The organism is Bradyrhizobium sp. LM2.9 (assembly GCF_054056555.1).
The window spans coordinates 5,916,673-5,973,961 of sequence record NZ_JBSRYJ010000002.1 but is presented as its reverse complement, the minus strand read 5'-3'; the positions used below and the strand labels follow the sequence as shown (position 1 = coordinate 5,973,961).

44 protein-coding genes, 1 tRNA gene and 7 pseudogenes (2 of these 52 running past the window's edge) are annotated in these 57,289 nt (G+C 64.9%); 22 read left to right on the top strand and 30 right to left on the bottom strand.

From position 1 onward, the window contains the following. The 4 genes from ugpA to ACVWW3_RS30770 form a co-directional block, all read right to left on the bottom strand. A protein-coding gene (gene ugpA, locus ACVWW3_RS30785; RefSeq protein WP_247443150.1) for a sn-glycerol-3-phosphate ABC transporter permease UgpA crosses the window boundary here: on the bottom strand, nt 1–96 show its beginning. It extends 786 nt beyond the left edge of the window; 96 of the gene's 882 nt are visible here — the first part of the coding sequence; it begins with the start codon at nt 94–96; its stop codon lies beyond the left edge, outside the window. A gap of 47 nt (nt 97–143) precedes the next feature. Further along, nucleotides 144–1,460 carry a sn-glycerol-3-phosphate ABC transporter substrate-binding protein UgpB gene (ugpB, locus tag ACVWW3_RS30780; RefSeq protein WP_456647682.1) on the bottom strand — a complete coding sequence of 439 codons (1,317 nt, stop codon included), beginning with the start codon at nt 1,458–1,460 and terminating at the stop codon, nt 144–146. Between the two features lie 403 nt (nt 1,461–1,863). Continuing rightward, nucleotides 1,864–3,081, bottom strand: a complete 1,218-nt coding sequence (locus ACVWW3_RS30775) for a CaiB/BaiF CoA transferase family protein (protein WP_456647683.1) — start codon at nt 3,079–3,081, stop codon at nt 1,864–1,866. 174 nt (nt 3,082–3,255) lie between these two features. Next, complete coding sequence (locus ACVWW3_RS30770; protein ID WP_456647684.1) at nt 3,256–3,681, bottom strand: organic hydroperoxide resistance protein; 426 nt, start codon at nt 3,679–3,681, stop codon at nt 3,256–3,258. 149 nt (nt 3,682–3,830) lie between these two features. On the opposite strand from ACVWW3_RS30770, the gene ACVWW3_RS30765 reads away from it, so the two are divergent. Next, a complete protein-coding gene (locus tag ACVWW3_RS30765; protein WP_456647685.1) occupies nt 3,831–4,292 on the top strand; it encodes a MarR family winged helix-turn-helix transcriptional regulator in 462 nt (153 codons plus the stop codon). A gap of 16 nt (nt 4,293–4,308) precedes the next feature. Here the strand turns inward: ACVWW3_RS30765 and ACVWW3_RS30760 are convergent, their stop codons facing one another. The 3 genes from ACVWW3_RS30760 to ACVWW3_RS30750 form a co-directional block, all read right to left on the bottom strand. After that, nucleotides 4,309–4,551: a GIY-YIG nuclease family protein gene (locus tag ACVWW3_RS30760; protein ID WP_247443153.1), complete on the bottom strand. Its 243-nt coding sequence runs from the start codon at nt 4,549–4,551 to the stop codon at nt 4,309–4,311. A 135-nt stretch (nt 4,552–4,686) separates the two neighbouring features. Beyond that, nucleotides 4,687–4,762: transfer RNA gene (locus ACVWW3_RS30755), tRNA-Ala, on the bottom strand. Between the two features lie 66 nt (nt 4,763–4,828). Beyond that, on the bottom strand, nt 4,829–5,239 hold the full coding sequence (locus tag ACVWW3_RS30750; protein ID WP_247352776.1) for a TIGR02300 family protein: 411 nt from the start codon (nt 5,237–5,239) through the stop codon (nt 4,829–4,831). Between the two features lie 112 nt (nt 5,240–5,351). On the opposite strand from ACVWW3_RS30750, the gene aroA reads away from it, so the two are divergent. The 12 genes and pseudogenes from aroA to ACVWW3_RS30690 all read left to right on the top strand — a co-directional run bounded on the left by aroA (nt 5,352) and on the right by ACVWW3_RS30690 (nt 17,410). Then, complete coding sequence (aroA, locus tag ACVWW3_RS30745; protein ID WP_456647686.1) at nt 5,352–6,737, top strand: 3-phosphoshikimate 1-carboxyvinyltransferase; 1,386 nt, start codon at nt 5,352–5,354, stop codon at nt 6,735–6,737. Then, entirely contained in the window at nt 6,734–7,372 is a 639-nt protein-coding gene (cmk, locus tag ACVWW3_RS30740) for a (d)CMP kinase (RefSeq protein WP_247352780.1), read from the top strand. Before aroA ends, cmk begins: the two co-directional genes overlap by 4 nt. A 263-nt stretch (nt 7,373–7,635) precedes the next feature. Further along, a pseudogene (rpsA, locus tag ACVWW3_RS30735) lies at nt 7,636–9,343 on the top strand (30S ribosomal protein S1). A 192-nt stretch (nt 9,344–9,535) separates the two neighbouring features. After that, nucleotides 9,536–10,516, top strand: coding sequence for a signal peptide peptidase SppA (gene sppA / locus ACVWW3_RS30730; protein ID WP_247444535.1), 981 nt, complete (start codon nt 9,536–9,538; stop codon nt 10,514–10,516). Nucleotides 10,517–10,688: 172 nt separating this feature from the next. Continuing rightward, nucleotides 10,689–10,994, top strand: coding sequence for an integration host factor subunit beta (locus tag ACVWW3_RS30725; protein ID WP_007598410.1), 306 nt, complete (start codon nt 10,689–10,691; stop codon nt 10,992–10,994). Nucleotides 10,995–11,065: 71 nt separating this feature from the next. Continuing rightward, a complete protein-coding gene (locus tag ACVWW3_RS30720; RefSeq protein WP_247352785.1) occupies nt 11,066–11,458 on the top strand; it encodes a lipopolysaccharide assembly protein LapA domain-containing protein in 393 nt (130 codons plus the stop codon). Nucleotides 11,459–11,539: 81 nt separating this feature from the next. Continuing rightward, nucleotides 11,540–12,211 carry a phosphoribosylanthranilate isomerase gene (locus tag ACVWW3_RS30715; RefSeq protein ID WP_247352787.1) on the top strand — a complete coding sequence of 224 codons (672 nt, stop codon included), beginning with the start codon at nt 11,540–11,542 and terminating at the stop codon, nt 12,209–12,211. After that, nucleotides 12,208–13,426, top strand: a pseudogene (gene trpB, locus ACVWW3_RS30710) (tryptophan synthase subunit beta). The gene ACVWW3_RS30715 and the pseudogene trpB overlap by 4 nt, the downstream one beginning before the upstream one ends. After that, nucleotides 13,423–14,259 carry a tryptophan synthase subunit alpha gene (trpA, locus tag ACVWW3_RS30705; protein ID WP_247444538.1) on the top strand — a complete coding sequence of 279 codons (837 nt, stop codon included), beginning with the start codon at nt 13,423–13,425 and terminating at the stop codon, nt 14,257–14,259. Before trpB ends, trpA begins: the two are co-directional and overlap by 4 nt. 111 nt (nt 14,260–14,370) lie before the next feature. Continuing rightward, nucleotides 14,371–15,312 (top strand): acetyl-CoA carboxylase, carboxyltransferase subunit beta, encoded by a 942-nt coding sequence (accD, locus tag ACVWW3_RS30700; protein WP_247331492.1) that lies wholly within the window; start codon nt 14,371–14,373, stop codon nt 15,310–15,312. After that, nucleotides 15,309–16,652, top strand: coding sequence for a bifunctional folylpolyglutamate synthase/dihydrofolate synthase (locus ACVWW3_RS30695; RefSeq protein ID WP_456647687.1), 1,344 nt, complete (start codon nt 15,309–15,311; stop codon nt 16,650–16,652). Before accD ends, ACVWW3_RS30695 begins: the two co-directional genes overlap by 4 nt. A 17-nt stretch (nt 16,653–16,669) precedes the next feature. Continuing rightward, nucleotides 16,670–17,410 (top strand): metallophosphoesterase family protein, encoded by a 741-nt coding sequence (locus ACVWW3_RS30690; RefSeq protein WP_456649716.1) that lies wholly within the window; start codon nt 16,670–16,672, stop codon nt 17,408–17,410. A gap of 135 nt (nt 17,411–17,545) precedes the next feature. Here the strand turns inward: ACVWW3_RS30690 and ACVWW3_RS30685 are convergent, their stop codons facing one another. The 12 genes and pseudogenes from ACVWW3_RS30685 to ubiE all read right to left on the bottom strand — a co-directional run bounded on the left by ACVWW3_RS30685 (nt 17,546) and on the right by ubiE (nt 35,765). Continuing rightward, nucleotides 17,546–18,553 carry an ATP-dependent DNA ligase gene (locus ACVWW3_RS30685; protein ID WP_456649717.1) on the bottom strand — a complete coding sequence of 336 codons (1,008 nt, stop codon included), beginning with the start codon at nt 18,551–18,553 and terminating at the stop codon, nt 17,546–17,548. Nucleotides 18,554–18,700: 147 nt separating this feature from the next. After that, nucleotides 18,701–19,021, bottom strand: coding sequence for a thioredoxin (trxA, locus tag ACVWW3_RS30680; RefSeq protein WP_247352799.1), 321 nt, complete (start codon nt 19,019–19,021; stop codon nt 18,701–18,703). 63 nt (nt 19,022–19,084) lie between these two features. Then, nucleotides 19,085–22,591 carry a double-strand break repair helicase AddA gene (addA, locus tag ACVWW3_RS30675; protein ID WP_456672246.1) on the bottom strand — a complete coding sequence of 1,169 codons (3,507 nt, stop codon included), beginning with the start codon at nt 22,589–22,591 and terminating at the stop codon, nt 19,085–19,087. Continuing rightward, nucleotides 22,585–25,731, bottom strand: a complete 3,147-nt coding sequence (gene addB, locus ACVWW3_RS30670; protein WP_456647688.1) for a double-strand break repair protein AddB — start codon at nt 25,729–25,731, stop codon at nt 22,585–22,587. Before addB ends, addA begins: the two co-directional genes overlap by 7 nt. 241 nt (nt 25,732–25,972) lie before the next feature. Further along, the gene (locus tag ACVWW3_RS30665; protein ID WP_456647689.1) at nt 25,973–26,695 is read right to left on the bottom strand and encodes a nucleotidyltransferase family protein; all 723 of its coding nucleotides are present in this window, start codon (nt 26,693–26,695) and stop codon (nt 25,973–25,975) included. A gap of 124 nt (nt 26,696–26,819) precedes the next feature. After that, nucleotides 26,820–27,137, bottom strand: coding sequence for a PilZ domain-containing protein (locus tag ACVWW3_RS30660; protein ID WP_247352808.1), 318 nt, complete (start codon nt 27,135–27,137; stop codon nt 26,820–26,822). A gap of 106 nt (nt 27,138–27,243) precedes the next feature. Further along, nucleotides 27,244–28,776, bottom strand: coding sequence for a tRNA (adenosine(37)-N6)-threonylcarbamoyltransferase complex ATPase subunit type 1 TsaE (gene tsaE / locus ACVWW3_RS30655; protein ID WP_456647690.1), 1,533 nt, complete (start codon nt 28,774–28,776; stop codon nt 27,244–27,246). After that, nucleotides 28,773–31,277 carry a sensor histidine kinase gene (locus tag ACVWW3_RS30650; protein WP_354105951.1) on the bottom strand — a complete coding sequence of 835 codons (2,505 nt, stop codon included), beginning with the start codon at nt 31,275–31,277 and terminating at the stop codon, nt 28,773–28,775. Before ACVWW3_RS30650 ends, tsaE begins: the two co-directional genes overlap by 4 nt. A gap of 191 nt (nt 31,278–31,468) precedes the next feature. Then, a complete protein-coding gene (gene dut, locus ACVWW3_RS30645) occupies nt 31,469–31,927 on the bottom strand; it encodes a dUTP diphosphatase (RefSeq protein ID WP_456647691.1) in 459 nt (152 codons plus the stop codon). Further along, nucleotides 31,924–33,375 (bottom strand): bifunctional phosphopantothenoylcysteine decarboxylase/phosphopantothenate--cysteine ligase CoaBC, encoded by a 1,452-nt coding sequence (coaBC, locus tag ACVWW3_RS30640; protein WP_456647692.1) that lies wholly within the window; start codon nt 33,373–33,375, stop codon nt 31,924–31,926. Before coaBC ends, dut begins: the two co-directional genes overlap by 4 nt. A 56-nt stretch (nt 33,376–33,431) precedes the next feature. Continuing rightward, nucleotides 33,432–35,007, bottom strand: a pseudogene (gene ubiB / locus ACVWW3_RS30635) (2-polyprenylphenol 6-hydroxylase). Continuing rightward, nucleotides 35,004–35,765, bottom strand: coding sequence for a bifunctional demethylmenaquinone methyltransferase/2-methoxy-6-polyprenyl-1,4-benzoquinol methylase UbiE (ubiE, locus tag ACVWW3_RS30630; protein ID WP_456647694.1), 762 nt, complete (start codon nt 35,763–35,765; stop codon nt 35,004–35,006). Before ubiE ends, ubiB begins: the two are co-directional and overlap by 4 nt. An 81-nt stretch (nt 35,766–35,846) precedes the next feature. Here ubiE and mutM point away from each other — a divergent pair, with 81 nt between their 5' ends. Further along, on the top strand, nt 35,847–36,728 hold the full coding sequence (mutM, locus tag ACVWW3_RS30625; RefSeq protein WP_456647695.1) for a bifunctional DNA-formamidopyrimidine glycosylase/DNA-(apurinic or apyrimidinic site) lyase: 882 nt from the start codon (nt 35,847–35,849) through the stop codon (nt 36,726–36,728). Nucleotides 36,729–36,939: 211 nt separating this feature from the next. On the opposite strand, the gene ACVWW3_RS30620 is transcribed toward mutM, so the two are convergent. After that, complete coding sequence (locus tag ACVWW3_RS30620; RefSeq protein ID WP_456647696.1) at nt 36,940–37,683, bottom strand: nucleotide-binding protein; 744 nt, start codon at nt 37,681–37,683, stop codon at nt 36,940–36,942. Nucleotides 37,684–37,920: 237 nt separating this feature from the next. On the opposite strand from ACVWW3_RS30620, the pseudogene ggt reads away from it, so the two are divergent. Then, nucleotides 37,921–39,601, top strand: a pseudogene (gene ggt / locus ACVWW3_RS30615) (gamma-glutamyltransferase). 68 nt (nt 39,602–39,669) lie between these two features. Here ggt and ACVWW3_RS30610 read toward each other — a convergent pair. Continuing rightward, a complete protein-coding gene (locus ACVWW3_RS30610; RefSeq protein ID WP_456647698.1) occupies nt 39,670–41,028 on the bottom strand; it encodes a peptidoglycan-binding protein in 1,359 nt (452 codons plus the stop codon). A gap of 230 nt (nt 41,029–41,258) precedes the next feature. On the opposite strand from ACVWW3_RS30610, the gene ACVWW3_RS30605 reads away from it, so the two are divergent. Next, nucleotides 41,259–42,062 carry a HesA/MoeB/ThiF family protein gene (locus ACVWW3_RS30605; RefSeq protein ID WP_247444551.1) on the top strand — a complete coding sequence of 268 codons (804 nt, stop codon included), beginning with the start codon at nt 41,259–41,261 and terminating at the stop codon, nt 42,060–42,062. Between the two features lie 9 nt (nt 42,063–42,071). On the opposite strand, the pseudogene ACVWW3_RS30600 reads toward ACVWW3_RS30605, so the two are convergent. After that, nucleotides 42,072–43,081: pseudogene (locus ACVWW3_RS30600) on the bottom strand (aldo/keto reductase). Between the two features lie 115 nt (nt 43,082–43,196). On the opposite strand from ACVWW3_RS30600, the pseudogene ACVWW3_RS30595 reads away from it, so the two are divergent. Continuing rightward, nucleotides 43,197–44,104, top strand: a pseudogene (locus tag ACVWW3_RS30595) (LysR family transcriptional regulator). 12 nt (nt 44,105–44,116) lie between these two features. On the opposite strand, the gene ACVWW3_RS30590 reads toward ACVWW3_RS30595, so the two are convergent. After that, nucleotides 44,117–45,118: a 2-hydroxyacid dehydrogenase gene (locus tag ACVWW3_RS30590; RefSeq protein WP_247352833.1), complete on the bottom strand. Its 1,002-nt coding sequence runs from the start codon at nt 45,116–45,118 to the stop codon at nt 44,117–44,119. A gap of 324 nt (nt 45,119–45,442) precedes the next feature. Here ACVWW3_RS30590 and ACVWW3_RS30585 point away from each other — a divergent pair, with 324 nt between their 5' ends. Further along, nucleotides 45,443–45,973: an SH3 domain-containing protein gene (locus ACVWW3_RS30585; RefSeq protein ID WP_247352834.1), complete on the top strand. Its 531-nt coding sequence runs from the start codon at nt 45,443–45,445 to the stop codon at nt 45,971–45,973. 132 nt (nt 45,974–46,105) lie between these two features. Here the strand turns inward: ACVWW3_RS30585 and irrA are convergent, their stop codons facing one another. Further along, on the bottom strand, nt 46,106–46,597 hold the full coding sequence (gene irrA, locus ACVWW3_RS30580; RefSeq protein WP_276001300.1) for an iron response transcriptional regulator IrrA: 492 nt from the start codon (nt 46,595–46,597) through the stop codon (nt 46,106–46,108). A 351-nt stretch (nt 46,598–46,948) separates the two neighbouring features. Here irrA and fabA point away from each other — a divergent pair, with 351 nt between their 5' ends. The 3 genes from fabA (at nt 46,949) to fabI (ending at nt 49,672) form a co-directional block, all read left to right on the top strand. Next, nucleotides 46,949–47,470, top strand: a complete 522-nt coding sequence (gene fabA, locus ACVWW3_RS30575; protein WP_247444555.1) for a bifunctional 3-hydroxydecanoyl-ACP dehydratase/trans-2-decenoyl-ACP isomerase — start codon at nt 46,949–46,951, stop codon at nt 47,468–47,470. A 39-nt stretch (nt 47,471–47,509) separates the two neighbouring features. After that, the gene (gene fabB, locus ACVWW3_RS30570; protein ID WP_456647700.1) at nt 47,510–48,733 is read left to right on the top strand and encodes a beta-ketoacyl-ACP synthase I; all 1,224 of its coding nucleotides are present in this window, start codon (nt 47,510–47,512) and stop codon (nt 48,731–48,733) included. Between the two features lie 138 nt (nt 48,734–48,871). Continuing rightward, a complete protein-coding gene (gene fabI / locus ACVWW3_RS30565) occupies nt 48,872–49,672 on the top strand; it encodes an enoyl-ACP reductase FabI (RefSeq protein WP_456647701.1) in 801 nt (266 codons plus the stop codon). On the opposite strand, the pseudogene ACVWW3_RS30560 reads toward fabI, so the two are convergent. The 3 genes and pseudogenes from ACVWW3_RS30560 to ACVWW3_RS30550 all read right to left on the bottom strand — a co-directional run. Next, nucleotides 49,669–49,890, bottom strand: a pseudogene (locus tag ACVWW3_RS30560) (glutathione S-transferase family protein); the annotation flags it as partial. The gene fabI and the pseudogene ACVWW3_RS30560 sit on opposite strands and share 4 nt — an antisense overlap. Before the next feature lie 26 nt (nt 49,891–49,916). Then, nucleotides 49,917–50,381, bottom strand: a complete 465-nt coding sequence (locus ACVWW3_RS30555) for a GNAT family N-acetyltransferase (protein ID WP_247444558.1) — start codon at nt 50,379–50,381, stop codon at nt 49,917–49,919. Between the two features lie 7 nt (nt 50,382–50,388). Continuing rightward, a complete protein-coding gene (locus tag ACVWW3_RS30550) occupies nt 50,389–51,315 on the bottom strand; it encodes a hydrogen peroxide-inducible genes activator (RefSeq protein ID WP_247352842.1) in 927 nt (308 codons plus the stop codon). Nucleotides 51,316–51,429: 114 nt separating this feature from the next. Between ACVWW3_RS30550 and katG the strand changes: the two genes are divergently transcribed. After that, nucleotides 51,430–53,598: a catalase/peroxidase HPI gene (gene katG / locus ACVWW3_RS30545; RefSeq protein ID WP_456672245.1), complete on the top strand. Its 2,169-nt coding sequence runs from the start codon at nt 51,430–51,432 to the stop codon at nt 53,596–53,598. Between the two features lie 76 nt (nt 53,599–53,674). Here the strand turns inward: katG and pnp are convergent, their stop codons facing one another. The 3 genes from pnp to truB form a co-directional block, all read right to left on the bottom strand. Continuing rightward, on the bottom strand, nt 53,675–55,834 hold the full coding sequence (gene pnp / locus ACVWW3_RS30540) for a polyribonucleotide nucleotidyltransferase (RefSeq protein ID WP_247444560.1): 2,160 nt from the start codon (nt 55,832–55,834) through the stop codon (nt 53,675–53,677). Nucleotides 55,835–56,212: 378 nt separating this feature from the next. Beyond that, a complete protein-coding gene (rpsO, locus tag ACVWW3_RS30535) occupies nt 56,213–56,482 on the bottom strand; it encodes a 30S ribosomal protein S15 (protein ID WP_092027405.1) in 270 nt (89 codons plus the stop codon). 2 nt (nt 56,483–56,484) lie between these two features. Next, nucleotides 56,485–57,289: the 3' portion of a tRNA pseudouridine(55) synthase TruB gene (gene truB, locus ACVWW3_RS30530; protein WP_354105964.1), read on the bottom strand. The gene runs 314 nt beyond the window's last position; 805 of the gene's 1,119 nt are visible here — the last part of the coding sequence; the start codon falls outside the window, past its right edge — the gene reads right to left on this strand; it ends in the stop codon at nt 56,485–56,487.

Genomic DNA, 57,289 nt, shown 5'->3' with positions numbered 1-57,289 from the left:
AGCCGGCCAGTAGAAAAAGATCAGGACGATCGCAAGCTGCGGCGCAACCAGCGCGTAGGGCAATAGCCTTGATTGGAAAATGGCTTGCTTCTGCATGATGTCAGCTGAGCGGCAGGCCGGGTCGCGACCTGCCGCTCATCGCCTCACTTGACGGCGGTCTTTTCGAACTGACGCAGCATCGTGTTGCCGCGCTCGACGGCGGCATCGAGCGCCTGCTTGGCGGTCTTCTTGCCAGCCAGCGCCTGCTCGATCTCTTCCGACCAGACGTCACGCAGCTGAACCATGTTGCCGAGGCGCAGACCGCGCGAATTCTCGGTCGGCTCCTTGTTGGTCAGCTCGAGCAGCGGGGTCTCGAGGTAGGGCTGGTCCTTGTAGAAACCTTCTTCCTTCGCCTTGGCGTAGGCCGCCTTGGTGATCGGCAGATAGCCCGAGGCCTTGTGGATGTAGATCTGGCGGTCGGTGTCAGAGAGGAATGTCATGAACTTCGCAATGCCCTTGTACTCGTCGGCCGACTTGCCGCCCATGACCCAGAGCGAGGCGCCGCCGATGATCGAGTTCTGCGGCGCGCCCTTGACGTCCGGATAATACGGCATCGGCGCCGCGGTGAAGTTGAACTTGGCCTGCGCCTTGACGTTGCCGAAGAAGGCCGACGAGGTCAGGTAGATCGCGCACTCACCCGAAGTGAAGCGGCCTTCGCCTGTGTTGGTGCGACCGGCGTAGTCGTAAGTCTTGTCTTTTTGCAGCTCGACCAGCTTCTCGAGATGCTTGACCTGGAGCGGACCGTTGAACTCGAGCTTGGTGTCGAAGCCGTCGAGGCCGTTGGCTTTGCTGGAGAGCGGCACGTTGTGCCAGGCCGAGAGCTGTTCGAGATTGACCCAAGTGACCCAGGAGTTGGAGAAGCCGCAGGTCGGATGGCCGTTGTCGTGGAGCTTCTTGGCGGCTGCGAACGTCTCGGGCCAGGTCTTCGGGATCTCGACGCCGACCTTCTTGAGCTCGTCGAGGTTCACCCACATGACGGTCGACGACGAGTTGAAGGGGAACGACAGCATCTCGCCCTTGGAGGTCGAGTAATAGCCGCTGATCGCGGGCAGATAGGCCTTGGGATCGAATTTCTCGCCGGCCTCGGCCATCAGCTTGTAGACGGGCTTCACGGCGCCGGTCGCCGCCATCATGGTCGCGGTGCCGACTTCGAAGACCTGCATGATGTGGGGCGCGTTGCCGGCGCGGAAGGCCGCGATGCCGGCGTTCATCGTATCGGCGTAGTTGCCCTTGTAGGTCGGGATCACCTTGTAGTCGCTCTGCGCCGCGTTGAAGTCGGTGGCGAGCTTGACGATGACGTCGTTGTTGGCGCCGGTCATCGCGTGCCACCACTGGATTTCGGTCACGGCCAAGGCCGGCGAGGCCGACATTCCAACCGTGAGTGCAACAGCGGCAGCCGCTCCAAAGTATCGAAGAGCCATCAAGTAAACCTCCCTTGGGCCGTCAAAAATGATCGCTTGCGCTAGCAGCGCCATATGACGTTCACATGACTGTGTAAGCGGCCGAAACGAAAGCGGCAAGCGCTGGAAAAGGGAAGCAGGCAAATAGGCGAATGCGGAGCGGGCAGGTTTCTTCGTTCGCGGTGCAGCATTCGGGAGTGATGGGTTGGGTCGCTGCGTCGTCAGCAGAATAGCGCGAGGCAGACGCGCGGCCCGCGGGCTCCAAGCTCTCCCGCTTGCGGGAGAGGTTGGCGCAACGCGCCGGGTGAGGGCTCTCTCCTCTTGAGTCTCACTGCGGAGGCACCCTCTCCCCAACCCTCTCCCGCAAGCGGGCGAGGGAGCGCACCTTCCTTGCGGCGCGTTGTCAGTTCAATAGCGTCACGCCTCAGCGCTTGCGCTCGGGGCCGCAGACCGTGCCCTGCTCGACCATCGCGTCGATCTCGGGCTTGGAGTAGCCGAACTCGCCCAGCACCTCGGCCGAGTGCTGGCTGAATTTCGGCGGCAGGCGGCGCAGGCTCGGTTTGCTGCGATCAAGCCGGATCGGCGACGCCACGCCCTTGTACCAGTCCTTCTCGATGATATCGCCGCGGGCGATCGTATGCGGGTTGGTCAGCGCCTGGTCGATCTTCTGCACGGGGCCCGCGGGAAGGCCCGCGGCAAGCAGGCGATTGCACAGTGGCTCGGCCTCGTGCTGGCTGAACACGGCGGCAAGCTCGGCGCGCAGCGCTTCCCGATTGGCGATGCGGTCCTTGTTGCGGGCAAAGCGCGGATCGGTGCCGAGCTCGGGCTTGCCGATCTCCTTGGCGAGCTTGCGGAAGGTGCCGTCATTGCCGACGCCGATGAAGATGTCGTCGGTCTTGGTCGGGAAGATCGCGTAAGGCACGAGGTTGGGATGCTCGTTGCCGGTCAGCGACGGCGGCTTGCCATGCATGAAATAATTCGCGGTGTGCGGATGCATGATGGCGAGGCCGGTCTCGTACAGCGTCGTCTCCAGGAACTGGCCCTGGCCCGAGCGCTGCCGCTCCGACAGCGCCATCAGGATGCCGATCGCCGCATAGAGGCCGGTGCCGATGTCGACCAGCGGCACGCCGATCCGCATCGGTCCGCTCTCGGGCGAGCCGGTCGCCGCGATCATGCCGGTCATGGCCTGGATGATGGCGTCATAGCCGGGATTGCCGCCGCGCGGGCCGTCGGCACCGAAGCCGCAGATCCGGCAATGCACCAGGCGCGGGAATTTCTCGCGCAGCACCTCGCTGCCGATGCCCCATTTCTCCAGCGTGCCCGGCTTGAAGTTTTCGATCAGGACGTCGGCGCTTTCCAGCATCTTGAGCAGCACGAGGCGGCCGCCCTCGGAGGCGAGGTCGAGGCCGATCGAGCGCTTGTTGCGGTTGATGCCGATGAAATAGGCGGCGTCTTCCTCGTGGAAGGGAGGGCCCCAGTCGCGCACCTCGTCGCCTGCGGGCGGCTCGACCTTGATCACGTCGGCTCCGTGGTCGGCGAGGATCTGGGTGCAATAGGGACCGCCGAGCACGCGCGTGAGATCGATGACGCGCAGGCCGCTCATTGCGCCCGTGGCAGCTCCGGAACTGGCGGCTTCAGTCATGCCTTCGCTTCCCCTGTGTCCATATTGATCACAGGCCTAGCGAGGTTCGTCTGAGCCAGCAATGGCTTGTTGCGGAGGGCCGCATGCGCCCCGGCTGCGCCATCCCGCAGAATGGCAAATCAAACGGAACCGGCCGGCCCGAGGAGAATCCGGGCCAGCCAATCCCCCCTGCGATCAGACGACCGTCAGGCGGACGTCGACATTGCCGCGCGTCGCGTTGGAATAGGGGCACACCTTGTGAGCCTTCTCGACCAGTGCCTCGGCTTCGGCACGGGCAAGGCCCGGCAGCGATACGGCAAGGTCGATGTCGAGACCGAAGCCGCCGGCCGCGCGCGGGCCAATGCCGACGGTCGAGGTCACGGAGGCGTCAGCCGGAACCTTCGGCCCGCCCTGCGAGGACACGAATTTCATCGCGCCGATGAAGCAGGCGGCATAGCCTGCCGCAAACAACTGCTCGGGATTGTTGCCGTCGCCGCCGCCGCCGCCGAGCTCCTTCGGCGTGGTGAGCTTGACGTCGAGCGCGCCGTCGAGGGTCGCAGCATGGCCGTCGCGGCCGCCGGTGGCTTTTGCGCTGGTCTTGTAGAGGACGTTCACGGACATTTTGGTCTCCCTGGGTTTTCGCTGGCGCAATCTTTATCGTAGACAATTAGATTGCGTGCAATTGAAATTACGGAGCCTCACATTTAATTGTTCGCAATTGAATGTGCCGCCGGCCGGCCCCAGAATGGAGCAAGCTCGTGAGATTCTCTATGCCCCGGAAATCATCGGCAGCGGACCAGCCGCTGCGCCTCGACAACCAGATCTGCTTCGCGGTCTATTCGGCCGCGCATGCCTTCAACCGCGTCTACAAGCCGCTGCTGGACCGGCTCGGCCTGACCTATCCGCAATATCTGGTCATGCTGGTGCTGTGGGAGCGCGACGACGTGCCGGTGAAGGACATCGGCGAAAAGCTGTTCCTGGATTCGGGCACGCTGACGCCGCTGCTCAAGCGACTCGAAGCCGCCCACCTCGTCAAGCGCACGCGCTCGCGCGAGGACGAACGTCAGGTCCTGATCGCGCTAACGGCGCAGGGCCACGCCTTGAAGGACAAGGCGCGCTCCGTGCCGCAATCGATCCTGGCAGCGTCGGACTGCTCGGTCTCGGAACTGGTCACGATGAAGGACGAGATCGTCGCGCTGCGCGATAGGTTGAATGCGGTGATCGGGGAGTAGGGTTAGGTTTACGTGCTTAGGACAGCCGCTTCTTCGTGAATGCTCGGCCGGAGTGAGACTTTAGGTACGCTTCAAAAGCGAGCGCTTTGTACTTGTCAGGGAAGGCGCAGTACCAGATCAGCTTCCAAGGCTTAAACTTGGCGGTGTGGGTGGATTTGCCAGCATTGTGCTCTGGAATCCGCCGCTTCAGATTTTCCGTGGCCCCAACGTATTCCTGCTCGGGAAATTCGATGCTGCGGAGGATGTAGACGTACCACATTGACGATTATCGCCTGGGCAGCCGTTGCGTGGGAATGTCACCAGTCCGTCTTCGCCCTTCGGGCTTCGCCGGACACCACGCTTCGCCCTTCGGGCTGTGCGCGGCTGCGCCACGCGTAGCCCGAAGGGCGAAGCGTGGTGGAGCCAGGCGGGATCGAACCGCCGACCTCTTGCATGCCATGCAAGCGCTCTCCCAGCTGAGCTATGGCCCCTTAACCGTCCGACGCGCCGTGGGCGACGCGTCGGGAAAGACCCAGAACCACAGTTCTGGGATTATCTCAAGTCTCTTCATCACCGGTGACATCACCAATGATGTCGGTGACGTCCTCATCGCCCTCTTCGTCGTCGGCGATAAAGGTCGAATCATCGTCATCGTCGTCGTCGATGGTCTCGTCGGCCTCGATGTCGTCCTCGGATTCGGGCACGACGGCCTTGACCTTGCCGGTGTTCTCCTCGGCATCGGCCTCCTCGAGCGAGACTTCCTCGACTTCCGCCGGCTCCGGCTTGGTGTCGGCGGCTGCTGCCGCGTGGCGGGCTTCGGCGCCGCGAGGCGCGCGAGCCGGCGCCACGGGCGCGATCGGCACGACCTCACCGGTGTACGGCGAGATCACCGGACTCTTGTTGAGGTCATAGAACTTCTTGCCCGTGGTTGGGCAAATACGTTTGGTTCCGAGTTCGGACTTGGCCACGGCAGAGGAATCCTGGAAATGTCTGAAAAGCGGTGTTTCACTTGGCTAGTTGGCGGCCCGCTGTCAATAGCGCATTACGGGAGAACGACATGCCCGTGACGGCGGAGAGACCATGTGGTACCTGCCCGCGAGCCCAGAGGGCACATCCAAGGACACAATCTTGACCCATTCCGACAAGCCGACGCCGCTTCAGTCGCGCGCCAGCGGCCCCCTGACCGGAAAAGTACGGGTGCCTGGGGACAAGTCGATCTCCCACCGTGCCCTCATCCTGGGCGCGCTCGCGGTTGGAGAGACCAGGATCTCGGGCCTCCTTGAGGGCGAGGACGTCCTCAACACCGCAAAAGCCATGGAAGCGCTCGGCGCCCGGGTCGAGCGCATAGGTGATTTCACCTGGACGGTGAACGGCGTGGGTGTTGCCGGCTTCGCCGAGCCCAAGGCGCCGCTGGATTTCGGCAACTCCGGCACCGGCTGCCGGCTGGTCATGGGCGCCGTCGCCGGCTGCCCGATCTCGGCGGTGTTCGACGGCGATGCCTCGCTGCGCAGCCGGCCCATGCGCCGGATCCTGGACCCATTGGAAAAGATGGGCGCGAAGGTCGTCTCCGGTGGCGAGGGCGGCCGTCTGCCGCTGACCGTCCAGGGCGCGCGCGATCCGCTGCCGATCAGCTACAAGACCCCGGTCGCCTCGGCCCAGATCAAATCCGCCGTGCTGCTCGCGGGCCTGGCCGCGCCGGGCACCACCACGGTCATCGAGACCGAGGCCAGCCGCGACCATACCGAGCTGATGCTGAAGCACTTTGGCGCCGACATCACCTCCGCGCAGGAGGGCCAGCACGGCCGCCGTATCACGCTCGTCGGTCAACCTGAGCTGCATGGCGCCAATGTCGTCGTGCCCGCCGATCCCTCATCGGCGGCGTTTCCCATTGTTGCTGCGCTGATCGTCGAAGGCTCCGATGTCGTCCTGTCCGACGTCATGACCAATCCGCTGCGGACGGGCCTGTTCACGACGCTGCGCGAGATGGGTGCCTCGATCGAGGAGAGCGGGGTGCGTGGCGACGCCGGCGAGCCGATGGCGAAGCTGCGCGTGCGCGCTTCGAAACTGCGTGGTGTTGTGGTGCCGCCGGAGCGCGCGCCCGCGATGATCGACGAATATCTGGTGCTGGCGGTGGCGGCCGCCTTCGCCGAGGGCACGACCATCATGCGCGGCCTCCAGGAGCTGCGCGTCAAGGAATCCGATCGTCTCGAAGCCACCGCCGCCATGCTCCGCGTCAACGGCGTGAAGGTCGAGGTCTCCGGCGACGACCTGATCGTCGAAGGCCGCGGCCATGTCCCCGGCGGCGGCCTCGTCGCCACCCACATGGATCATCGCATCGCCATGTCCGCGCTGGTGATGGGCTGCGCGTCCGACCAGCCCGTGACCATCGACGACACCGCCTTCATCGCCACCAGTTTCCCGGATTTCATTCCGATGATGCGTTCGCTTGGGGCCGAATTTTCATGATCATCGCCATCGACGGGCCCGCGGCGTCGGGCAAGGGCACGCTCGGCAAGCGTCTTGCCCACCATTACGGCTACCGTCACCTCGATACCGGCGTGATCTATCGCGCGGTAGCCTATTCGCTGATGCAGTCCGGGCATGATCTCAGGGACGAGACGGCGGCAGTCGCGGCAGCGTTGGAACTCGATCCCGAAAAGTTCGGCAATCCCGCCCTGAAGACCCAGAAGGCCGGCGAGGGCGCTTCCATCGTCTCGGCGATCCCCAAAGTCCGCGAGGCCCTGGTCGGTTTTCAGCGGCAATTCGCTGCCGATCCGCCCGGCGCCGTGCTCGATGGGCGGGATATTGGAACCGTGATCTGCCCCCATGCCGACGTGAAGATCTTCGTCGTCGCCGACCCCATGGTGCGCGCCCGCCGCCGGACCATGGAGGCCAAGGCGCGGGGCGAGGAGGCCGACGAGGCGGCCGTGCTCGCCGACATCATCCAGCGCGACGAGCGCGACAAGAACCGGCCGATTGCGCCGTTAAAACCGGCCGCGGATGCTTACTTGCTAGATAACTCCCAACTGGATATAGAAGGCGGCGTCCGGGCCGCCATCGACATTATCGAGGCCGTCCGAGCGGGCCGGTCGCGGGGTTAAGCCGCTGCCGTCATTGGAGGAAGCGCCCGCTCCCGCTCTTTGAGGTCGATACTTCGGTCCCTGTTCGGGACCGACGCGATCAGGCTCCGGACAAAGATTTCCACGTATCGAATGCGCGGGCCTCAGCCGGCCCGCTTCCGCTGTTCCGGTGCCAGGCCGGGGCAACGAGCGGTCGCTCGAAGGTTCTGCGGACCTTCCGACACTGCGCGTACGATGCGCCCATGAACCCAACGGCCGGCACGACATCCGCAACTGGAGAACAAATGGCTTCGACTTCTGCTGATACCTATAGCCCGTCGCGCGACGATTTCGCCGCGATGCTCGACGAGTCCTTCGCAGGTGGCAACCTGCAGGAAAGCTCAGTCATCAAGGGCAAGGTTGTTGCAATCGAAAAGGACATGGCCGTCATTGACGTCGGCCTGAAGACCGAGGGCCGCGTCGCCCTGCGCGAATTTTCCGGCCCCGGCCGTGAGAGCGAACTCAAGGTCGGCGACGAGGTGGAAGTGTTCCTCGATCGCATCGAGAACGCCCTCGGCGAAGCCGTGCTGTCGCGCGACAAGGCGCGCCGCGAAGAGAGCTGGGGCAAGCTCGAGAAGGCTTTCCAGAACAACGAGAAGGTCAACGGCGTCATCTTCAACCAGGTCAAGGGCGGCTTCACCGTCGACCTCGACGGTGCCGTGGCCTTCCTGCCGCGTTCGCAGGTCGATATCCGTCCGATCCGCGACGTTGCGCCGCTGATGAACAACTCGCAGCCTTTCCAGATCCTCAAGATGGACCGCCGCCGCGGCAACATCGTCGTGTCCCGCCGCACGGTTCTCGAAGAGACCCGCGCCGAGCAGCGCCAGGAGCTGGTGCAGAACCTCGAAGAGGGTCAGGTCATCGACGGCGTGGTCAAGAACATCACCGATTACGGTGCGTTCGTTGATCTCGGCGGCATCGACGGTCTGCTGCACGTCACCGATATCGCGTGGCGCCGCGTCAATCATCCGACCGAGGTGCTCTCGATCGGCCAGACCGTGAAGGTCAAGATCATCAAGATCAACCACGAGACGCACCGCATCTCGCTGGGCATGAAGCAGCTGCTGGACGATCCGTGGCAGGGCATCGAAGCCAAGTACCCGCTGGGGTCCCGCTTCACCGGCCGCGTCACCAACATCACCGACTACGGTGCGTTCGTCGAGCTCGAGCCGGGCATCGAAGGCCTGATCCACGTCTCCGAGATGTCGTGGACCAAGAAGAACATGCACCCCGGCAAGATCGTTTCGACCTCGCAGGAAGTCGAAGTGCAGGTGCTGGAAGTCGATTCCGTCAAGCGCCGCATCTCGCTCGGCCTCAAGCAGACCATGCGCAACCCGTGGGAGGTCTTCGTCGAAGGTCACCCGACCGGTTCGACGGTCGAGGGCGAGGTCAAGAACAAGACCGAGTTCGGTCTGTTCCTGGGCCTCGAGGGCGACGTCGACGGCATGGTCCATCTCTCCGACCTCGACTGGAAGGTTCCGGGCGAGCAGGTGATCGACAACTACAAGAAGGGCGACATGGTGAAGGCCGTGGTGCTCGATGTGGACGTCGAGAAGGAGCGTATCTCGCTAGGCATCAAGCAGCTCGAAGGCGACCCCTTCGCCGAGCCGGGCGATGTCAAGAAGGGCGCGGTCGTGACCTGCGAAGTGCTCGAAGTGAAGGAGGGGCGGCATCGAGGTGAAGATCATCGGTACCGACTTCGCCACTTTCGTGAAGCGCTCGGAGCTCGCCCGTGACCGCAACGATCAGCGCACCGAACGTTTCGCCGTCGGCGAGAAGGTCGATGCCCGCGTGATCCAGTTCGACAAGAAGGCCCGCAAGGTCCAGGTGTCGATCAAGGCGCTCGAAGTCGCCGAAGAGAAGGAAGCCATCGCGCAATACGGCTCCTCCGATTCGGGAGCGACGCTCGGCGACATCCTCGGCACCGCGCTCAAGAACCGCGACACCAAGTAAGCGAAACGTACGTTTCGCTGCATCAAAGCCCCGGCGCAAGCCGGGGCTTTTTTGTGTGCGCCCGGCTACGCGGCCTCCGCCGAGCCAGGCCTTGTTTTCTTCAAATTGCGCCGCAATTGATGTATCCAGATAAGCCAATGGTCACGCTGTGACGGCACAACGCGCTTGGCCCTTCATTTTGGAGATATTCCGATGTCGCTCGATTCGGACATCATCGTCGATCGCCGCAGGATCCGCCGCAAGCTGACGTTCTGGCGCGTGATGGCTGCGCTGATCGCGATCGCGGCGATTGCAGGCTTCGCGCTGGTGGCGACGCCGGGTGCGCGCGGCACGTTCGCGTCCGCCGGCTCGATCGCGCGGGTCCAGATCGAGGGCCTGATCCGCAGCGATTCCGATCGCACGCAGGCGCTGGAGCGACTGGAGAATTCGCAGGCTGCCGCCGTCATCGTCCACATCAACTCGCCGGGCGGCACCACCGCCGGCTCCGAGCAGCTCTATGATTCGCTTGTGAGTCTGAAGGCGAAGAAGCCTCTCGTCGTCGTGGTCGAAGGGCTTGCGGCGTCCGGCGGCTACATCACCGCAATCGCCAGCGACCACATCATCGCCCAGCAGAGCTCGCTGGTCGGCTCGATCGGCGTGCTGTTCCAGTTTCCAAACTTCTCGGAGCTGCTGAAAACCGTCGGCGTCAAGGTCGAGGAGGTGAAATCCACGCCGCTGAAGGCCGCGCCCAACGGTTTTGAGCCGACCAGCCCCGAGGCACGGGCTGCGCTCGATGCGCTGGTGAAGGACTCCTATGCCTGGTTCAAGGGCCTGGTGAAGGAACGGCGTGGCATGGATGACACGCAGCTCGAGAAAGTGGTTGATGGCCGTGTCTTCACCGGACGCCAGGCGATCGATCTCAAGCTGATCGACCAGATCGGCGACGAGAAGACCGCCGTGACCTGGCTGGTCGAGCAGAAGGGCGTCAAGAAGGGGCTCTCCGTGCGCGATTACAAGTTGCAGCCGCGCTTCGGCGATCTGCCGTTCCTCAAGACTGCGGCCGCAGTGACGCTGGAAGCGCTGGGTTTAGGCTCGATTGCGCATCAAATCGGACAAACCGGCGTCGCACAGGCGGTCGATCGGATCGGAATGGATGGAATGCTGGCCTTGTGGCAGCCGGCGGCGTCGAACTGACCGGCGCCGGGCGAGCCCCAGAAGCTTTTCCCGTTCGACGCGTGCCGGGCCAGCCCGCTTTTTCGGCATTTGTCACGCATTTTCACGACGCTCAATCTTCATTTAGCGTCTTGACAGATCACGGTATTTTCACGGAAATGGTCATCCGCACGCTCCCGGGTCCTATCTCTCAATGATCAAATCCGAACTTGTTCAGCGTATCGCCGAGCACAACCCGCATCTGTACCAGCGGGATGTCGAGAACATTGTGAATGCGATTCTCGAAGAGATCGTAGCGGCTCTCGCGCGCGGTGACCGCGTCGAGTTGCGCGGCTTCGGTGCCTTCTCGGTCAAGCATCGCCCTGCACGCGCAGGGCGCAATCCGCGCACCGGCGCCCATGTGCCCGTCGACCAGAAGAGCGTTCCGTTCTTCAAGACCGGCAAGGAAATGCGCGAACGGTTGAATCGCGACCATCCGGATCCAGGCGCGCCAGACTGAGGCCGACGTCAGGGTTTCCCGCGGTCGCGAGCGATGGGGCCGCAAGCTTGATTCAAGGCGAGCGAAGCGAGATGCGAAAGTTCCTGACCGCGCTGATCGTGATTCCGCTGGGCCTGATCCTGATGGTCTTTGCCGTCGCCAACCGGCAATTCGTCACGGTCTCGTTCGATCCCTTCGTTTCCAACGATCCGTCATTCTCGGTCACGCTGCCGCTGTTCCTGCTTCTGATCGTGGTGGCTGCGCTCGGGGTCTTCGCAGGCGGCTGTGCCGTCTGGTTCGGCCAGCGGCACTGGCGGCGTGCGGCGCGCCGGAATGAGGCGGAGGCCCGGGCCGCACGGGGCGAACTGGCCGATCTGCGAGCCCAGGCGGCCGCAGCAAGGCCCGAGTCCCAGCGCCTCCCCGTTCCCTTCGGGGTGGGCCTTTACGGGCCGGTCGGGCGAGACAAGCAGCGCGCGAGGTTGTAGAAGCGGCCGCAACCGACAACCCTGTTTTCCGGCCGCCGGCCCGCGGCCTCCATTTGCTTTGAGCCCATATCCTTGGAAAACATGTCCCTGCTCGTCAAAATCTGCGGCCTGTCCACGCCCGAGACGCTCGAAACGGCGCTCGACGCGGGTGCCGACATGGTGGGGTTCGTGTTCTTCCCGCCGTCGCCGCGGCATTTGTCGCTGGAGGCGGGGCGGGACCTCGGCCGGCAGGTGAAACGGCGCGCGCTCAAGCTCGCGCTCACCGTCGACGCCGACGATGCCACGCTCGACAACATCATGGACGCGCTGTCGCCGGACATTTTCCAGCTTCACGGCAAGGAGAGCGTGGCGCGGCTGCGCGACATCAAGCAGCGGTTCGGTCGCCCGGTGATGAAGGTCGTGCCGGTCGCAACATCAGCCGATCTCGCCGTGCTGCCTGGCTACCTCGCGGTCGCCGATCGCATCCTATTCGACGCACGCGCTCCGAAAGACGCGACCCGGCCCGGTGGCCTGGGTGCGCCGTTCGATTGGCGCCTGCTCGAAAACCTTGAGCTCGCGCTGCCGTATATGGTTTCGGGCGGGCTACATCCAGGGAACGTCGCCGAAGCCCTTCGCGTCACCCGCGCCGGCGGTGTCGACGTCTCCTCCGGTGTCGAGAGCGCACCGGGCGTGAAGGACCCCGAGATGATCAAAGCCTTCATTCGCGCTGCGCGCGCAAGCCAAGATGCAAGTCAAAAGTTGAGCGTCCGATGAATAGCGTAAAACCCAATTCCTATCGCAGCGGGCCCGACGAGCGCGGCCATTTCGGCATTTTCGGCGGACGCTTCGTCGCCGAAACCCTGATGCCGCTGATCCTCGATCTGGAGAAGGCCTACACCGAGGCCAAGGCCGATCCGGCCTTCCAGTCCGAGATGAACGGCTATCTCAAGAATTATGTCGGCCGGCCCTCGCCGCTTTATTTCGCCGAGCGCCTGACCGAACATCTCGGCGGCGCAAAAATCTACCTCAAGCGTGAAGAGCTCAACCACACCGGCTCCCACAAGGTGAACAACGTGCTCGGCCAGATCATGCTGGCGCGGCGCATGGGCAAGAAGCGCATCATCGCCGAGACCGGCGCCGGCCAGCACGGTGTCGCCACTGCGACGCTGTGCGCGCGCTTCGGTCTCGACTGCGTCGTCTATATGGGCGCCGTCGACGTCGAGCGGCAGCAACCCAATGTCATCCGCATGGAAATGCTGGGCGCCAAGGTGATCCCGGTGCAGTCGGGCACGCGCACGCTGAAGGACGCCATGAACGAGGCGCTGCGCGACTGGGTCACCAACGTGCACGATACCTTCTACTGCATCGGCACTGTCGCCGGTCCGCATCCCTATCCGACGCTGGTGCGCGACTTCCAGTCGATCATCGGCAACGAGACCAAGGCGCAGATGCAGGAGATCGAAGGCCGCCTGCCGGATTCGCTGGTCGCCTGCATCGGCGGCGGCTCCAACGCGATGGGCCTGTTTCATCCCTTCCTCGACGATTCCACCGTCCAAATCTTCGGCGTCGAAGCCGCCGGCCACGGGCTGACGCAACTGCATGCCGCCTCAATCGCGGGGCGGCCGTCCCGGCGTGCTGCACGGCAACCGCACCTATCTCCTGATGGATGCCGACGGCCAGATCCAGGACGCGCATTCGATCTCGGCCGGCCTCGATTATCCCGGCATCGGCCCCGAGCATTCCTGGCTGCACGAGATCGGCCGCGTGAACTATCTCTCCGCGACCGACGACGAGGCGCTCGCAGCGTTCCAGTTGTTGTCAAAGCTGGAAGGCATCATCCCCGCGCTCGAGCCGGCGCATGCCATCGCCAAGGTGATGGAGCTCGCGCCGAAGCGGGCAAAAGATCACCTGATGGTCGTCAACCTCTCCGGCCGCGGCGACAAGGACGTCCCGCAGGTCGGCGACATCCTGAGGGGCAAGAGCAAGTGACCACGCGTATCGACACCCGTTTCGCCGAGTTGAAAAAAGCCGGCCGCGCGGCCTTCGTCACCTTCGTGATGGCCGGCGATCCCGATCCGGCGACCTCGCTCGAGATCATCAAGGCGCTGCCGAAGGCGGGCGCCGATGTGATCGAGCTCGGCATGCCCTTTACCGATCCAATGGCCGACGGCCCGTCGATCCAGGCCGCCGGCCTTCGCGCGCTCAAGGTCGGCATGACGCTGAAGAAGACGCTCGATCTCGTGCGCGGCTTCCGCAAGGACGACAACGCCACGCCGATCGTGCTGATGGGCTATTACAACCCGATCTACATCTATGGCGTCGACAAATTCTTAGGTGATGCGAAAGCCGCCGGCATCGACGGCCTCATCATCGTCGACTTGCCGCCGGAGGAGGACGACGAGCTCTGCCTGCCCGCGATGAAGGCCGGCCTCAACTTCATCCGCCTGGCGACGCCGACCACCGACGACAAGCGTCTGCCGGCGGTGCTCGCCAACACCTCGGGCTTTGTCTATTACGTCGCGATCACCGGCATCACAGGCGCGGCGGCGGCTGACGCGTCCTCCGTGAGCGAGGCGGTTACCCGTATCAAGCGGCACACCAAGCTGCCGGTCTGCGTCGGCTTCGGCATCCGCACGCCGGAGAACGCCCGCGCCATTGCGTCCCATGCCAATGGCGCCGTGGTCGGCACCGCGCTGATCGACGCCCTCAAGAACAGCCTCGATGCGGACGGGCGCGCCACCGGCAAAACCGTTAACGCCGTCGCCGAGTTGACGGCGGCCCTGGCCCAGGGCGTCAAGGGCGCGCAACAGGCGGCGGAATAGGCCACAATTCCGCTTCTCGGGCGGGCGACACGGCGGCTTGCCGGGCCGGGGCCCGGCCGCCATATATCCCTTCAGGCGATCCGCAAGGCGGGTCGCACATCGGAGCAAACCATGAACTGGCTTACCAATGTGGTCCGGCCGAAGATCCGCAACATGCTGCGGCGGGAGACGCCGGAGAATCTGTGGATCAAGTGCCCGGATTCCGGACAGCTCGTGTTCTACAAGGACGTCGAGGCCAACCAGTTCGTCATCCCCGGTTCGAACTATCACATGCGCATGAACTCGGTCGCGCGTCTGAAGTCGATTTTCGACAACGAGACCTGGTACGACGTCGCGCTGCCTGACGTCACGCCCGATCCGCTCAAATTCCGCGACGAGAAGAAATACGTCGATCGCATCAAGGATGCACGCGCGCGGACCAATCTGAACGACGCGATCAAGGTCGGGTACGGCAAGCTCGAAGGTGCCGCCGTCGTCGTCGCTGTGCAGGATTTCGATTTCATGGGCGGCTCGCTCGGCATGGCCGCGGGCGAAGCCATCGTGCGCGGGCTCGAGCTTGCGGTCGAGAAGAAGTCGCCGTTCATCGTGTTCGCCGCCAGTGGTGGCGCGCGCATGCAGGAAGGCATCCTGTCGCTGATGCAGATGCCGCGTACCACCGTCGCGGTGCAGATGCTGCGTGAGGCAAAACAGCCCTACATCGTCGTGCTGACCAACCCGACCACCGGCGGCGTCACCGCGTCCTATGCGATGCTCGGCGACGTGCAGATCGCCGAGCCCGGTGCGCTGATCGGTTTTGCCGGCGCGCGCGTGATCGAGCAGACCATTCGCGAAAAGCTCCCCGAGGGTTTTCAGCGCGCCGAATACCTCAAGGAGCACGGCATGGTCGACATGGTCGTGCACCGCCACGAATTGCGCCCGACCCTGGCGCGGCTCTGCCGGCTGTTGACTAGGGCGCCGGCGCTGGAGAGCGCCTCGAAACCGGTGCAGCCGGTCGTCAGCCCGGCGCAGATCGTATCGGCTCCCGAGACGGCGCCGGCCGCGCCGCACGCGTGAACACTTCCTCCGACAGCGCAAAGCCATCGCTGGGCGACTTGATCGCGCGGCTGTCGGTCCTGCATCAGAAGCGCATCGATCTCGGGCTGGAGCGGATGCACCGCCTGCTCGAGCGGCTCGGTCACCCTGAAAGCAAGCTGCCGCCGGTGATCCATATCGCCGGCACCAACGGCAAGGGCTCGACGCTCGCTTATCTGCGCGCGACGCTGGAGGCCGCGGGCCTCCGCGTCCACGCCTACACCTCGCCCTATCTCGTTCGCATCAACGAATGTTTCCGGCTCGGCCGCGTTGGCGGTGGCGTGCTGGTCGGTGACGACGAATTGCGCGCGGCGCTGGAAGAGGTCGAGCGGGTCAATGCCGGCGAAGCCGCCACCGTGTTCGAGCTCAAGACTGCGGCTGCGTTTCTTCTGTTCGCGCAGAATCCGGCCGATGTCGTGCTGCTCGAAGTCGGCCTCGGCGGCCGGCTCGATTCGACCAACGTTATCGATACACCAGCGGCCTGCGTGATCACGCCTGTCAGCATGGACCACATGGATTTCCTCGGTGACACCTTGACCTCGATCGCCGGCGAGAAGGCCGCGATCATCAAGCGGGGCGTGCCGGTGATCTGCGCCGAGCAGTCGGGCGAGGTGATGGCGGTGATCGAGGCCCAGGCCAAGCGCATGCGCGCGCCGCTGTTTGCCGCAGGCGAGAGCTGGCACGTCAATGTCGAGCACGGGCGGCTAGTCTATTCCGACGATCGCGGTTTGATGGATCTCACGGCGCCGCGCCTGTTCGGCCGCCACCAGTTCGACAATGCCGGCCTCGCGATTGCGACGCTGCGGGCCACCAACGCCTTCAAGATCAACCAGGCGGCGTTTGAGGCCGGCATCGTCGGCGCCGAATGGCCGGCACGTATGCAGCGCATTACGTCCGGCGAGTTGCTCTCCTGGGGGCCGCAGGGATCGGAGATCTGGCTCGATGGCGGGCACAATGCCGAGGGCGGCCGCGTCGCGGCGGCGGCGCTCGGCGATCTCGAGGAGCGGGTGTCGCGGCCGCTGGTCGTCATCGCCGGAATGATGGCCAACAAGGACGCGCGAGCGTTTCTGGCCAATTTCGCCGGTCTGACCCGTCATATCATCGCGGTGCCGATTCCCGACACCGACAACGCGATGCCGGTCGACATCCTCGCGGATGCCGCGCGCAGCCTCGGCATGCGCGTCGAGCCCGTGCCGGGCATCGAGGCCGCACTGCGCGCATTGGCGAAGCTCGCCTACGAAGTGCCGCCGCGCATCCTGATCACCGGCTCGCTCTATCTCGCCGGTCACGTGCTCGGGCTCAACGGCACGCCTCCTGCATAAGGGCAGCGATGACCAACATGCGTTTTGCCGCGATTGCCGACGTCCACGGAAACTATCTCGCGCTGGAAGCAGTGCTCGCCGACATTCGCGCGCAGGGCATCTCCGACATCGTCAATCTCGGCGACATGCTGAGCGGCCCGCTCGACGCGCGCCGCACGATCGAGATCCTGATGAAGCTCGAGGCCGTGCACGTGCTCGGCAATCACGACCGCTATCTGCTCGACCGCCCCCCGGAGAAGATGGGTTCATGGGATCGCCCCGCCCATGCGCAGCTGGATGGCTCGCAACTCGACTGGCTGCGCGCCCAGCCGATGTCGCGCGTCTTTCGCGATGAGGTTTTCCTCTGCCACGCGACGCCCGGCAATGACGAGGTCTACTGGCTCGATACCGTGCATCCCGACGGCGCGGTGGCGCTGTCGCCGCTCGATCGCATCGAGCAGTTTGCGCAAGGCATCGCGCAATCATTGATCCTTTGCGCCCACACCCATCTTGCCCGCGCCGTACGGCTTCGCAACGGAAGGCTGATCGTCAATCCCGGCAGCGTCGGCAGTCCCGGTTATCGCGACAAGCATCCGTTCCCGCATGTCGTCGAAGCCGGCACACCGCATGCGCGCTATGCGATAGCCGAGCGCATCGATGGCGCCTGGCAGATGACGTTTCGTCACGTCGCGTACGATCACGACACGATGGCCGCGCTGGCGCGTCGCAACGGCCAGCCGGAGTTGGCGAACGCGCTGGCGACGGGATGGATTAGATAGCCCCGCTCGTGTCCCGGACGCGGCGCGGCATGAAATGACGCAACGCAGAGCCGGGACCCAGCAGGCGGTGGGCCCCGGCTCTGCAGCGCACCGCTGAAGAAGCGCTGCGCTGCGTCCGGGGCACGAGAGCGATCGTCATCCAAGCAACTTCATCGGATCCGCCACCTTCTGCTTCAGCTGCTCGAAGCTGCATTGCCGCGGTGCCTTGTCGGGGCGCCAGCGCAGGATCGAGGTGCCGTGGCGAAAGCGCTCGCCGCTGAAATGGTCGTAGCAGACCTCGATCACGAGCTTCGGCTTGAGCGGACACCATTTTGCCGAGCGCTCCGTGGACCAGCGGCTCGGCCCGCCCGGCGCGTTGCCGGTGAAGCCCGGCTCGCCGATCAGCGCTTCCAGCCGATCGGTCAGAGCAGGCCTTTCTGTCGCCTTGATCGCCGAGGTGAAGCCGACATGGTGAAGGAGACCTTCGTCATCGTAGAGTCCGAGCAGCAGCGAGCCGACCACGCTCCGGCCGGCGAGCTTGTTGGTGGCATAGCGGAAGCCGCCGACGACACAATCGGCGCTGCGGAATTTCTTGATCTTCTGCATGCCGTCGCGATTTCCCGCCTGGTACGGCAGGTCGATGCGCTTGGCGATGACGCCGTCCGAGCCGCCGCCGGATTGCGCCAGCCATTTTTGCGCGGTGGCGTAGCTTGTCGCCGCCGGTGAGAGGCGGAAGATGCTGGCTTTCAGGTTGGCTTTCGCAAACGCTTCCAGCGCCGGCCGCCGCTCGCCGAGCGGCTCTTTGGCAAGCTGCTTCTCGCCAGCCGTCGCAAGCAGATCGAAGACGAGATAAAGTGCCGGCGTGTCCTGAGAGAGCTTGTTCACGCGGCTTGAAGCGGGGTGAATGCGCTGCAGCAGCGCGTCGAAAGAGAAGCTTTTGCCGTGCGGCATGACAATCTCGCCGTCGAGCGTGAAGCAATCCGCCTTCAGCTTCAGTGCCGCGGCGACGATCTCGGGGAAGTAGCGCGCGAGGTCCTCGCCGGATTTCGAGCGCAAATCAATGCTGCCGCCGTTGCGCGACAGCAGGCAGCGGAAGCCATCCCATTTCGGCTCGTATTGCCACTCCTTGCCGCGCGGGATCGCATCGACGGACCTCGCCTCCATCGCAACGAGAGATGTCGATTTTCGTGCGCGCTTTGCAGGTGCTGCAGGCAAGGGGCTGGGACTCGTCATACGCTGGACATGTCCCATCAACGCAAAACGGCCGACTTTCGCCGGCCGTTTCCAAAAAATAATCTCGTGCGCGGCGGATCAGACCGCGGAGGTGATCCACTGCTGCAGCTTTGCCTTGGGCGCGGCGCCGACTTGGCGGGAAGCCATCTCGCCGCCCTTGAAGATCATCAGGGTCGGGATCGACATCACGCCATACTTCGATGCGGTCTTCGGGCTCTCGTCGACGTTGAGCTTCACGATCTTGACCTTGTCGCCCATCGCTCCGGAGATCTCGTCGAGCGCGGGTGCGATCATGCGGCAGGGACCGCACCATTCGGCCCAGAAATCGACAACCACCGGACCGTCCGCCTTGAGCACTTCGGCTTCGAAATCGGTGTCAGAAACTTTGCCAACGGCCATGGGAATACCTCGTACCTGAGAGAAGGACGCGACGGGAATCGCACCCGAGATCATGGCGTCAACCTATGAACGGCTCCTTGCCGGGTCAAGGACGCTCACACGGAGATGAAGGGATGCCAGCGCCGCGTCCAGCGCGGGGGCTGAAATCTCCATATATTCAAGGGCCTCGGTCCAGAGCAGGACGGCTCGAACAGGCTTTTGGGGATAAAGCCGCGATAGCACCGCCCGATACAGCGCAAGCTGCCGGACATAGGTCGCGGGCGCCTCAGCGGCGCTGATGGGCGCCGCCTGGTTGGTCTTGAAATCGACGATCAAAACCTCATCCGGACGAACGACCAGCCGGTCGATCTGCCCCGACACCAGCGCCGGGGTGCGGCCTAGCCGCTCCAGCCTGCCGACGATGGCGACCTCCGCCCGGCTGCCCGCGGCAAAGACCGGCGCGAAGCGCGGTTCAGTGATGAGGGCGAGCACCTTGTCGGCCAGCGCGGCGCGGTCAGCCTCCGCCCAGTCCGAGGCATTGCGCGCCATGAAGCCGAGCGCGGCCTCGCGCCGGCGATCGCTGGCGATGTCGGGGAGTGATTGCAGCAGCCGGTGCACCAGCGTGCCGCGTTGCAGCGCGAGCGCGCGGGACTGCACCGATTCACTTGACCGCACCGCGCGGCCTTCCTCGGCGGACTGGCCGGAGGGGCGAACCGGATCGTCATCGACGGTCTCGCGCGGCGCCGGCGTCCGCAGCCAGTCCGGGAGCGCGGTCGTCTGGTCCACGGACGTCGCCGGCGCGCCCAGTGCCTCGGCATCCCCGGGCCGCGCGAACCGTGTCACCTTGCCGAGCGGCGTCTCGATTGTCTGCTTGTCCAGGCTCGAGCCGGCGAGCCCGGTGTCGACCAGGTCGTACCAGCTCAGCTTGCGAACCGTCTTCATGTTGCCGGGCAAGCAGCCGCCGACGATCAGCCGGTCGGCAGCGCGCGTCATCGCGACGTAGAGCAGGCGGCGGTATTCGTCCTCGGTCTCCTCGATCATCGCCTTGCGTGCGTCGGCGACGGGCTTGGGATCGTCCGCCTTGCGGCCGGCCCACACCACGACCTCGCCGCCATTGCCGCGCGGCATGTGGATCAATCGGACCCGCTGCGAGTCCGCAGGCGACGATGTGGTGTCGACCATGAACACGACGGAAGCTTCCAGTCCCTTGGCGCCGTGCACGGTCATCACCCGTACCTCGTCGCGCGAGATCTCCATGTCGCGCTTCACCTCAGTGTCGGCCGAGCGCAGCCAGGCCATGAAACCCTGCAGCGAGGCCGGCGCCTTGCGCTCGTAGTTCAGCGCCAGCTCCAGAAATTCGTCGAGCGCGTCGTTGGCCTCGTGACCGAGCCGGCGCAGGATGCGCGCGCGTCCGCCGTCGCCGCCGAGCAGCCAGGCATAGAAGGCGAACGGCGTCTCTTCGCGCGACCGGACCTCGCAGGCTTCCAGTCGCCGCAGCACCGTCGAGAATTTGTCGCTTGTGGACGCATGCTCACCGAGCGCGCGTCGCAGCGATCCCTTGCGATCCCAGGCAAGCTGAAACAGATCGTCGTCATCGAGGCCGAACAGCGGGCTCTTCAGCGCCACCGCGAGCGCGAGATCGTCCTGCGGCAGCAGCAGCGCATCGGCGAGGTTCATCAGATCGATGATTCCGATGTGCTCGGTGAGCTTCAGTCGATCGGCGCCCGCGACAGGAACGTTGGCATGCTTCAGGGCCTGGATCACGGCGTCGAACGCATTGCCGCGCCGCCGCACCAGGATCAGCATGTCGCCATAGCGCAGGGGCCGCCGCTCGCCTTCGTGTCCCGTCAGCGTGCCGCTCTCGACCAGCCGCTTGATCTCGGTCTGGATGCGACGCGCAAGCTTGACCTCGGGGCTGGTGGCGGCGACGCCGTCGAACGGCGCGCGCCAGCCCTCGATCTCCTGCCGTTCGTCGGCAATCGCGAGATCCCAGAGTTCGATTACACTCGGGCCGGCATCGGCGAGCGCATTGTGCACGGGATAGGCCTTCTCCGCGTGAATGCTGCGATAGATAGTCTCCTCGCGAAAAACCTGATCGACCGAATGCAAAATAGCCGCGCCCGATCGGAAGGAGTAGTTGAACGAGACCGGATCGAATTTAAGGTTAGCAGCCTCAAACTTTCTTCTGAGATCATATCGGCGCCGATCGAATTCTCGCGGTTCCGCGCCCTGGAACGAGAAGATCGATTGCTTCTCGTCGCCGACAGCGAAGACGGTGCGGTTCAGCCCCTCGCGCGCGCCTTCTCCGGCCGTGAATTCCGAGATGATGTGCGCGACGATCTCCCATTGCCGCGGGCTGGTGTCCTGGGCTTCGTCGATCAGCACGTGATCGACGCCGCGGTCGAGCTTGTAATGCACCCAACCCGAAGAAACGCGGTTGAGCATCGCCAGTGTCTTGTCGATAAGGTCGTCGTAGTCGAGCAGCCCGCGCTCCTGCTTCTCGCGCCGATAGTTTGCGGCGGCAGCAGTCGCGATATGCAGCAGGGCCGCGGTGCGGTCGCGCATGGTCACCGCGCGGCGCTTCTCGACCAATCCGCTGAGGCGCTGCGCCTCGCTCTCGAACAGGCGGGCGACGGACGGGTTGTGATCGCAAAACTTCTTGGTCAGCACCGCCTTGCGCGGCAGTTTTTCGTCGGTGAGGAAGACGCCGAGATAGGCATCGACCTGTGCGCCGCCGGAAAAGACTTTTGCTTCGCGGAGCCGACCGGACTGGTCGTTGTCGGATTTGCTGCCGTCCTCCAGTGCAAAAGCGATGTCATCCCAGCGCGATCGCGGCAGGAACGGACCGTCGAGAATCTCCGTTTCGACGTCCTCGATGCGATCGCTGGCGTCCACGCCCAGCGCCGCTGCCATCTGCGCGGCTGCCAGCTCAGCGTTGCCGGCCTCGTCGGTCCAGGCCATGAAATGGTCGCGGCTCAGACAAGCCTCGCGCACGACCTCCTTGAAGGTGACATCGGCGGCGCTCGCCATCGCAGTCAGCAGCGCGCGGCCGGTGACGCTGTCAGGATCGCGCGCGGCCTCCAGCAGTACCTTCAGATTGGCGCGCTCCATCATGTCGGTCTGGTCGCGATCGTCGATCACCGCGAAGCGCGCGGGCACGTTGGCCTCGAACGGAAACTGCTGGAGCAGGCGGGTACACAGCGCGTGGATGGTCTGCACCTTCAGTCCGCCGGGCGTCTCCAGCGCACAGGCGAACAGTTTTCGCGCTTCGCGGCGCAACTTTGAATTGGGATGCGGGATGCCGACCGCCTTGATCGCCGCGTCGAGTGCCGTGTCGTCGAGCGTCACCCAATGCCCGAGCGTGGTGAACACGCGCTCGGCCATGTTGGCGGCAGCCGCCTTGGTGAAGGTGATGCAGAGGATCTTTTCCGGTGGCACGCCAGAGAGCAGCAGGCGGATCACCCGCTGCACCAGCACATGCGTCTTGCCAGAGCCGGCATTGGCCGACACGAACGCCGACGCAGTCGGATCGGACGCGCGTGCCTGCCGCGCGCGCACCTCATCGGGAATGGGACGCGGCAACTTCACCATTCCTCGATCCCCAATCCGCCGGCCGCGGACCATTCCTTGATCCGGGCAAGGTCGTCATAAGTGCCGTAGCGGTTGGTCCACATCGGCAGGTTCAGCGAGGTGTAGGGCTGGCTCTCGTCCTCGAAGGCGCGGATCAGCGCCTCAAGCTTGGCCCGTGCCTCGGCGGCAGCCGTATCAGGCGGCTGCGGCTCGTCGCCTTGCTTATATTTGAGCTCGAGGATGCGTTCTTCGCCCGGCGGATTGTTGCCGCTCAGGCGCACATAGACGAGCTGGCTCACGGATGCGCCGGCATCGATATCGGGAAAACCGCCCTCGCGCAGGATCGCGGCTTCCAGCGTGAGCTGCGGCGACAGGCCCATCCGGACCTGCTTGCCGGTCGGCGGCTGGCCGGTCTTGTAATCGAGGATGGCATAGCCTCCGCCCTGGCGCCGCTCGATGCGGTCGGCGCGCGCGGACAGCCTGAAGCTGCGCGTACTGTCGAGCGGAATCGAAATCTCGCCACGGGTCTCCGCTGTGATGGCCTCGATCACATCGCGACGCGCCGTCTCCCATTCGCCGAACCAGCGCGCGATGCGCTGGAAACGCGGCCACCACAGCGCGCGCGCCTCGGGACGTTCCATCAGCGGTGCAAAGTACTTTTCACCGATCGCGCGCAGCACGCGCGCGGGATCGTCAGGCAGGCGTGTCGCGTAGCTTTCCGTGAATTCGCCGAGCGCATCGTGGATCGCCGAGCCGCGGTCGGCGGCGGACAGCGGCATGTCGACGGGATCGAGCGCGTCCAGTCGCAGAATGTGTTTTGCGTAAATGGTATAGGGATCGCGCAGCCAGTCCTCGATCGCAGTCACAGACATCCTGAGCGGCCGGGTCGCGCGCGGCGGTCGCGGCTCGGGCTGTTTGATCGGCGTGACCTCGTCGGGCTGGTCCAGCGCGGTTGCGAATTGCACATATTTCTCGCCCGCGCGAATTGCTGTCTTCCAGTGCGCGTCGCCCGCGACCGCCTCTAACCGATGCAGGAAGCGCGAAGCCACCGCGGGCGCGCCGCCGGCCTTTGCGGAGTGGGTGAGGATGACCTCGTCGCCGCCGAGCAGTTGCGCAAAATCATGGGCGGAGAGGCCGATACGGCGCTCAGGCAGATCGAGGCCGAGCTGGTGCCGCATCGGTCGGCTGAGCCAGGGATCGATGCGCGGCGCCGGCGGCCAGACGCCCTCGATCAGCCCGCCGACGATGATTCGGTCGGCCTGCATCAGGCGCGATTCAAGCGGGCCGTAGATCTGGAGCCGCGCGCCGGGCTTGTCTCGCCGCCGCACCGCGCGATCGCCAAATGCGGTCTGGAAGACGTCTGCGTAGTCGTGCAGCGTCACCATCAGTCCGCTGGTCGTGCCGCCGCGCAGGAGATCGTCGAAGGCGCTCGCGAGCGCGAGGCCTTCGCGCTCCTCGAAGGCCAGGGAAATGCCCTGCTCGTCGCGCGACAGCTCGATCATGATCTCGCGATGCCGATGCGCGAGTTCGGCAAAGTCAAACGACTTCGATGGCGCCAGGATCTCGATTGGCGCCAATGCTATCCTCAGGGCATCGATCAGCGCCTGGATGCGATCGAGGTCTTCCGCTTTGAGACGCGCGCGCGGCTCGGCCTTATGCAGCGCGGAGACCTCGCTGCGCCACAGCTTTGCCAGCTCCTCGCGGAAGCGATTGAATTCACGCAGCAGGCCGGCGGTGCCTGCAGGCGGGCGCGTGCCGCGCAAGACCGCAAGCTCCAGGCCCTCGATCGCCGCCCTCCACGCGCCGGGTGCACGGCCGAGCCGGCACAGCGGATGCTTCAGCATCGCCAACAGCGTCGGCGGCTCCAATCCCTTGGTCGCAGCCTCCGCTGTGAGCCGCGCAAAGACGCCGGCGGACGTCTCCATCAAGACGTCGCCGCCGGAATCATCGAATGCGAGATCCCACCGGGTCAGCGCGGCCATCACCCGTCGCGCCAGTGCGCGGTCGGGCGTGACAAGCGCGGCGGATTTGTCGAGATGCCGCGCCTCACGCATCGCAATCGCGATGGCGAGGGCTTCCATCTCGGGATTGGGGGCTTCGACCACTGCGAGATTGTTCATGGCACCGGTGATCTTCGCGGCCACATCCGGCTGCTTCAGGCGGTCGTGCCAAATCTCGGTCCTGGCCGATGGCCGCATCGATTCGGAGGCGAGCAGATCGCGGCCGCCTTCCGCCGGAGGCTGGAGGATATCGACGTCGCTGCGCTTGATGTCAAAGCGATCCAGCAGCGCGTGCATGGCATATTGCGGATGGTTCGAGACCGGATGCTCCGCGAACTTGCCGAGCGAGTCGCGTACGCCGCCGATGCTGCGCCAGGCATCGTCGTCGAGATCGGTGTCGAGGCCGGGCAGCACCACGGCGCCATGCGGCAGCGAGGCGACGGCGTGGAGAAATCTTGCTGTGGCCGGCATCGAGCCGGTCGAACCGGCCGCGATCACGGGGCCATGGTGATGCGCGGTCAGCCGCTTGGCTTCGGCATCGATCAGGAGGTCGCGGCGGGCAGCGGGCTCGATGCGTTTGATTTCGGCGAGATGACCGGGCCAGGCGATGCGCGCGATGCGCAAAAATTCGAGCGAGTGCTGCCAGTACCGGTCGAGCAGGTCAGGCACGAGGCCATCGAGCGCGCTCCAGTCGACGCCGCGCGTGACCATGTCGTCGATCAGCCGCGCGAGATCAGAGGCCAGCGCCAGCGTCGAAGCGGGGCCGCCGACGACCAGCGGAGACAGCACCGGGCCCTTGGCCCAGGCCGCAACGAGCTGCGCCAGTGTCAGTCGCCGTTCGAGCTCGCCGAGCCGCGGCGGAATGTCGAGCGGCGTTGCGCCGGAAAACTGTTCGCCTTCATCGGCGAAAGCGAGTTCATCCTCATCGATGTCGCCAAGCGCGACGATGCGCGGCAGCACGACAGCGTCGGCCTTCATCTCGTCGAGGAAGATCTCGCGGACGATTCGCATGGCGCGCCTTGTCGGCAGGTACAACGTGGCGTCCGCCAGCCGTGCAGGTTCCTTGCGCGCCTCAAAGCCGTCGACCAGCCGGCCGTCGAGCAGGCTTGAGACTATGGTGCGCAGGAAGGGAACTGAGACTGGAACGCTGAAAACGCGCATGAGCTGCCTGATTCGGGAATCAGGCGCCAATATAGGGAGATGGACTCAAATGGTCATGGGTGCAGACGAGGTCTTCCCCGCTGTTTGACGGCTTCGCCGCTCGCGTGCCCCGGACGCGGCGCAGCACGCAGTGATGCGCCGCTGAGCCGGGGCCCAGGCTACGTCATCACGGCTGTGGCTGTGGGTCCCGGCTCTGCGGAGCGACACTTCGCGCCGCACCGCGTCCGGGACAAGAGAGACCCTACGCCACGCTCTCCAGAAACGCCTCTTCCGCGGCATGCACGGCGTCGGGCGTGCCGACATGCATCCAGACGCCGTCGAGGCGGAGGCCGAACAGCCGCTCCTGCTCGTTGGCGCGGTCAAACATTTTGGTCAGCGAGAACTCGCCCGTCGGAGCATCGGCGAAGATCGAGGGCGACAAGATCGCCGCGCCGGCATAGACGAACGGAACGACCTCCTTTTCCTTGCGCTTGCGCAGGGCGCCGTCGGCCAGCATGCCGTAATCGCCGCGGCCGCTATAGCCAATGCTGGTCGCCGTCGGTGCCATCAGCAGCAGGGTGTCCATTCGCGCGGGATCGAAGTTTTCGGCAAGCCGCGCCAGATTGGAGCGCACGCCGTCGATCCACAGCGTATCGGAATTGACATGGAAGAACGGCGCATCGCCGAGCAACGGCAACGCCCTGACCACGCCGCCGCCGGTGCCGAGCACCTGGTCGCGCTCGTCCGAGATGGTCACGCGCGGATGCTGGCGGGATGCGGTGTGATTGATGATCTGGTCCGGCAGATAGTGCACGTTGACCACCGCCTCGCTCACGCCGGCCTGGCCGAGCTTGTCGAGCACGTGGTCGAGCAGCGGCTGGCCGGCCACCGGCACCAGCGGCTTCGGCATCTTATCCGTCAACGGACGCATGCGCAGGCCGAACCCTGCGGCGAGCACCATGGCTTTGGTCGGCTTGACGGACATCCTTCGCTTTCTCAGACCTATTGATTTCGCGTTCGCAGCAATCCTAACACGAGGCTTGACCGACCGCACCGCGTCTTAATCGCCTTAACCACCTGCCGTGACGCTTGTACGACGAGTGTTGCCGTTACGCCCGGACGGATGTGGAACGCGCCTTTTTCTTCTTGTCGCCAAGCTTGAGAAAATTGACGCCGATCTGGTCGCCATTGACCCAGGCGAGCTCACAGCGCCGGTACGCAAGTCCGGTAGACGACAGCAGCAGAAAAAACTCCTTCAGATGCAGGCCTTCGACCGAGCCGTCGATGGTCAGCTTGGCGCCGCTCTCGGAGACGTCCTCCATGCTGCAGTCGCGCCGCCAGGTGCCGTCGATACCCATCATCTGGGCCGCGATCCCGCGCTCGAAAACAACCCGGCTGTTGCCGCGCTGGTCCGTCTTCACCGCCATCTGCCCTGCTCCGGCCCCGCAACTATCCGGCTGCCCCACCGCCAGATTACCGGTATCTTGGCTAACAGCCGGTAAATCGGGCCCCTAATCGGCCTTGTCGGCCTTGTCAGCCTTGGACCGGCCGTTGGGGCGGTGGGACGTTGGCGAAATACCAGTCGCGCAGATGGGCGAGCGCGGGATGCGCCAGGGAGCGCTGGAGATAGGTCCAGATCCGCGGTTGGTGACGCAGATAATGCGGCTTGCCGTCGCGGCGGTTGAGGCGGGCGAAGGTGCCGAGCAGACGCGTGTTCCGCTGCGCCGACATGATGGCGTAGAGCTCGGCGAAGCCGGCCGCGTCGAAGTTTGCGTCGTTCGCGCGGCGCGCCTTGATGTAGCGCGACAGCAGCGTCAGCTCGATCGTCTCGGGCACGTCGATGCGGGCGTCCTGGAGCAGCGACACCACGTCGTAGGATTGCGGCCCCAGCACGGTGTCCTGGAAATCGATCACGCCGACGCGTTCGATGCCGGTGCGATTCCCGAGCCAGATCAGGTTCGGCGAGTGATAGTCGCGGATGATCCACGTCTTCGGCGCCGCCAGCGGCTTCTTCAGCAACTCGCGCCAGATCGCGAAAAATTCGGTGCGCTTCGCGTCGTCCAGCGGTGCGTTGCGATCGGGCAGGTACCATTCCGGCATCAACCCGATTTCAATCAGCAGCGCCTCGGTATCGAAGACAGGAATGGCGTAGGTCTGTCCATCGAGCGGCAATTTTTCCGGCAGCGTCTCGCCGTGCAGCACGGCCAGCAAATCGGCCGCGGCTTCGTAGCGCTCGGCGATCGGGCGCGGCGGATCGCCCTCGATCACGCCTTCGCTGCCAAAGTCTTCGCTGATCAGGAATCCCTGGTCGAGGTCCGAATGATGGATCGCAGGTGCCGAGATGCCATGTGCGCGCAGACCTTCGCCGATGGCAACGAAGGGTTTTATATTTTCGGCGAGGTGCACCGCGGCGCTGTAGGATTTTCCGTTGTAGATCGTAGCGCCATCCGGGCGCTGCGGTGAGTTCATGAGGATGACGATCGCGTCGTCGCGCAGCAGCCGTGCATAGGAGCGCGTCGAGGCGTCGCCCGGCATGCGCTTGCGCGTCGCATCCATGTAGCCGGATGCATCGAGGAATTCGCGTAGCGCCTTCAGTCGCGCGACGGTGGCGGCGGCCTTACCATAGCCGGTAATGTCGGCGGCGCGTGCGCTCGAGCCCAGCGCCGGCCGGTGCGTCAGCGCGATGTCGATGCGGTCTTGAGGCATCGCCGACGGGGCGCGCTCCGGCCATTCGATCAGGACGAGGGTCGCTTCCGGCAGCGGCGACAGCCCGATCTCTTCGAGCTCGCTCTCGTCCTCGACGCGGTAGAGGTCGGCATGCATCACCGGGAATGGCGGCAGCTCGTAGCCCTGCACCAGCGTGAAGGTCGGGCTCGGCACGTCCAGCGCCTCGTCGCCGGCGAGATAGCGGATCATGGCCCGCGCCGCCGCGGTCTTGCCGGCACCGAGATCGCCGGTGAGCGTGATGACGTCGCCGGAGCCGACCAGCAGCGCGAGGTCGGCCATCAGGTGCGCAGTCGCCGTCTCGTTGTGAAGCGCGACGGAGAATGTGGTTGGTTCAGTCATTCGGCAGCGTCGCGATGCGCCGCCTGCTCGGTCGGGAAGTCGCAGATTACGACCGTGCCTCTGCCCACGATCGAATCTACCCGGATCTTGCCGCCGTGCAGCTCGACGAAGGAGCGCACCAGCGACAGGCCAAGCCCGGCGCCGCGGTGACGCGAGCCCTGCGATCGGCTTTCAAACCAGTTGAACACCTTGTCCTTCATGTCGGCAGGTATTCCAGGCCCGGAATCTGTCACAGTGAAGACCACGCTGCGTTCGGTGCGGCGGGCGCTGATGCCGACGGCGGAATCCTGTGGAGAAAACCCGACGGCGTTGGCGAGGAGGTTATAGAGCACCTGCACCACGCGCTTCTCGTCGCCGGTGAAGCTGCCGACGTCGGGCGCGATCTCGACCTTGAGACGGATGCGGTCGGTGGCGAGCCGGTCCTGAATACCCTCGGCGGCGAGCTCGATGGTCTTGCTGACGTCGACCGGGCCGAGTTCCAGCTTCATGGCGCCGGCGTCGATGGTGGCGAGATCCAGGATGTTGTTGGTCAGCGCCAGCAGGGCATTGGTCGATTTGGTGACGTAGTCGAGATATTCGGCCTGCTTCGGCGTCAGCGGCCCGGTCGAGGGATCGCTGAGGAAATGCGCGAAGCCGATGATGGTGGTAAGCGGCGAGCGCAGCTCGTAGGAGACGTGGTGGACGAAATCCACCTTCATCTGGTCGGCGGCCTCCAGCGCCTCGTTGCGCTCGCGCAGCGCGCGCTCGACATTCTCGGTGTCGGTGATGTCCTGGAACGTCAGCATGGTCGCGCCGTCGTGCAGCGGCCGGATCATGCCGTCGAGCACGCTGCCGTCCTTGCGCTCCAGCTTCAGTGGAACGTCGGCGCGGCTCTCGATCGAGGTGACGGCCTCGCGGATCTGCCGCCAGACGATGGCGTCGTCGAACAGCTGATGGCACCAGCCTTCGACGGTCTGGATGTGCGGCTCGTCGCGCATGGCGTCGCTCGACAGCTTCCACATCCGGACGAAGGCCGGGTTGAACAGCTGCGCCCTGCCGTTGCTGCCGAACACCGCGACGCCCTCGGCGAGGCTGTCCAGCGTCTCGCGCTGGACGCGGATCATGCCGTCGAAGCGGCGGGCGAGCTCGAGGCTCTCGGTGACGTCGTCGAACAGATAGGTGACGCCGCCTTCCGGATTGGGCGTGGTGACGACGGAGAGCGCGCGGCCGTCGGGCAGGTACCAGGTGTCCTTGGCGGTCTCGACCGCGCGATAGGCCTCGTGCAGCTTGACCTTCCAGGCGCGGAAGTCCGGCTGCTCCGGCAGCTTGCGCCCGGCGCGGAGTTGGTCGAGCACGCTGGAATCATCGGGGTTGGCGTCGAGGAAGGTGCGGTCGAGGTCCCACAGCCGGCGGTAGGAATCGTTGTAGAAAGCGAGCCGGCGCTGGCCGTCGAACACGGCAACGCCGGAGGAAAGTTGGTCGAGCGTGCGGCGATGCGCCTCCGCCATCCGCACCAGCGCCGAGCTCAGCGCATCCGCCTCGCTGGCATCGATGGCAACGCCGACATTGCCCCGGCCGACATTGACGGCGCGGACGTCATAGATGCGCCGCTCGCCGCTGATCACGATCGGCAGCCGCGAGGTGAAATTGGCCGCCTCCTTCAGTCCCCGCTCCATCGCCGTGCGGTCGGCGCTGTCGAGCAGTTCGAGCTTGCGCGCCTGGGCGTCGGCGATGGTGGCCGCTTCGGTCGCACGGACATAGGCGGGGTTGGCGTAGGTCAGCGCGCCGTTCTCACTCTTGGCCCAGATCGGCCAGGGTGCGGCGGCGGCGAAGCCGCGCAGCATCTCGGTTTCGTCCGACAGCGCCTTGTAGCGCAAATTGGTCTCGGCCAGATCGCGGCGCAGCCCTGATAGTTCGCGAATCCTGACGATGGCCTGGCCGCCGATGGCGCGGCCGATGGCCTCGAGCGTGTGGCCATGCGCGGTGGTCAGCGTCAGCTGGAACCCGTCGCCACGGTCCCGCAGCGCGTCGACCGCGTGATCCATCTGGAGCGCCGGCTCCGGCGGCAACCAGGTTCCAAATGCGAGCAGGCGCTGCGGGGAGGAGTCGCGCGGCAACACCATGGAGATGTCGCCGGAAATCTGGGCGCGATTGTCGCCGGCCGGCCAGGAGATCAAAATTTGCGGCTCGGCGAACAACAGCGCGCCGAAGCGGTCGGCCTGGAGCTGGAGTTCCCCGATTCGGGCGCGCAGCCGCGCCTCGTTCCTCGCCGTGCGCACACGCGTGCGCATCAGGAGAATCGCGGCGACCACCGAGAAGCCTAGCAAAGCCAGCGCAGTGGCCAGCACCGCGAGTTCCTGCCGGTTGAAATCCAGCAATGTTGAGAGTGTGTCGACGAGATCGGCGGCCTCAGCCGGCGCAGCCGGCAGCAGCGCCGCGAGAGCGCTTCCCAAGACGCCGTTGCGCACCAGCGATGTGCACGACAGCAGCGTCCGACGCATCGACACGATCACGCCTGACATAGTTGCCCCAAGAACCGCACGAATTTGCACGCGGCGACCCCCGTCGCGCGCGAATCAAACGACAATACCCTCACCGTGACTCCACCGGTAAGAGTCCAGATCGTGAACGCAAAGCCGGCCCCACAAAAATGCCGGCCGCGCTGTTCCAGCCACGTAAATCTTCGGGATAATTCGGCTGGATGCGCCGCGCGTTAGCGGCCGGTCGAGCCGAAGCCGCCGGCACCGCGGTCGGTGGACGACAATTCGGCCACGGGAACCAGCGCGGCCTGCACCATTGGCGCGATCACCATCTGCGCGATGCGCTCGCCGCGCTTGATCACGAAGGCGGCCTGGCCGTGATTGATCAGGATCACCTTGATCTCGCCGCGATAGTCCGCGTCGATCGTGCCCGGCGAGTTCAGCACGGTGACGCCGTGCTTGGCTGCAAGCCCCGAGCGCGGCCGCACCTGCGCCTCGTACCCGGCCGGCAGTGCGATCGCGAGGCCCGTCGGCACCAGCGCGTATTGGCCGGCCGCGAGCGTCATCGGCTCGCTGTCCGACAGCGCTGCCATCAGGTCGAGACCGGCGGCATCGTTGGTCTGATAGGCCGGCAGCGGCAGGCTCTCCGCATGGGGCAGGCGTTGCAGTTCGACCGTGACTTTCGTGCTCAAGATGCCGGCTCCCGGGATTTGCCGGTCACGCTCTTTGCGACATGCGCGACCAGTTCGATGGCGACCTGTTCCTTGGTCATCGCCGGCCAGGAATCAACTGCAATCTCGCCATCCTTCTCATCGTTCTTGCGGCTGATGAGGTGAACGGTGTTGCGGTCTCCGCCCATCACGCCGGTGGCGGGGGAGACGTCGTTGGCGACGATCCAGTCGCAGCCCTTGCGGGCAAGCTTCGACTTGGCGTTGTCGATGAGGTGCTCGGTCTCGGCAGCAAAGCCGATCACCAGTGGCGGACGCTTGTCGGTCAGCTTGGAGATTGTCGCGAGGATGTCGGGGTTCTCGACCAGCTGGAGCGGCGGCATGCCGGCCGAACTCTTCTTCAGCTTCTGCCCGCCTTCATTGGCGACCCGCCAGTCGGCGACTGCCGCGGCGAAGATCGCAATGTCGGCGGGAAGCGCGGCCTGCACCTGCTCCAGCATCTGCCGCGCCGATTCCACGTGCTTGACCGTCACGCCCCGGGGATCGCCGAGATCGACCGGTCCGCTCACCAAAATCACCTCGGCGCCTGCGGCCTGTGCGGCGGCGGCGATGGCAAAGCCCTGCTTGCCGGAGGAGCGGTTGGCGATGTAGCGCACCGGGTCGATCGGCTCGTGAGTCGGACCTGCCGTGATCAGCACGCGCTTGCCGGCGAGCGGTCGCGGCACCGGCGGCCGCAGCAGGCGCTCGGCGGCGGTCGCGATCTCAATTGCCTCGGACATGCGGCCGATCCCGGCCTCGCCGGCTTCGGCCATCTCGCCGGAATTCGGCCCGATCAGCACCACGCCGTCGCGCTGGAGCTGCGCGACATTGCGCCGCGTCGCCGCGTTATTCCACATCAGCGGATTCATCGCCGGTGCCAGCAGCACCTTGCGGTTGGTCGCGAGCAGGATGGCGCTGGCGAGGTCGTCGGCGTGGCCGTTCGCCATCTTGGCCATCAAATCGGCGGTGGCGGGCGCCACCACGATCAGGTCGCACTCGCGCGCGAGGCGGATATGACCGGCGTCGAACTCGCTCTGGGGATCGAACAGGTCGGTGTAGACGCGCTCATGCGAGAGCGCACTCACGGCCAGCGGCGTGACGAATTGCTGCGCCGCCTTGGTCAGCACGCAGCGCACCTCGATCCGCCGCTCCTTGAGCCTTCGGATCAGGTCGAGCGATTTGTAGGCCGCGATCCCGCCGCCGATGATCAGGGTAACGCCGGCCTCGGGAAGGGCACCGGGGCGCTGGGGGATGGGGGTGGCGGAGGCCGCGGGCGGCGCCGTGAACGGCGTCAGCGGCTCCTCGCGCCCCTCGATCAGCTCCCCGAGGATGACCCGGACCTCTTCCTCGACCGACCTGCGGTTCCTGGCCGAGCGCAGGCGGAGGAAGGTTTTGACGTTCTCGTCGAGCTTGCGGATGGTCAGGCTTGCCATGGCACTCTCCGGCGGAAAATGATAGCGATGCTATCAGTCGTATGATTGCACTGCAATCATAGATTCCGGACGGCGATCAGGATGCCGATGAAGGTCGCCGCGATGATCCAGAGCGCCACGGTGCGCCAGCGGTTCTTGCGGCCCTCGCTGCGGCCCATCGCCGCGATGCTCTCCGGCGGACAGCCGGATGCCTTCCCGCGTCATGGTCTCCAACTGTTCGAGCACCGCGACCGAGCGCGCGGCGATGTCAGGCAGACGCACCAGGATGCGGGCGAGATCGCCGGTGCCGGAAAGTGCGCCCTGGACCCGGCCGATCGGCCCGAGATTGCGCTCGATCCATTCGCGCACCACGGGGTCGGCGACTTTCCAGATGTCGAGCTTGGGATTGAAGCCGCGCGCCACACCCTCGACCACCACCATGGTCTTCTGAAGCAAGATCAGCTCGGGCCGCGTCTTCATGTCGAACATGCCGGTGACTTCGAGCAGCAGCGTCAGCAGCCGCGCCATCGAGATCTCTTCGGCGGTGCGATTGTGAATCGGCTCGCCAATGGCGCGGATCGCTTGCGCAAAATTCTCGACCGAGTGATGCGCGGGCACGTAGCCCGCTTCGAAATGCACCTCGGCGACGCGGCGATAGTCGCGGGTGATGAAGCCGAGCAGGATTTCGGCGAGGAAGCGCCGCTCCTTCATGCCGAGCCGGCCCATGATGCCGAAATCGACCGCGACGAGACGGCCGGCGTCATCCAGGAACAGATTGCCCGGATGCATGTCGGCGTGGAAGAAGCCGTCGCGCAACGCGTGGCGCAGGAAACTCTGGATCACCTTGCGGCCGAGATCGGGCAGGTCGACCTGCGCTTCTTTGAGGCGTTTGTGGTCGTTCAACGCAATGCCGTCGATCCACTCCATCGTCAGCACGTTGTGCGTGGTGCGGTCCCAGTCAACGGTCGGCACACGGAAATCAGGATCGTCGCGCGTGTTCTCCGCCATTTCCGACAGCGCGGCAGCCTCGAGCCGCAGATCCATCTCCATCGCGACCGAGCGCGACATGGTGTTGATGACCTCAATCAGGCGCAGGCGCCGCGCCTCGGACGAATAGGCTTCGGCCTTGTGCGCGACGAAGAAGAAGTCGGAGAGATCGCGGCGGAAGCGGGCGGCCACGTTGGGTCGCAGCACCTTCACTGCGACGGCCTTGCGGACGCCGTCGCGCAAAACTTCGCCGCGATGAACCTGCGCGATCGAGGCGGCCGCGACCGGCGGACTGAGGCTCGCGAACACATCCGTCAGCGGCCGCTCCAGCGAGGTTGCGATCGCAGCTTCCGCTTCGGCTTGCGAGAACGGCGGCAGGCGATCCTGCAGGCTTTCGAGGTCGAGCGCCATGACGACGCCGACGACGTCGGGGCGTGTTGCCAAAAATTGTCCGAGCTTGAGATAGGCCGGGCCCATCCGGGTTAGCGCGCGGGTCAGCCGCGGGCCGTGCTTCGGGCCGCGCCGCTCGATGAGGCGTGCAACTTTCAGCGCGAGCTGCCCGGGCGGTGGCACCAGGCTCGGATCGACTGAGCCGAACACGCCCTCGCGCGCAAAGACGAACGCGGCGCGGATCAGGCGCGCAATGTGGGTGACGGCAGAAATCACAAACGCCAGCCCGAATGCAGCGCGACGATGCCGCCGGACAATGTCTGCCAATTCACGCGGGCGAAGCCGGCGTCGCGGATCATGTCGGCGAAGGCGTTGGGTTTCGGAAACTTGCGGATCGACTCGACCAGATATTGGTAGGACTCGGCGTCACCCGTGATCATGCGGCCGAGCGGCGGGATCACCTTGAACGAGAACAGGTCGTAAAGGCGATCGAGCCCGGGCATCTCGACGGTGGAGAATTCCAGGCAGAGGAAGCGGCTGCCTGGCTTGAGCACGCGATAGGCTTCGGCCAGCGCGAGATCGATCCGCGGCACGTTGCGAATGCCGAAAGCGATCGTATATGCGTGGAAGCTGCGGTCGGCGAAGGCGAGCGCCTCGGCATTGCCTTCGACGAAATCGACCTGGGTCTCGAGATGCCGTTTCGCGGCGCGCTCGCGGCCTACCTCCAGCATCCCGGTACTGATGTCGCAGACGGTGGCATGGAAGCCGGGGCCTGCGGCCTTGGCGGCGCGGAACGAGATGTCGCCGGTGCCGCCGGCAACGTCGAGCAGCGCGAACGGCCGATCGCCCTTGGGCGGGTTGAGCGCGTTGATCATGATGTCCTTCCAGACCCGGTGCAGGCCACCGGACATCAAATCGTTCATCAAATCATAGCGCGACGCCACGCTGTGAAACACATCGTTCACCAGCGTCTGCTTGTCCCCCAGGGGAACGTCCCTGAAGCCAAAATGCGTGGTTTCGCCCGGCCGATCCATTACTCTACTCCACGAGGCGGACCATAGCGCGCCCGCCGCAATGGCGCTATCACAGCGCCCTGATAAGGTGAATGCCTGACCATGCCTGAATTGCCCGAAGTCGAGACCGTCCGCCGCGGCCTTCAGCCCGTCATGGAAGGTGCAAAAATCCTCGTTGCGGAGGCCCGCAGGCCCGATCTGCGCTTTCCGTTCCAGCCGGATTTCGTGGCCCGGCTGAAGGGGCAGGTCGTCACCGGGCTCGGGCGCCGTGCAAAATATCTCATGGCCGATCTCGCCTCCGGCGACGTGCTGCTGATGCATCTGGGCATGTCGGGCTCGTTTCGCGTCATCAAGCGGGACAACGAGGCTGCGCCCGGCGAGTTTCACTATCCGCGGGCCAAGGACTCCACGCACGACCACGTGCTGTTTCGGATGTCCTCGGGTGCCGACATCATCTTCAACGACCCGCGCCGCTTCGGTTACATGAAAGTGATCGCGCGCAGCGCGCTGGACGAGGAGCCGCTGCTCCGTGGGCTCGGTCCTGAGCCGCTCGGCAACGAATTCGACGCGGCGATGCTGGCGCAGTCCTGCGCGGGGAAAAAGACCAACTTGAAGGTGGCGCTGCTCGACCAGCGCGTAGTCGCGGGGCTCGGCAACATTTATGTCTGCGAAGCCCTGCATCGCTCGCATCTGTCGCCACGCCGGATTGCTGCAACGCTCGCCACCAAAAAGGACGAGCCGACCGACCATGCAAAGAGATTGGTAGGCGCGATCCACACCGTGCTGAACGACGCCATCAAGGCCGGCGGATCGTCACTGCGCGACCATCGCCAGACCTCGGGCGAGCTCGGCTATTTCCAGCATTCGTTCAAGGTCTACGATCGCGAAGACGAGAAATGCAGGACGCCGCGCTGCGGCGGCACGGTGAAGCGTTTTACGCAGAACGGCCGCTCGACCTTCTGGTGTCCGAAATGTCAGAAGTGAGCGTCATTGCGAGGAGCCCTTGCGACGAAGCAATCCAGAATCTTTCCGCGGAGGGACTCTGGATTGCTTCGCGGCGCTCGCAATGACGGTTGATGGAGTCCTTTCAAAAGCGCGAAGCGAAGCAATCCGGCCGGGTTGGTGGCCGGATTGCTTCGTCGCTGGGGCCTTCCGGATGGCGAAGGGCCGGCTGGCGTCTGAGCAATCGCCCCGCTCAGGACGTCAGTGCCGTGGATTCGTCGGCCGCAAGCTCTGAAGCCGGGTGCAGCATGCCGTCCGCGGTCGAGATGAACTGGTCGATCAGAACATTGGTCGTGGCGGCGAGCTCGAGCCGGGTCTCGATCCAATCCCAGAGGCCGCGGATCTCGTCTGATGATTTGCCGTTCGGCGCGAATTCGCTGACCGCAAGGCCGCTGGCGAGCGAGTCCTGATGATCATTGCGCATCACGATCAGCGGGCGTGCGAGCACCTCGGTGAGATCGAGGGCGGCTTCCTCGGCGAGCGTGTTGGCCGCGTTGTCGATGCGCTGCCCGCGGATCGGGGTCTGGTTCAGCACGAAACTGTAAGGCCGTTTCCAGGCGCGCGCGACGCTCAGCGTCGAGGCGGTCGCCTCGATATCGGCGACGCTCGGGCGGGCCGGGATCAGGCAGAGGTCGGAATGGCGGATCGCGGCGGTAGTCGCGGCGCTGAGGCCGGCCGCGGTGTCGACGATTGCGAGCTGGAGGCCGCTGTCGGCCAGCATCTTCAGACGCGGCTCGATGTCGGCGGCGTGATAGATCGGCTCGACGACGAGATCATCGGCAGTGCGGCGGCGCTGCCAGTTGGACAAAGTGCCCTGCGGGTCGGTCTCGATCAGGCGGACGGTGAAGCCGGCCTGCTTGGCTGCGAGCGCGAGGCCAATGGCGAGCGTGCTCTTGCCGCTGCCACCCTTTTGGGTGGCCAGTACGATCGTGTGCATTGAAGATCAATCCTTTGGAGTGCTTGGGTCAGGGAAACGCCACGCGAACGTGCATCGATCTCGATGCTGAGCTCTTCTCGCTCAGGACGTGCCGGCCCGATCCAAAGGGGATCGCGGAGGTCCGAATCAGCAGTAACGATGATGGCGGAATCGGGAATGCCAGCGAATCCGTACGATTACTGGACCAGTAGTGGTACGTGTGCTGTGCTTGCCGCCATGAATAAAAGGACAAGCGGCATGAGCGGAAACTGGCGCGACCGGACGGCGACGAATTTTGAGTGCGAGAAGATGCCTGCGGTATCGAGCCGCGGCATGGTGGTCAGCAACCATCCACTGGCCTCCAGCGCCGGCGCGGAGATGCTGGCCGCGGGCGGCAACGCCATCGACGCCGCAATCGCGACCCTGTTCACGCTGACCGTGGTCGAGCCGATGATGGTCGGCATCATCGGCGGTGGCATGGCGCACATCCGGCTGGCCGACGGCAGCCACCGCTTCATCGACGGCCAGAGCACCGTGCCGGCGGCGGTGCGCGACACCAGCTACACCTCCATGCCGGGCTCGGCGCATGACGTGTTCGACACCGTCGGTAATGAAAACCTCAACGGCCCAAAGGCGGTCGCTACGCCGGGCTCGCTGAAAGCCTGGTGCGAGACGCTGCGCCGGTTCGGCACGATGAGTCTTGCCGACGTCATGCAGCCCGCGATCAAGCACGCCGCGCGCGGCTATGCGGCGACGCCCTATCTGCATGAATGCGTCAGCGAGAGCGCAGCCGAGATACGCAAGGACAAGCCGATCGCGGCGATTTACCTGCCTGGTGGAGAGCCGTTGAAGGTCGGTGAGCGCGTGGTGCAATCAGAATATGCCGAGACGCTCCGCTACATCGCCGATCACGGCGAGACCGCGCTCTACGAGGGGCCGCTCGGCGACATCCTGATCGACTACATGGAAAAGGCCGGCGGCTTCATCCGGCGCAACGATCTCACCAGCTACAAGACCGTCGAGCGGCAGCCGATCCGCGCCGATTATCGCGGCTGGACCATCTTTGGCCCGCCGCCGCCCGCGGCCTCCGGCGTGCATATCGCGCAGATGCTGAACATTCTGGAAGGTTACGACATCGGCAGCCTTGGCTTCGGCACGCCGGAGACGATCCACTATCTCGCGGAAGTCCTGAAGATCGCCTTCGCCGATCGCGCCGCGGCCAGCGGCGATCCTGATTATGTTGGGGTGCCCGTGGAGAAGTTGACCTCGAAGGCGTACGCCGAGGAGCGCCGCGGTGCGATCGATCCGGCGCGGGCGCAGACCTGGGGCGCCGGCGTGTCGCAGCTTGAAGGCGCTCACACCACGCACATGACCGCGGCGGATGCCTTCGGCAACGTGGTTGCGACCACGCAGACCATCAACAATCTGTTCGGTGCCAAGATCATGATCCCGGGCCTCGGCGCCATCGCCAACAACTACATGAATCTGTTCGATCCGCGGCCAGGCCACGCCCTGTCGCTGGCGCCGGGTAAGCGGGTGACGACCTCGATGTCGCCGATGATGGCGCTGCGCGAGGGCAAGTTGCGTTACGCGTTGGGTCTGCCCGGGGGAAAACGCATCTTTCCGAGCGCGATGCAGGCGCTGGTCAATCTGATCGACCACGGCATGAGCCTGCAGGAGGCGGTCGAGGCGCCCCGCGTCTGGACCGAGGGCAATGCGCTCGAGGTCGAGCAGAAGGTGCCGGAAGCCGTGCGCGCGAAGCTTGAAAGCCTCGGCCACAAGGTCCAGCCAGTTGCGACGGTGGCCGGCGGCATGAATGGCATCGCCTTCCACGACGACGGCACCATGACCGGCGCCGCCTGCTGGCGCGCGGACGGCACGCCGGTGGGGGATCTCGGGTGGTCTCGCGAAGAGCGGGATCAGATTCAGGCTGAGCTGATTTGATGGCGCGCTGGCCGAGGGCTCGGTCACCTCTCCCGCTTGCGGGAGCGGGAGCGCAGCGCTCGCTTACTTCCGCACGCATATCACGCGCACGACCGCGGCCTTCGCATCCGTCGACGTGCCATTCCCAGTAACGCCGTTCGCCTTCAGAAAATCGCGCACCGTTTCCGCGGAGATCATCACCGCCTGCGACGCCGGCACCGATGTCGCGGGGCCCGCAACTATCGCAGATTTCAACAGCGCGATGCCGGCGAACTTGCCGTCGCCGTCGATGGCGACGCTGCCGGAAAATCCAACCGCCGGCGGCGGTGAGAGCGCGGAATCGCCGCCACCGACAGATGCCAACGCGGCCTTGAGGCTCGACGCACCGGCCGCTCCGCCCTGGCTCTGTGGATCAGCGATACCGATGATATCGACACTCGTCTTCGCCGCGCCGGCGGAGAGGCTGAACGGCTTCAGGCCGCGCGTGCCATAGATGTGCAGCAGCGCGAGATCGTGTTCCTTGTCCTCAGCGAGACGGTCGGCGCCGCCATAGCCCGCGATCGTGATCGCGAGGCAGCTATCAGTGACGAGGCGGTCGGTAATGATCGCGCCATCGGTGCTGACGACGATGCCGGTGCCATATTCGACGGTCTTGCGCGGCGGCGGCCCGGCCTGTGGTCCCGACGGGAATGCATTGAACGCGCTCGACATCGCGATCACGACCGGCTCGACCGTGTTCTCGGTCGCCTGATCGTAGAGGATCGTCATGATGCGGACCTCGTCGCCCCTGGAGGTGCCGCGCAAATAGAATTTCTTCAGGCCCTGCAAACCAGACAGCACGAAGAAGTCGGGCTTCACCACGGTGTAGTCGACCTTGCGACCCGGCTCCTTCTTCTCCGCTTCGGCAAGCTTGGCTGTGGTCGGGTTCGCCTCCTTGCGGCGGCCGAGCAGCACCTGCACCGTGCCGGTCGGCGAGGTCCATTTCGAGCCGTTGGCGTCGGTCGCCTGCTGCGGCACCAGTTTCGAGGGAATGCCGAGCCGCGCGCCGCTGGTCATCTCGGTCACGATCTTCCAGCCGACGTTGTCCTGCTTCCGGCGCGCGGCTTCGGCGAGCGCCGCGCGCTCCTGCGGATTGAGCGCGCCGGTCGGCTTGCTGCCCTTGAGCTTCTGGTATTCCTTGATGGCATCGACCATGCGCGCGCTGATGTCGCCGGTGATGGCGCCGTTGTACTGGCCGACCCAGGCGAGGTCGGACTGCAGCGACAGCCGCTCCGCCTGCGCCATGGCATCCGCCGTCTCCGACGGCGTCTGCAGCGCGGGCGGGCGGATCGGAATGGTCTGGACCGGCTTCGGCCTGGTGCCGGGGATCTGCGGCGTCGTCATCTGGGCGTTCGCGCCTGTCGCAGCCGCAAACATCAGTGTTGCCGCAAGCATCGATCTCATGACAAATCCAGCCAGCCCATTGAACGCAATGCCATTGAAGCACATCTCGTTGGTCGCGAACAATGTTGCGGCGGTTCAGACCGGCAGGAGAGGTCTAGCTCCTCATCCTGAGGGGCCGCGTAAGCGGCGTCTCGAAGGATAAAGGCCATGCAGCCGCAGCGGGGCCTTCATGGTTCGAGACGCGCGTTCCGCGCTCCTCACCATGAGGGTTGAGAGAACGAAGGACGACGATGCTGAGCCCGGACGAACTCGAACGTTATGCCCGCCATATCGTGCTGCGCGATGTCGGCGGTCCCGGCCAGGCTGCGCTGAAGCGGGCCTCCGTGCTGGTGATCGGCGCCGGCGGGCTCGGTGCACCGGCCCTGATGTATCTGGCTGCGGCAGGGATCGGCACGCTCGGCGTGGTCGACGACGATGTGGTGTCGCTCTCCAACCTCCAGCGCCAGGTCATTCACACCACGCCCGATATCGGCCGGCACAAGGTCGAGAGCGCGGCCGAGCGAATCACCGCGCTCAATCCGCACGTCCGCTTCGTCGGCCACGCCACCTGGCTCAACGCGGACAACGCGCTCGGCCTGATCGGCGACTACGACCTCGTGCTCGACGGCTCCGATAATTTCTCGACGCGCTATCTGGCCTCGGACGCCTGCTTCTTCGCGAAGAGACCGCTGATCACCGCCGCGCTCGGGACCTTCGACGGCTCGCTCACCACCATCCGCGCGCATGAGAAAAACGACGACGGCGAGTTCAACCCGACCTATCGCTGTCTGTTTCCGGAGGCGCCCCCGCCGGGTACGGTGCCGGCCTGCGCCGAAGCCGGCGTGATGGGCGCGCTTGCGGGCGTGATGGGATCGATGATGGCGCTGGAGGCGATCCGCGAGATCGTCGGCTTTGGCGACGGCCTGGTCGGCCGCCTCCTGATGATCGATGCGCGCGCGATGCGCTTCGAGACGTTGCGCTATGGGCGCGATCCGGCCAATCCGCTCAATGGCGATGGGCCTGTGATCACTGACCTCAGCACCCATCGCACCTGATCGCAGCCGTTAAATCGTGGCCGGCTTCTCGCTGTCGAGGTGCGCCATCTGCTCGGCCGCGTAACGCGTACCGGCGGCGACATCGGGCGGAAAGGCCTTTGCCAGCACCGCGAGATGACCCGGCGTCAGCGTGACCTTGGCCGCGCCGAGTGCTTCGCTGAGACGGTTGCGGGTGCGGGCGCCGACCAGCGGCACGATCTGCTTGCCTTGCGCCGCCACCCAGGCGATCGCGACCTGCGCCGGCGTCGCACCGATCTCGCCGGCGATGGCGCGCAGCTGCTCGGCCAGCGCGAGATTGGCATCGAGGTTCGCGCCCTGGAAGCGCGGGCTCATCAGCCGGTAGTCCTTGCCGGTCTTGCCGGAATCCTTCGACCAATGGCCGCTAATCAGGCCGCGCGCCAGCACGCCGTAGGCGGTGATTCCGATGCCGAGCTCGCGGCAGGTCGTCAGGATGTCGCGCTCGATGCCGCGTTCGATCAGCGAATATTCGATCTGGAGATCGGCGATCGGGTGCACGGCATGTGCACGGCGGATGGTGTCGGAGCCAACCTCGGACAGGCCGATATGTTTGATGTAGCCGGCCTTCACGAGCTCGGCGATGCCGCCGATGGTCTCCTCGATCGGGATGTTGGGATCGAGCCGCGCCGGACGGTAGACGTCGATGTAGTCGGTGCCGAGCCGCTGCAGCGAATAGGCAAGGAAGTTCTTCGTTGCGGCCGGCCGCGAGTCGATCCCAGCGAATTCGCCCGCGGGGCCGCGCAATGCGCCGAACTTGACGCTGATCTGCACTTTCTCGCGTGGAACGTCTTTCAGCGCCTCGCGGACCAGCATTTCATTGTGGCCCATGGCGTAGAAGTCGCCGGTATCCAGCAGCGTGATGCCGGCATCGAGCGCCGCGTGGATCGTGGCGATGCTCTCTCCGCGATCGGCCGGGCCGTAGACCTCGGACATGCCCATGCAGCCGAGACCGAGGGCGGAGACGGTGGGGCCTGGGTTGAACCGAGTTTGCGCTGTTCCATGACGGCTCTCCTCGAAAAGGCGCTGACCGCGCCGGGTGACGAGGCCTGATATGCGCTTGATCGATTGCGCCGATAAGCTGGACAATCGAGAATAGCTTGTTCATTCTGGCGAACAATGGCCGAGCCCGACCTGCGTGATCTCGACGTCTTCGTAGCGGTCGCCCGCACCCGCAATTTCCGGCGCGCGGCGGTCGAAATTCGCGTGTCGGTATCGAGCCTTAGCCAGCGGCTTCGGGACCTGGAGGAGCGCCTCGGCGTCCGCCTGATGAACCGCACCACCCGCAGCGTCGCCCTGACCGAGGCGGGCGAGCTGCTGCTATCGCGCGTGGCGCCCGCCTTGCGCGATGTCGGCGACGCCCTCGATCAGGTGCGGGGCCTGCGCGAGGTGGCCTCGGGCCGCCTGCGCATCAACGCACCGCCCCCGGCGGTCGACCTCGTGCTGGCGCCGATGGTCGGGCCGTTCCTGGGGGCGTATCCGCAGGTCGATCTCGACGTCGTTTCCGAAAGCGGGTTCGTCGACATCGTCAGCGCCGGCTTCGACGCCGGCGTGCGCTACGGCGAGCATCTCGCGCAGGACATGGTGGCGATCCCGCTGAGCGGCCCGCAGAGCTATGTCGTCGTCGCATCGCCCGATTACGTCGCGCGCCGCGGCATGCCCGGGCATCCGAAGGACCTGCTCGATCATGATTGCATCCGCGCCCGCTACTCGAGCGGCGTCATGCATGATCTGGAGTTCGAGAAGGCCGGTCAGTTGGTGAAGGTAGATCCGCCGGCCAAGCTGATCTCGACCAATATGGGCCTCGCGATGCGCGCTACGCTCGACGGCGTAGGTGTGTGGGCGACGCTCGATGGCTACGTCCATGACGCCGTGAAATCCGGCGCGCTGGTCAGCCTGCTCCAGGATTGGTGCGAACCGTTTCCCGGACCGTTTCTCTATTATCCAAGCCGGCGCCAAACGCCGCCGGCGCTGCGCGCGCCTTCATCGATTTCACAGCAGACTGGCGCAAGCGCGAAACGCGCTGAGACACTGAACCCTCAGAGCATGCTTGGCAGCACGCGATCCGGCGGCTTGTGGGCGTCGAGGAAGGTGCGGATGTTGATGATCACCTTCTCGCCCATCTCGACGCGGCCTTCGATGGTGGCCGAACCCATATGCGGCAGCAGCGTCACCTTGCCGGCCTTGGCGAGCCGCACCAGCTTCGGGTTGACCGCGGGCTCGTGCTCGTAGACGTCGAGGCCCGCGCCGCCGATCTCGCCGCCTTCGATCAGCTTGATCAGCGTGTCCTCGTCGGTGACCCCGCCGCGCGCGGTGTTGACGATGTAGGCGTCCTTGCGGATCAGCTTCAGCCGGCGCGCCGAGAGCAGATGGTAGGTCGCCGGCGTGTGCGGACAGTTCACCGAGATGATGTCCATCCGCGCCAGCATCTGGTCGAGGCTTTCCCAATAGGTCGCGCCCAGCTCTTCGGCGATCTTCGGCGCCACGGGCCGGCGGTTGTGATAGTGGATCTGCAAGCCGAAGGCGCGGGCGCGGCGCGCGACCGCCTGGCCGATGCGGCCCATGCCGATGATGCCGAGGCGCTTTCCCCCGATGCGATGACCGAGCATCCAGGTCGGCGACCAGCCGGGCCAGGGTTTTCCTTCCGTCAGGATCGAGGCGCCTTCGATCATCCGCCGCGGCACGGCGAGGATCAGCGCCATGGTCATGTCGGCGGTGTCTTCGGTCAGGACTTTTGGTGTGTTGGTGACGGTGATGCCGCGGGCGTGCGCGGCCTCGACGTCGATGTTGTCGACGCCGTTGCCGAAATTCGCGATCAGTTTCAGCTTGCAGTCGGGCTGATTGACGATGTCGGCAGAGATGTGATCGGTAACGGTCGGAACCAGCACGTCGGCGGTGCGCGCGGCTTCCGCGATCTGGTCGGCCGACATCGGGGCGTCGTCGAGATTGATCCGCGCGTCGAACAGTTCGCGCATCCGGGTCTCGATCGAGTCCGGAAGCTTGCGCGTCACCACCACGAGGGGCTTTTTCTTCACAGACATGTTCTGCCCTCATGAGGCGTCGCGGGCCGCCTCTGTCACCAAAGGCCGGCCGTTGAGGCCTCATTAACCCGGTTGTTCGACACTGCCTTTGCCGTGTCGTCCCCGGCGTTTCCTTCAAGCTCTCCCGACATTTCCGGCCGGAAAATCGGGGCAAACTGGTTGTTCAGACGTCCGTCCTCTCTAGCAGAAGGCCGGGCCAAGACAAGAACCACGGGCAAAGGGCTCGGGAACACCCGCGTGGGGCGGGTCGGGGCTGGTGCGGCACGGTATTGGAATTGTGGGTGAGGGCCCGGCTCGGCCGGACCTTCGACAGGAGACGGGTTGATGGCGTTGGGGCGTTTTTGTTCGGTGATGGCGCTCGTTTGCACCTGGTTGAGCGCTTCGGTCAGCCCCGGGCATTCGGCGAAGGACAACACACCCCAGACAGCCTCGGGCCTCCCGGTGCCGCGCTACGTCAGCCTCAAATCGGATCACGTCAACGTCCGCGCCGGTCCCACCAAGGACAATGACGTCGCCTGGGTCTATACCCGCTCCGGCCTGCCGGTCGAAATCACCGCGGAGTTCGAGAACTGGCGCCGGGTGCGCGATTCCGAGGGTGCCGAGGGCTGGGTCTATCACTCGCTGCTGTCGGGCCGCCGCACCGCTGTCGTCACCATGAAGCACAAGGACGACCTCGCACCGATCTACGATCGCGCCGATCCCGACAGTGCGGTTGCAGCCAAGCTTCAGGTTGGTGTCGTCACACAGGTCAAGAGGTGCAGCGCAAACTGGTGCCACGTCCTCGGCAACGGCTTTGACGGCTGGATCCAGCAGGAGCGCCTCTGGGGCGTCTACTCGGACGAGCAGGTGAACTGAGGTTTAGGGGCAATCCCTTGCCTCCAATTCCTTGCCTCGTAGGCATCAACGGACTTTGCATCTGGCCCAAAAACGTGGATGGCCGGGACAGGCCCGGCCACGACGACTAAATCAGCAGTTTAGGATTTGATCTCAGCGCTTCTTGCGCAGCCGCACGACCATGTCGATGCGGGCGATCTCGTAACCCGCGGGCACCTCCGGCATCTTGGACAGCGCCAGATGCGGATCCTCGATGTCGACCAGCTCATGGCTGTTCTCGAGGTAGTAGTGATGGTGGGTCGTGACGTTGGTGTCGAAATAGGTCTTGGTGCCGTCGACGCTGACCTGACGGAGCAGACCGGCATCGGTGAGCTGGTTCAGCGTGTTGTAGACGGTCGCCAGCGAGACCGGCACCTTGGCCAGCGTCGCTTCCTCGTAAAGCATTTCAGCCGTGAGGTGGCGTGCACCCTTGCCGAACAGGAGCCAGCCCAGCGCCATGCGCTGGCGCGTCGGACGAAGCCCGGCGGATTGGAGCATTTCGTTGACGTCGTGCCACGGGCAGCCGGTCAAAGCCGGCTGGCGGCCGGACATAAGAGCCGCCGCATGGGCCTCTTCGTCGTGATGGGGCGCGTTATTTTCGCTCATTTCCAGCTTCGGGCACGCGTGAACACTATCTTCCCCAACATATATGGAGAGATAGATGCAGATGCAAGTTTCTCGCAACTAGAGTGGTTCTAATCAGGCAAGGAACCGGGCCGAGCCCCCGTCATTTTACCTTCATGAGAGCGCTTTGCCACCCGAAATGGCCTGTGTTAGAGAGCCCGCGGTTCCGCTTAACCGATTTTGGCGCAGCCCAGGCATTGAGGGCCGCTCGCAATCCATCCGGTCCTTCGTATTCTCGTCTGACGATGGCAACGGACGTTGCTTTTCGAGCAGGACTGGGCCCATTTTTGCCGGAAACGCCGCTCAATCGGGTTAGAACACAGAGGCTTCCGCATGCTGAACAGGCGCAACGGCTACGAATATGAAGATCTGCTGGCATGTGCCCGCGGCGAGATGTTCGGCCCGGGCAATGCCCAACTGCCGCTGCCGCCGATGCTCATGTTCGACCGTATTACGGACATCAGCGAGACCGGCGGCGAATTCGGTAAGGGCGTGGTGCGTGCCGAGCTCGACGTGAAGCCCGATCTCTGGTTTTTCGGGTGCCACTTCAAGAACGATCCGGTGATGCCCGGCTGCCTCGGCCTCGACGCGCTGTGGCAACTGGTCGGCTTTTATCTGGGGTGGAGTGGTGGTGAAGGTCGCGGCCGCGCGCTCGGCCTGAACGAGCTGAAGTTCAGCGGCCAGGTGCTGCCGGACGCCCGCAAGGTTGTGTACAACATCGATATCAAGCGCGTGATGCGTTCAAAGCTGGTGCTGGGTATCGCCGACGGATGGCTTTCGGTCGATGACCAGATTATCTATCGCGCGAAGGATCTGAAGGTCGGCCTGTTCAAGCAGGGCACGAGCCTGGGCTGAGCGCATCACCACGAAGACAACGATTGAAGCGAGGCTGTCATGAGGCGGGTTGTGGTCACCGGGATGGGCATTGTCTCCTCCATCGGAAACAACACCCAGGAAGTGCTTGCAAGCCTTCACGAGGCGAAGTCGGGCATTTCGCGGGCTGAGAAATATGCGGAGCTCGGCTTCCGTTCGCAGGTGCAAGGTGCGCCGACGCTCGATCCTTCGACGGTGGTCGACCGCCGCGCCATGCGTTTCCTCGGTCAGGGCGCGGCGTGGAATCACGTCGCGATGGAGCAGGCGATCCAGGATTCCGGCCTGTCGCCTGACGAAGTGTCCAACATCCGCACCGGCATCATCATGGGCTCCGGCGGTCCGTCCGCTCGCACCATCGTCGAGGCCGCCGATACCACCCGCACCAAGGGGCCGAAGCGCGTCGGACCGTTTGCAGTACCGAAGGCGATGTCCTCCACGGCCTCCGCGACGCTTGCGACCTGGTTCAAGATCAAGGGCGTGAACTATTCGATTTCGTCGGCCTGCGCCACGTCGAATCATTGTGTCGGCAATGCCTATGAGACGATCCAGATCGGCAAGCAGGACGTCGTCTTCGCCGGCGGCTGCGAGGAGCTGGACTGGTCGCTGTCGGTGCTGTTCGACGCCATGGGCGCGATGTCCTCGAAGTACAACGACACGCCCGCCACGGCCTCGCGTCCCTACGACGTCAACCGCGACGGCTTCGTGATTGCCGGCGGCGCTGGCGTGCTGGTGCTGGAAGAGCTCGAGCATGCCAAGGCGCGCGGCGCTCGCATCTACGGCGAGATCGTCGGCTACGGCGCGACGTCCGACGGCTACGACATGGTCGCACCGTCAGGTGAAGGCGCCGAGCGCTGCATGCGCATGGCGATGTCGACCGTGAAGACCAAGGTCGACTACATCAATCCGCACGCGACCTCGACGCCGGCCGGCGATCCGCCGGAGATCGACGCGCTCCGCAGGGTGTTCGGAAGTGGCGAGAAGTGCCCGCCGATCTCGGCGACCAAGGCACTGACCGGCCACTCCCTGGGCGCAACCGGCGTGCAGGAGGCGATCTATTCGCTGCTGATGATGAACAACGGCTTCATTTGCGAGAGCGCGCACATTGTGGAGCTCGATCCCGCATTCGCCGACATGCCGATCGTGCGCAAGCGTATCGACAACGTCAAGATCGACACCGTGCTGTCGAATTCCTTCGGCTTCGGCGGCACCAACGCCACGCTGGTGTTCAGCCGGCTGGATGCGTGAGGTCCTTGCGGACGCGCTGGTAATTTTCTCGTCATGGCCGGGCTTGTCCCGGCCATCCACGTCTTGGCCGCCGGCTTCGAAGGGCGTGGATGCCCGGGACGAGCCCGGGCATGACGAAAGTGGAAAGCGATCGAAACGATGCAGGAATTGATGAAAGGCAAGCGCGGTCTGATCATGGGCATTGCCAATGATCATTCGATCGCCTGGGGCATGGCGAAGACGCTGCATGCCCACGGCGCCGAGCTTGCCTTCACCTTCCAGGGCGAGGCCCTGGGCAAGCGTGTCAAGCCGCTGGCGGAGCAGCTTGGCGTCGACATGGTGCTGCCCTGCGACGTCGAGGACATTGCCAGCGTCGACGCCACATTCACGGCCTTGCGCGAAAAGTGGGGCCGGCTGGATTTCGTGATCCACGCGATCGGCTTCGCCGACAAGAACGAGCTCAAGGGCCGCTACGCCGACACCAGCCGCGAGAATTTTTCGCGCACCATGGTGATCTCCTGCTTCTCGTTTACAGAGATTGCAAAACGCGCCGCCGAGCTGATGACTGAGGGCGGCAGCATGATCACGCTGACCTTCGGTGCCTCGATGCGCGCGATGCCGAATTACAATGTGATGGGCGTGGCCAAGGCGGCGTTGGAAGCCTCGGTGCGCTATCTCGCCTCCGACTTCGGGCCGCGCGGCATCCGCGTCAACGCGATTTCCGCAGGCCCCATCCGCACGCTTGCCGGCTCGGGCATCGGCGAGGCGCGCGCGATGTTCGCCTTCATGCAAAAACATTCGCCGCTTCGCCGCGGCGTGACGCTCGACGAGCTCGGCGGCTCGGCGTTGTATCTGTTGTCGGATCTCTCCGGCGGCGTGACCGGCGAGATCCACTATGTCGATTCCGGCTACAACATCGTCCTGATGCCGAAGCCGGACGACCTTTCAATGCCTGATTAACCCGCCGCGATCGTCTCCGCGCGCTGGAACGCCGGCCGCGCCATGCGGCGCGCGAGACACGCGTCGAAGGCCGGGCGCGACGGCACTGTCTTGAACAGGCGCACCGCAAAGTTCAAGCCCGATCCGATCGTGATGTCGGCGGCCGAAAATTCATCGAGAATCCACGGCCCGTTGGCGAGCGCGGCTTCCAGCACGTCGAAGACCTGCGTCGCGCTGCCCGCAAGCTGCACCCAGAGCTCGCTGTCTATCCAGCGGGCCGCTGCCGCCGCCACCGATAATACTTCATCATGAACCCGTTCGACGGCTCGATCTCTTGCTTCTCGAACACAAAGCCTTCGCGTTCGTACCAGCGCCAGGCTTTTTCGTTTTCGCGGACGCAGCGCAGATACATCTCGTCCGGCATTTGCGTGCGCGTGAAGGCGAGCAATTGGCGGCCGAGCGATTGGCCCTGATAGGCGGGCGCGACGAACAGCATGTCGAGATAGAGTTTTGGCAGATGCAGCGCCAGCATCGCGGCGATCGTGCCGTTGTCGTCGGCGGCGAACAGGCTCCAGCCACCCTCGATCTCGCGCCGGATGCGCGCACGCAGGTTCGCGAGCAGGAAGTTGCTCGTCTCGCCGAGTCCGGTCGAGACCCAGCTCTCCATCCAGACGCGGCCGATCTCGTCGTATTCGTCCGCGCGGGCCGGGCGGATGATGGGGTGGGACATCGGGGACTCAGGCCGGCTGGCTGCGCGCGGATGGCCGTGCGCGCACCTTGCCGGCCGACAGGCACACCACCTCGGAGATCTGAAGCAGTTGGCGCGCGAGCGGGCTGGTCTTGCGCCAGACCATGCCGATGGTGCGCGACGGCTGCGGGTCGCGGAAGCGCGTGAGCGAGACCGACGCCGATCGCGTCTCCACCGACACCGCCATCTCCGGGATCAAGGTGACGCCGATGCCGGCGCTGACCATCTGGACCAGCGTCGACAGCGAATTGGCATCCAGCATCTCGCGCGGCGGCGCCGATTGCATGTTGCAGAACGACAGCGCCTGATCGCGGAAGCAGTGCCCCTCTTCGAGCAGCAACAGCCGCATCTCGCGCATCATCTCCCGCGATGGTGCCGGCGTCCCCTCATCCGCTCCCGGCCGCACCAGCAGGAATTTCTCCGCGAACAGGGCGACCTCGGTGAGCGAGGGCTCGGACACCGGCAGCGCGACGATGGCGGTGTCGAGTCGGCCTTCCACCAGTTCCTGGATCAGCCGCGGCGTCATCGTCTCGCGCACGCGGATGTCGAGCTCCGGATGCATGCGCGTGAGATTCTTGGTGATCGTGGGCAGCAGATAAGGCGCGATCGTCGGGATCATGCCGATGCGCAGCCGTCCCGAGAACCGGTCCTGCGAGGCGCGGGCGAAATCGCCGAGTTCGTCGACCGAGCGCAAAATGTCGCGGACGCGCTGCGCGAGTTCCTCGCCAAACCGGGTCAGCGCCACCTGTCGCGCGCTGCGCTCCAGCAGCAGGCCGCCGAGCGCCTCCTCCATCTCCTTGATCTGCATCGACAAGGCCGGTTGCGAGATGGAACAGGATTCAGCCGCGCGGCCGAAATGGCCGTGGCGCGCCAGCGCATCGAAATATCGGAGCTGCCGCATCGTCAAGTTGATCATCAGAAAATCTTATCGCAGTGATCATTAAAGTCAACTTCCCCTGATCGAACGCGAAGCTTAGAGTGTTACCACCTGGTCAAGGGCGCGAGTTCGACGCCACCAGAGGAGGTATTCATGGACGACAATTCGAAGTGCCCGTTTTCGGGTGGAAAACGCGTGCCAACGAACCGCGATTGGTGGCCAACTCAGCTCAGCATCGAGATGCTGCACAAGAATTCCGGCCTGTCCGATCCGATGGGCAAGGAATTCGACTACGCCAAGGAATTCAAGACGCTCGACCTGAACGCGGTCATCAAGGATCTGACCGCTTTGATGACGGAATCGCAGGAATGGTGGCCCGCCGACTTCGGTCACTATGGCGGTCTCATGATCCGCATGGCCTGGCACAGCGCGGGCACCTACCGCACCACGGACGGCCGCGGTGGCGCCGGCGCCGGTCAGCAGCGTTTCGCGCCGCTCAACAGCTGGCCCGACAACGCCAACCTCGACAAGGCGCGCCGTCTGCTCTGGCCGATCAAGCAGAAGTACGGCCGCAAGATTTCCTGGGCCGATTTGATGGTGCTGGCCGGCAACGTCGCGCTGGAATCGATGGGCTTCAAGACCTTCGGCTTCGCCGGTGGCCGCGCCGACGTGTGGGAGCCGGAGGAGCTCTATTGGGGCCCCGAAGGCACCTGGCTGGGCGATGAGCGCTACAGCGGCGAACGCCAGCTCGCCGAGCCGCTCGGCGCGGTGCAGATGGGCCTCATCTACGTCAATCCGGAAGGCCCGAACGGCAAGCCGGATCCGATCGCCGCGGCCAAGGACATCCGCGAGACCTTCTTCCGCATGGCGATGAATGACGAGGAAACCGTCGCGCTGATCGCCGGTGGCCATACCTTCGGCAAGACCCATGGTGCTGGCGATCCGTCTCTGGTCGGACCGGAGCCGGAAGCGGGCGCGCTCGAGGATCAGGGCCTCGGCTGGAAGAGCAAGCACGCTTCGGGCATCGGCGGTGATTCCATCACCAGCGGTCTCGAGGTGACATGGACGACGACGCCGACGAAGTGGAGCAACAACTTCTTCGAGAACCTGTTCAAGTACGAATGGGAACTGACGAAGAGCCCGGCGGGTGCGCAGCAGTGGACGGCCAAGGGCGCGGAGGCGATCATTCCGGACGCTTTCGACAAGTCCAAGAAGCATCGGCCGACCATGCTGACCACCGATCTCTCGCTGCGTCTCGATCCCGCCTATGAGAAAATCTCGCGGCGCTTCCTGGAGAATCCCGATCAGTTCGCCGACGCCTTCGCCCGCGCCTGGTTCAAGCTCACCCATCGCGACATGGGTCCGGTCGTGCGCTATCTCGGCCCGCTGGTGCCGAAGGAGACGCTGATCTGGCAGGATCCGATCCCGGCCGTGAATCACGAGCTGGCCAGCGAGCAGGATATCGCCTCGCTGAAGACGAAGATCCTGGCCTCGGGTCTGTCGGTGCCGGAGCTGGTCTCGACGGCCTGGGCGTCGGCCTCGACGTTCCGCGGCTCGGACAAGCGCGGTGGCGCCAACGGCGCACGCATCCGCCTCGCCCCGCAGAAGGACTGGGAGGTGAACGAGCCGGCTCAGCTCTCGAAGGTCCTGGGCAAGCTCGAAGCAATCCAGAAGGACTTCAATGCGTCATCCGGTGCGAAGAAGGTCTCGCTGGCGGACCTCATCGTGCTCGGCGGCACCGCCGCGGTCGAGAAGGCCGCGAAGGATGCCGGCGTCGGCATCAAGGTCGGCTTCACGCCGGGCCGCATGGATGCCTCGCAGGAGCAGACCGACGCTGCCTCCTTCGCTCCGCTGGAGCCGCGGGCCGATGGCTTCCGCAACTACACCGGCAAGCGGCAGCAGTTCATGATGCCCGAGGAGGCTCTGGTCGATCGTGCGCAGCTGCTCCGGCTTACCGGCCCGGAGATGACGGCGCTCATCGGCGGTCTGCGCGTGCTCGGTGCCAATGCGAACGGTTCGAAGAACGGCGTCCTCACCTCGAAGGTGGGAACGCTGAGCAACGACTTCTTCGTCAACCTGCTCGACATGAGCACGCAGTGGACGCCGGCCGGTACTGACGGCAGCTATGAGGCCCGCGATCGCAAGACCAACGCGGTGAAGTGGACCGGCACGCGCGTCGATCTGATCTTCGGCGCGCACTCGCAGCTCCGCGCCTACGCCGAGGTCTATGCCACGTCGGATTCCAAGGAGCAGTTCGTCAAGGACTTCGCGAAAGCATGGACCAAGGTGATGAACCTCGACCGGTTCGAGCTCGCGGCTTGATCCCAAAGCTCAGCAAGCGACAAACAAAAAGGGCGGCCGAAAGGCCGCCCTTCGTGTTTCTGATGCAGCGGAGCGATTACTCGCCGGCTGCTTCGCGCGGGGCCTTCTCGCCCTCGCCGCCGCCCTTGCCTTCGAGGTCTTCGCCGGTCTCCTGGTCGACCACCTTCATCGACAGGCGGGTCTTGCCGCGGTCATCGAAGCCGAGCAGCTTGACCTTGACCTTGTCGCCTTCCTTGACGACGTCGGAGGTCTTCTGCACGCGCGCCGAAGCGAGCTGGCTGATGTGGACGAGACCGTCCTTGGAACCAAAGAAGTTCACGAAGGCGCCGAACTCCATCACCTTGACGACGGTGCCGTCATAGATCTGGCCGACTTCCGGATCGGACGCGATCGACTTGATCCACTTGATCGCGGCCTTCATCGCCTCGCCGTCGCTGGAGGCGACCTTCACGGTGCCGTCGTCCTCGATGTTGACCTTGGCGCCGGTCTTCTCGACGATCTCGCGGATCACCTTGCCGCCGGTGCCGATCACTTCACGGATCTTGTCGGTGGCAATCTTGAAGGTCTCGATGCGCGGCGCATATTCGCCGAGCTCGGCACGGGCGTTGGTAAGCGCCTTGGACATCTCGCCGAGGATGTGGATACGACCATCCTTGGCCTGACCGAGCGCGACCTTCATGATCTCTTCGGTGATGCCTTCGATCTTGATGTCCATCTGGAGCGAGGTGATGCCCTGCTCGGTGCCGGCGACCTTGAAGTCCATGTCGCCGAGATGGTCCTCGTCACCGAGGATGTCGGAGAGAACCGCGTAGCGCTTGTCTTCGAGGATCAGGCCCATCGCGATGCCCGCGGTCGGCCGCTTCAGCGGCACGCCTGCGTCCATCAGCGCGAGCGAGGCGCCGCAGACCGAAGCCATCGACGACGAGCCGTTGGATTCGGTGATCTCCGACACCACGCGCGTGGTGTAGGGGAACTCGTGGTGCGGCGGCAGCACGGGGTGGATCGCGCGCCAGGCAAGCTTGCCGTGGCCGATCTCGCGGCGCTTGGTGCCGCCGAGGCGACCGGTTTCACCGACCGAGTAGGGAGGGAAGTTGTAGTGCAGCAGGAACGTCTCTTTGTACGTTCCCGACAGTGCGTCGATGTACTGCTCGTCCTCGCCGGTGCCGAGCGTGGTCACGACCAGCGCCTGGGTCTCGCCGCGGGTGAACAGCGCCGAGCCGTGGGCGCGGGGCAGCACGCCGACTTCGGCGATGATGTTGCGCACGGTCTTGGAGTCCCGGCCGTCGATGCGCTTGCCGGTGTCGAGGATGTTCCAGCGAACGATCTTGGCTTCGAGCTTCTTGAACACGCCGCCGATGCGCAGCTTGTCGTATTTCGGCTCCTGCCCTTCGGGGAAGTAGTGGGCGATCACCTTTTCCTTGACCTTGCCGACCGCGGCGTAGCGATCCTGCTTGATCGGAATGGCGTAGGCGGTGCGCAATTCCTGCTCGACCATGCCGAGCATTTCCTTTTCGAGCGCCGAATTGTCGATCGCAGTGACCTCGCGCGGCTCCTTCGCGGCCTTCTCGGCGAGCTCGATGATCGCGTTGATCACCGGCTGGATGTGGCGGTGACCGAACATCACGGCGCCGAGCATGATGTCTTCGTTCAGTTCCTTGGCTTCCGATTCCACCATCAGCACGGCGTCGGCAGTGCCGGCGACGACAAGGTCGAGCTGGGTGTCGACCATCTCGTCGAGGGTCGGGTTGAGGATGAACTCGTCATTGGCGAAACCGACGCGCGCGGCGCCGATCGGGCCCTTGAACGGAGCGCCCGACAGGGTCAGCGCGGCCGACGATGCCACCAGCGCCACGATGTCGGGATCGTTCTCCATGTCGTGCGAGAGCACGGTGACGATCACCTGGGTCTCGTTGCGCCAGCCGTCGACGAACAGCGGACGGATCGGACGGTCGATCAGGCGGGAGACCAGCGTCTCCTTCTCGGTCGGACGGCCCTCGCGCTTGAAATAGCCGCCGGGAATGCGGCCGGCTGCGTAGGTCTTCTCCTGATAGTCGACGGTCAGCGGCAGGAAGTCGACACCTTCGCGCGGGGTCTTTGCCGCGACGACGGTGGCGAGCACCACGGTCTCGCCGTAGGTCGCGACGACGGCGCCGTCGGCCTGGCGGGCGATCTTGCCGGTTTCAAGCTTGAGAGGGCGTCCGCCCCAGTCGATCTCGACCGAATGCTTATTGAACATAGATGTCTTCTTTCATGGGTTCTCGAAAGAAGGACGGCTCGAAAAACAAAAACCATGCGCAAGATTGCGGGACGTTGATCGAAGCGGGCGATCAGCGTCCTGCGATCCTGCCATGGTTTTTGGATTTCGGATGGCGTCCATCCTTTCGGGTCATACGGGCGCCTTGCCCGTTGTGCCCAGCCGCCGGATTGCTGCTGGACTGTCAGTCGGCACGAACGCGAACACCAAACCTTGGGTCTTCGCCCATCATGCCCCGGATGCGAACCGTCAACGGCCCGTACCCGACGCGCACGCAGCCTCGATCAAAAACCTTTAAACAAGCGCTTTCGTTCGAAACCACGCGCGAAAACGCGCGCCGTTGGGCGCGCGAAAGAACTCTTAACGACGAATGTTGTGCTTCTCGAGCAGCGCCTTGTAGCGGGCCTCGTCCTTCTTCTTCACATAGTCGAGGAGCGAGCGGCGGGTCGACACCAGCTTCAAGAGGCCGCGACGCGAATGGTTGTCCTTCACGTGGGTCTTGAAATGGCTCGTGAGGTTGGCGATGCGTTCCGAAAGGATCGCGACCTGAACCTCTGGCGAGCCGGTATCGCCGGCTTTGTTGGCATTCGTCTTGATGACTTCCGCTTTGCGTTCTGCGGCAATCGACATCGTCAATTTCTCTCGTTGCGAACGGCGCTGGCAGTCAGGCCGGTCAGGTTGAACACACGCTTGGGGATGATTTCGCCATTGCCAACTTCGGCAAGCGCGAGAAGCCGGCCTGCCACCGTGACATAGACTGTGCCGCTCGAAGTGGGCGCATCCCGTCCGCGCAACAAAACGGCCTGGCCCCGATGGAGCCTTGCCGCATCAGCCCGAGTGACGGCCAGTGCCGGGATGTCGTCCAGCGCGGTCTCAACGGGCATAAGCGCGTCGGCGAGGCTCCCCTCGCCGGACGCGGCTCTATCGCACAAAGCCTCCAACTGATCCAGCGGAATCATGTCGTTCTCGCCAAATGGGCCGACCAGGGTCCGCCGCAGCGCGCAGATATGGCCGTAAGTGCCGAGAATCCGGCCCATATCGCGGGCCAGCGCGCGGACATAGGTGCCCTTGCCGCACTCGGCCTCGAACACGGCGTGGTCACTACCTGGTTGATTTACAAGGCTTAAACGGTGAATCTCGACCGGACGCGGGGCCAGTTCCACGATCTCGCCGTCGCGGGCGAGGTCGTAGGCACGCTCGCCCTTGATCTTGATCGCGGAATAGCGCGGCGGGATCTGCTCGATCACCCCTGTGAAACGGGGCAGCAGGGCCTCGATGGCCTCCCGGGTCGGGCGCTGGGCGGAGGTTGCGGTAGCCCGGCCCTCGATATCGTCGGTATCGCGCTCCTCGCCCCAGCACACGGTGAACTGGTAGCGCTTGCGGCCGTCCATGACGAAGGGGACGGTCTTGGTGGCCTCGCCGAGCGCGATCGGCAGG

Excerpts from the sequence above, each read along its gene's own strand:
- ugpB (WP_456647682.1), bottom strand. The coding sequence starts at position 1,460 with ATGGCTCTTCGATACTTTGGAGCGGCTGCCGCTGTTGCACTCACGGTT.
- ACVWW3_RS30775 (WP_456647683.1), bottom strand. The coding sequence starts at position 3,081 with ATGACTGAAGCCGCCAGTTCCGGAGCTGCCACGGGCGCAATGAGCGGC.
- ACVWW3_RS30770 (WP_456647684.1), bottom strand. The coding sequence starts at position 3,681 with ATGTCCGTGAACGTCCTCTACAAGACCAGCGCAAAAGCCACCGGCGGC.
- ACVWW3_RS30765 (WP_456647685.1), top strand. The coding sequence starts at position 3,831 with ATGCCCCGGAAATCATCGGCAGCGGACCAGCCGCTGCGCCTCGACAAC.
- ACVWW3_RS30760 (WP_247443153.1), bottom strand. The coding sequence starts at position 4,551 with ATGTGGTACGTCTACATCCTCCGCAGCATCGAATTTCCCGAGCAGGAA.
- aroA (WP_456647686.1), top strand. The coding sequence starts at position 5,352 with ATGTGGTACCTGCCCGCGAGCCCAGAGGGCACATCCAAGGACACAATC.
- cmk (WP_247352780.1), top strand. The coding sequence starts at position 6,734 with ATGATCATCGCCATCGACGGGCCCGCGGCGTCGGGCAAGGGCACGCTC.
- sppA (WP_247444535.1), top strand. The coding sequence starts at position 9,536 with ATGTCGCTCGATTCGGACATCATCGTCGATCGCCGCAGGATCCGCCGC.
- ACVWW3_RS30725 (WP_007598410.1), top strand. The coding sequence starts at position 10,689 with ATGATCAAATCCGAACTTGTTCAGCGTATCGCCGAGCACAACCCGCAT.
- ACVWW3_RS30720 (WP_247352785.1), top strand. The coding sequence starts at position 11,066 with ATGCGAAAGTTCCTGACCGCGCTGATCGTGATTCCGCTGGGCCTGATC.
- ACVWW3_RS30715 (WP_247352787.1), top strand. The coding sequence starts at position 11,540 with ATGTCCCTGCTCGTCAAAATCTGCGGCCTGTCCACGCCCGAGACGCTC.
- accD (WP_247331492.1), top strand. The coding sequence starts at position 14,371 with ATGAACTGGCTTACCAATGTGGTCCGGCCGAAGATCCGCAACATGCTG.
- ACVWW3_RS30690 (WP_456649716.1), top strand. The coding sequence starts at position 16,670 with ATGCGTTTTGCCGCGATTGCCGACGTCCACGGAAACTATCTCGCGCTG.
- ACVWW3_RS30685 (WP_456649717.1), bottom strand. The coding sequence starts at position 18,553 with ATGGAGGCGAGGTCCGTCGATGCGATCCCGCGCGGCAAGGAGTGGCAA.
- trxA (WP_247352799.1), bottom strand. The coding sequence starts at position 19,021 with ATGGCCGTTGGCAAAGTTTCTGACACCGATTTCGAAGCCGAAGTGCTC.
- addA (WP_456672246.1), bottom strand. The coding sequence starts at position 22,591 with ATGGTGAAGTTGCCGCGTCCCATTCCCGATGAGGTGCGCGCGCGGCAG.
- addB (WP_456647688.1), bottom strand. The coding sequence starts at position 25,731 with ATGCGCGTTTTCAGCGTTCCAGTCTCAGTTCCCTTCCTGCGCACCATA.
- ACVWW3_RS30665 (WP_456647689.1), bottom strand. The coding sequence starts at position 26,695 with ATGTCCGTCAAGCCGACCAAAGCCATGGTGCTCGCCGCAGGGTTCGGC.
- ACVWW3_RS30660 (WP_247352808.1), bottom strand. The coding sequence starts at position 27,137 with ATGGCGGTGAAGACGGACCAGCGCGGCAACAGCCGGGTTGTTTTCGAG.
- tsaE (WP_456647690.1), bottom strand. The coding sequence starts at position 28,776 with ATGACTGAACCAACCACATTCTCCGTCGCGCTTCACAACGAGACGGCG.
- ACVWW3_RS30650 (WP_354105951.1), bottom strand. The coding sequence starts at position 31,277 with ATGTCAGGCGTGATCGTGTCGATGCGTCGGACGCTGCTGTCGTGCACA.
- coaBC (WP_456647692.1), bottom strand. The coding sequence starts at position 33,375 with ATGGCAAGCCTGACCATCCGCAAGCTCGACGAGAACGTCAAAACCTTC.
- ubiE (WP_456647694.1), bottom strand. The coding sequence starts at position 35,765 with ATGGATCGGCCGGGCGAAACCACGCATTTTGGCTTCAGGGACGTTCCC.
- mutM (WP_456647695.1), top strand. The coding sequence starts at position 35,847 with ATGCCTGAATTGCCCGAAGTCGAGACCGTCCGCCGCGGCCTTCAGCCC.
- ACVWW3_RS30620 (WP_456647696.1), bottom strand. The coding sequence starts at position 37,683 with ATGCACACGATCGTACTGGCCACCCAAAAGGGTGGCAGCGGCAAGAGC.
- ACVWW3_RS30610 (WP_456647698.1), bottom strand. The coding sequence starts at position 41,028 with ATGAGATCGATGCTTGCGGCAACACTGATGTTTGCGGCTGCGACAGGC.
- ACVWW3_RS30605 (WP_247444551.1), top strand. The coding sequence starts at position 41,259 with ATGCTGAGCCCGGACGAACTCGAACGTTATGCCCGCCATATCGTGCTG.
- ACVWW3_RS30590 (WP_247352833.1), bottom strand. The coding sequence starts at position 45,118 with ATGTCTGTGAAGAAAAAGCCCCTCGTGGTGGTGACGCGCAAGCTTCCG.
- ACVWW3_RS30585 (WP_247352834.1), top strand. The coding sequence starts at position 45,443 with ATGGCGTTGGGGCGTTTTTGTTCGGTGATGGCGCTCGTTTGCACCTGG.
- irrA (WP_276001300.1), bottom strand. The coding sequence starts at position 46,597 with ATGAGCGAAAATAACGCGCCCCATCACGACGAAGAGGCCCATGCGGCG.
- fabA (WP_247444555.1), top strand. The coding sequence starts at position 46,949 with ATGCTGAACAGGCGCAACGGCTACGAATATGAAGATCTGCTGGCATGT.
- fabB (WP_456647700.1), top strand. The coding sequence starts at position 47,510 with ATGAGGCGGGTTGTGGTCACCGGGATGGGCATTGTCTCCTCCATCGGA.
- fabI (WP_456647701.1), top strand. The coding sequence starts at position 48,872 with ATGCAGGAATTGATGAAAGGCAAGCGCGGTCTGATCATGGGCATTGCC.
- ACVWW3_RS30555 (WP_247444558.1), bottom strand. The coding sequence starts at position 50,381 with ATGTCCCACCCCATCATCCGCCCGGCCCGCGCGGACGAATACGACGAG.
- ACVWW3_RS30550 (WP_247352842.1), bottom strand. The coding sequence starts at position 51,315 with ATGATCAACTTGACGATGCGGCAGCTCCGATATTTCGATGCGCTGGCG.
- katG (WP_456672245.1), top strand. The coding sequence starts at position 51,430 with ATGGACGACAATTCGAAGTGCCCGTTTTCGGGTGGAAAACGCGTGCCA.
- pnp (WP_247444560.1), bottom strand. The coding sequence starts at position 55,834 with ATGTTCAATAAGCATTCGGTCGAGATCGACTGGGGCGGACGCCCTCTC.
- rpsO (WP_092027405.1), bottom strand. The coding sequence starts at position 56,482 with ATGTCGATTGCCGCAGAACGCAAAGCGGAAGTCATCAAGACGAATGCC.